Raw genomic sequence first — 55,596 nt, forward strand, 5'->3', positions numbered from 1 at the left:
ACGGTCTGCGCCCGAGCCGCATCTGGGTCACCGACGACGGCCTCGTCGTCATGGCCTCCGAGGTCGGCGTGCTCGACATCGACCCGGCCAGGGTGATCAAGAAGGTCCGCCTGCAGCCCGGCCGCATGTTCCTTGTCGACACCGCGCAGGGCCGCATCGTCAGCGACGACGAGCTCAAGGGTCAGCTCGCCGCCGAGCACCCGTACCAGGAATGGCTGGACGCGGGCGTGAGCCGGCTCGCCGATCTGCCCGACCGCCCGCACGTGCACATGTCGCACGACCGCGTGCTGATCCGGCAGCAGATCTTCGGTTACACCAACGAGGAACTGAACCTGCTGATCGCGCCGATGGCCAAGACCGGTGGTGAGGCGCTCGGTTCGATGGGCACCGACACCCCGATCGCGGTGCTGTCGAGCCGGTCGCGGTTGCTGTTCGACTACTTTTCCCAGCTGTTCGCGCAGGTCACCAACCCGCCGCTGGACGCGATCCGGGAAGAGGTCGTCACCAGCCTCAAGCGCAATATCGGCCCCGAAGCCGACCTGCTGCATCCGGGTCCGGATTCCTGTAAGCAGATCGCCATCGAGCAACCGATCCTGGACAACGACGAGCTGGCCAAGCTCGTCCACATCAACGACGACGGCTCGCATCCGGGTCTGCGTTCGGTGGTCGTGCGCGGTCTGTACCCGGTCGCCGAGGGCGGCAAGGGTCTGCGTAACGCACTGGCGGCCATCAACACCCAGGTCTCGGCCGCGATCGACGGCGGCGCGCGCATCATCGTGCTGTCGGACCGCGAGTCCAACGAGAAGCTGGCGCCGATCCCGTCGCTGCTGCTCACCTCCTCGGTGCACCACCACCTGGTCCGCGAGCGCACTCGCACCATGGTCGGGCTGGTCGTCGAGGCCGGTGACGCCCGCGAGGTGCACCACATGGCCATGCTCGTCGGCTTCGGCGCCGCGGCCATCAACCCGTACATGGCCTTCGAGTCCATCGAGGACATGCTCGAGCGCAACGGGCTGGAAGTGCCGGGCAGTACGGGCGACCATGCCGCCGACTTCCGCAAGGCCGTGGCCAACTACAACAAGGCCGCGAGCAAGGGTGTGCTGAAGGTGATGTCCAAGATGGGCATCTCCACCATGGCCTCCTACAACGGCGCCCAGCTGTTCCAGGTCATCGGCCTGGATCAGGCGCTGGTCGACGAGTACTTCACCGGCCTGCGTTCGCACCTTGGCGGTATCGGCCTCGACGACATCGCCGACGAGGTCGCCGCACGGCACCGGATCGCCTTCCTGGAGAACCGGACCGAGCGCGCCCACCGCGAGCTCGAGATCGGCGGTGAATACCAGTGGCGGCGCGAGGGTGAATACCACCTGTTCAACCCGGACACCGTGTTCAAGCTGCAGCACGCCACCCGCACCGGCCAGTACTCGATCTTCAAGGAGTACACCAAGCTGGTCGACGACCAGTCCGAGCGGCTGGCGGCACTGCGTGGCCTGTTCAAGTTCAAGTCCGGTGAGCGCGCGCCGATCTCGATCGACGATGTCGAGCCCGCCAGCGCGATCGTCAAGCGGTTCTCCACCGGCGCGATGAGCTACGGCTCCATCTCCGCCGAATCGCACGAGACCCTCGCCATCGCCATGAACCGTCTCGGTGGCCGTTCGAACTCCGGTGAGGGCGGCGAGCACCCGGCCCGCTTCGAGGTCGAGGAGAACGGCGACTGGCGCCGCAGCGCGATCAAGCAGGTCGCCTCCGGCCGTTTCGGTGTGACCGCGCACTACCTGAGCAACTGCACCGATATCCAGATCAAGATGGCCCAGGGCGCCAAGCCCGGTGAGGGCGGTCAGCTGCCCGCGCACAAGGTGTACCCGTGGGTCGCCGAGGTGCGGCACTCCACGCCGGGCGTCGGCCTGATCTCGCCGCCGCCGCATCACGACATCTACTCGATCGAGGACCTGGCTCAGCTCATCCACGATCTGAAGAACGCGAACCCGCAGGCGCGGATTCACGTGAAACTTGTCGCGGAGCCCGGCGTCGGCACCGTCGCCGCGGGTGTGTCGAAGGCGCACGCCGACGTGGTGCTGATCTCCGGCCACGACGGTGGTACCGGCGCCTCGCCGCTGACCTCGCTCAAGCACGCGGGCGGTCCCTGGGAACTCGGCCTGGCCGAGACCCAGCAGACGCTGCTGCTCAACGGTCTGCGCGACCGCATCGTGGTCCAGGTCGACGGCCAGATGAAGACCGGCCGCGACGTGATGATCGCCGCGCTGCTCGGCGCCGAGGAGTACGGCTTCGCCACCGCTCCGCTGGTGGTCTCGGGCTGCATCATGATGCGCGTCTGCCACCTGGACACCTGCCCGGTCGGCGTCGCGACGCAGAACCCGATCCTGCGTCAGCGCTTCACCGGTAAGCCGGAGTTCGTCGAGAACTTCTTCATGTTCATCGCCGAAGAGGTGCGCGAACTGCTGGCCTCGCTCGGCTTCCGCACGCTGGACGAGGCCATCGGCCGGGTCGACCTGCTCGACACCGCCAAGGCCAAGAAGCACTGGAAGGCGGCCAAGCTGGACCTGTCGCCGATCCTCGACGATGTCGAGACGGCGTTCATGTACCAGGACCGTCGCTGCACCAAGACCCAGGACCACGGCCTGGACAAGGCGCTGGACCAGCAGCTGATCGCCCAGTCCGCCGATGCGCTCGAGCGTGGCAAGCCGGTCAAGTTCGACACCAAGATCACCAACGTCAACCGGACGGTCGGCACCATGCTCGGCCATGAGGTGACCAAGCTCTACGGTGGCGCGGGCCTGCCCGACGACACCATCGACATCACCTTCACCGGGTCCGCGGGCAACAGCTTCGGCGCGTTCGTCCCGGCGGGTATCACCCTGCGCGTGCAGGGCGATGCCAACGACTACGTCGGCAAGGGCCTGTCCGGCGGCCACCTGGTGGTCCGCCCCGCGCCCACCGCGCCCGCCGAGTTCCGCGCCGAGGAGAACATCATCGCGGGCAACGTGATCCTGTTCGGCGCGACCAGCGGTCAGGCGTTCATCAACGGCATCGTCGGTGAGCGGTTCGCCGTGCGTAACTCGGGCGCCACCGCGGTGGTCGAGGGCGTCGGCGATCATGCCTGCGAATACATGACCGGTGGCAAGGTCGTGATCCTCGGTGAGACCGGCCGCAACTTCGGCGCCGGTATGTCGGGTGGTCTTGCGTTCGTCTACAACCCGGAGGGCACTTTCGAAGCCAAGGTCAATCCCGACCAGACCGAGGCGATCGAAGCGCTGTCCGGCGACGACTTCACCTGGCTGCGCGACATCATCACCGCGCACCGCGACCAGACCGGATCGGCTGTCGCCGAACGGATCCTGAGTGACTGGTCGCAGCAGGTAAACCACTTCGTGAAGGTTATGCCACGCGAATACAAGAAGGTGCTGCTCGCTATCTCCGAGGCTGAGAAGAGCGGCAAGGACGTCGACGAGGCAATTATGGAGGCTGCTCGTGGGTGACGCGCAGGGATTTTTGAAGCACACCTCGCGTGAGCTGCCCAAGCGGCGTCCGGTGCCGCTGCGTCTGATGGACTGGAAAGAGGTCTACGAGGAGAACTTCTCCCACCCGACCCTCCAGCGTCAGGCCAGCCGGTGCATGGACTGCGGTATTCCGTTCTGTCACAACGGTTGTCCGCTGGGCAACCTGATTCCGGAATGGAACGACCTCGTCCACAAGGACCGCTGGCGCGACGGTATCGACCGGCTGCACGCGACCAACAACTTCCCGGAGTTCACCGGGCGGCTGTGCCCGGCGCCGTGTGAGGCGTCGTGCGTGCTCGGGATCAACCAGGACCCGGTGACCATCAAGCAGGTCGAGGTCGAGATCATCGAGAACGCCTTCGACGAGGGTTGGGTCACCCCGATCTACCCGACCCGGCTCACCGGTAAGAAGGTCGCCGTCGTCGGTTCCGGCCCGGCCGGTCTGGCCGCCGCACAGCAGCTGACCCGCGCCGGTCACACCGTGACGGTGTTCGAGCGGGCCGACCGCATCGGCGGTCTGCTGCGCTACGGCATCCCGGAATTCAAGATGGAGAAGCGCTTCATCGACCGCCGCCTTGCGCAGATGGAGGCCGAAGGCACCATCTTCAAGACCGGTGTGAATGTCGGTGTCGACATCACCGCCGACGAGCTGCGCGAGTGGTTCGACGCGGTCGTGCTCGCCGGCGGTGCCACCCTGGCCCGCGACCTGCCGATCCCCGGCCGTGAACTGGACGGCATCCATCAGGCGATGGAGTTCCTGCCCTGGGCCAACCGGGTGCAGCACGGCGATCCGGTCACCGACGCCGAGGGCCTGCCGCCGCTGCACGCACGCGGTAAGAAGGTCGTCATCATCGGTGGCGGTGACACCGGCGCCGACTGCCTCGGAACCTCGCACCGTCAGGGCGCCGAAAGCATCCACCAGTTCGAGATCATGCCGCGTCCGCCGGAGGAGCGCGCCAGCTCCACCCCGTGGCCGACCTACCCCCTCATGTACCGGGTCTCCTCGGCGCACGAGGAGGGCGGCGAGCGGGTGTTCTCGGTGAACACCGAACGCTTCGTCGGCAAGAACGGCAAGGTCACCGGCCTGGACGCGCACGAGGTCACGATGGTCAACGGCCGTTTCGAGAAGGTCGAAGGCACCGACTTCACCCTCGAAGCCGATCTGGTGCTGCTGGCCATGGGCTTCGTCGGCCCCGAGAAGCCGGGCCTGCTGACCGACCTCGGCGTCGGCTACGACCAGCGCGGCAACGTCCAGCGCGACAAGAACTGGGCCACCAACGTCCCCGGCGTCTACGTCGCCGGTGATATGGGCCGCGGCCAGTCGCTGATCGTGTGGGCCATCGCCGAAGGCCGCGCCGCTGCCTCGGCCGTGGACATGTACCTGGAGGGTGAGACCGCCCTCCCGGCACCCATCCCGCCGACCGCGGTCGCCCAGCGCTGAGCTGAATATCTGAAAAGGGCGTTGCGCCGGAACTTTCCGGTGCAACGCCCTTTTTCGCTGCTCGAATGCATTGGCGCGAGTGCGACACCCGTATTGCCACGAATGCGCAAAGGGTGCGCAGGCGTCGAACGCCTGCGCACCCTCACGGTGTCGCTGTGTCAGATCAGGGCTGACCGGTCGCGAACGCGATCAGCGCGTCAAGGAACGGCTGGCCACCCATCACGTAACCGCCGATGACCGCACCGGCCGGGATGGTGATGATCCACAGGAACGGGATGAAGCAGCCGATCAGGGCACCGATGGCGATGCCGGGCAGGTTCTTGTTGACCTGGTCCATGAGCCGGTCGTAGGAGCTGATGTCCTTCAGGTCCGCGACGTCCTTCAGCTTCGAGCTGTCCTCGGGCGTCATCGTGGCGGCCAGCGTCACGCTGCGGCCGTCCGCGCTGATCTCCTGGCCCACCGCGATCGGCAGCCCGGCGACCTCGGAGCGCAGCGCCACCTGGTCCACCGTCGCACCGGTGTCCGACTTCAGCAGCACGGCCGAGCCGTCCGACGCCAGCTCGAACTTGCCGCTGTCGACCGACCAGGTGATGGTCTTGTCAGCAGGGGAAACGGTGGTGTTGTAGTTGATTCCACTCACAACACCGGAAGTCGCGTCCCCCGAAGTCACCACGGCCGACTCGGTCGCCACAGCGGGCTGACCATTGGCGGTTGCCGCGGTAATCCCCACCGCGGTGACAGCCATGAAAACGGCAGAAGTGATCTTTCCGAACTTCATTCTTGAATTCCCTCCACTTTGAATGTCCCCGACGAACGGGACAATGAAGGACCATATCGTGCGCAATTCGCTGCCGCGCACGGGGGTTCGATGATCTTGCGCTGCGCTATTTGCTGATTCGCTTTCACCGCTGGGTAATTCGGCAAAGACGTTCTGAATAGCGTGGTAGGTACCGGTATTCCGGGGTTCGCTCGGCGTGTGCTGGGGTTTCGCGCTCGGATCGGCCGCACCGTAGGTGAGCGACCGGGCGTGCAGTGTGCGGCGGTCGGCGAGGGTTCGGTTGATCAGGGCCCCAGATATAGCGATTCGCAGGGCAGGCGCGGAATCTCGGGTTCGCATTCCGCGATGATTGCCACCGCTCCGGGATGGTGACGGGCTTGCCATTCCTGAATGAAGACGGTGGCCGCGCTGAGGCAGGCGGCATAGTCGAAGCGTTGCCCATGCAAGAAGACGCTCAGCTGCACATCCGGCTCGAAGGGGCGCGGGGACTCGGTGTCTGTCATGATCGGTGCCCTCCCCAGCCCGCGTGGGTGCCAGTACAGGCGCGAATGGCGTCGACGACGGCGCGCCCGGAGGGGCGGAAGGCGCAGTGCGGTGGTTGGATCCAGCGGCGGAACCGTGCGCCTCGATCGGTGGGGGAGGCAGGGCGATCGTGCCGCCGGCGCGCACCACCGACACGTCGATGCGGAACAGCTCGGCGAACAGTGGTGTTTCGTCGGGCAAGTCCGGGCGAACCAGATACAACCAGCGGTTCGAGCGCAGATGCGAGATGATCGGGCCTGCCTCGGCGCCTCTATTGCGCAGGTCTATCCGGACACGTTGGCCCAGATGCGCGGGCATCATCAGCGCTCAGACATGGTCGGCGGGCATGACGATGCGGCCGTTCTCGGGAGGATCGATGGTGGCGGGTAAATCGCAGACCTTCCGGTAGAACACGCAGCGGGTATGGGGGCGTATCGCCGAACTGGACATGCTCCATCGCAACACCTTTGGTGTGATCGAGTGGTTGGGGTGCGTCCGGTCCCGGTGGTGAGGAAGAGGTACCGGGAAGGAGTCGCGAGGGGCGTAGTCCTGCGACGTTGAACGTCGTGATCCATGAGGCCGCATTGCTCCGGGTCGTCGGCAGCCGTCAGGTTATGGCTACACAGCTTCGGCATCTGGCGGATCTGAGCACGGCGCCGAATGTCACGATCCGGCTGATGCCGTTCTCCGCGGGCGCGCCGATGGGTGACCAAGTCGGGCCGTTTGTGATCCTGGAGTTCGGCGTAGTTGCGAAGGGGCGTCCGGTGGAACCCGCCGTGGTCTACGTGGAGAACTTCGTCGGCGATCTTTACCTGGAAAAACCAGTGGTGGTAGCGAAGTACCCGGCCCGGCACTGGTCTTCACCCCGGCCGAGTGGGATGCGTTCACGGCCGGGGTGTCGAGCGGCGAATTCAGCTGAGCTGAAACCTGTGCAACCGCACTGCAGCAGGCGATCCGGGGGCGGTTGGCTGACAGCTCATACCCGTTCGTCCTGCAACGCGGGGTAGTCGGTGTAACCCTCGGCCCCGCCGCCGTAGATCAGCTCGCGTGCATGCTGGTTGAGCGCGGCTCCGGAGGCGAACCGGGCGGGCAGGTCGGGGTTGGCGATGAAGAGCCTTCCGAACGAGAAGAGGTCGGCCAGCCCGGCGTCCAGCACCTTTTCGCCCGCGTCCCGCGTCGTGGGGGCCGAGCCGTTGAAGTTCGCGATAAGCGTGCTCGACCAGCGTGGACGCAGGTCGGCGAGCGCGGCGTATTCGCCACGCTCGATCACGTGCAGGTAGGCAAGGCCGAGCGGGTCGAGGGTGTCGAGCAGGGTCCGGTAGGTGCCTTGCGGGTCCTGCTCCGCGATCTCGTTTTCCGGGTTGTCCGGTGAGATGCGCAGGCCGACTCGTTCGGCACCGACTTCGGCCGCGACGGCCGTCACGATGTCGACGGCCAGCTGGAGCCGGCGGTTGCGCGAGCCTCCGTAGCGGTCGGTCCGCTGGTTGGTGTTCTCCGCCAGGAACTGCTGGATCAGGTAGCCGTTCGCGCCGTGGACCTCGACCCCGTCGAATCCGGCCGCGATGGCGTTACGTGCCTCGGCGGCGAAATCCTCGACGGTGGCGTCGGCTTCGGCGGTTGTCATCGCTCGCGGTGTGACATGGTCCACCGGTCCCTGATTGGTGAAGATCTGCGAGCCGGTGATTCGTACCGGCGAGGGCGCCAACGGGGTCGCGCCGCCCGGCAGATTCAGTGGGTGGGTCATCCGGCCGACGTGCCACAGCTGGGCGAAGATGCGCCCGCCCGCCGCGTGCACCGCATCGGTCACCTCGCGCCAGCCTGCCACCTGCGCATCATCGACAAGGCCGGGGATGCCGGGACCGCCCTTACCGAGCGCGTTGGCGTAGATGCCTTCGGTGACGATCAGTCCGGCGCCCGCGCGCTGTGCGTAGTAGTCCTTGGTCAGCGGGTTCGGGACGCCGGTGGCGTCGTCCGCGCGGCCCCTGGTCATGGGGGCCATCGCGATGCGGTTCGGCAGGTCGAGCGCGCCGCGGCGGTAGGGACGCAGCAAAGGGCTGTCGGACATGGGATTTCCTTCCGGGTATGTGGATCGAGAGTCAGCGAGCGAGGGCGGTGACTTCGACTTCGATCTGCCAGTCGGGCTGGGCGAGGGAGGACACTTCGAGCAAGGTGTCGGCGGGGTAGGGCTCGCTGAGGAACTCCTCCCGGAGCGCAATGACCTTGTCGAGGTTGGCCGCCATATCGGTGACGAAGATGCCGACCTTCACCACGTCCCCGAGCTCGGCCCCGGCCTGGGCCAGGACTCGCCTGATGTTGGCGAACGCCTGCCGTCCCTGGGTCAGAAAGTCGTCGGAGACGGTGCGCCCCTGCTCGTCGATACCCGCTTGCCCGGACACGAACAGCAGGCCGTTGGCCTTGATCGCCTGCGAGATCTTGTACGGCTCATACCAGTCGGGAGTGGTGGCGATCTTCTCGATGCGCTGTGCGGTCATGGCCGATTCCTTTCAGAGGTTGCATGTACATGCAATAAATGTTGGTGCATGCAGATATTGGCACTGCATGTACTCTGATGTCAAGACGGAAGGCGGAAATCATGGACACGGCGATCTGGGACCAGCTGGTGACGCTGCATGGCATGGTCAACCAGCGGCTGGCCAAGGAGATGCAGCGACGCCACGGCATCGGGCTGTCGGAGTATCAGGCACTGTGCCGGCTCGCGAACGCCGATGACGGCGAGCTACGTATGCAGGAGTTGGCCGAACTCATCGGCCTCAACCAGAGCTCGGTCAGCCGTCTGGTTGCCCGCCTGGAATCAGCAGGTCTCACTCGTCGCGATCTGTGCCCGAAGGATCGCCGGGGCGTGTACACGGTGATTACCGAGGAGGGGCGCGCCCTGCAGCGCAAGGCCGCACCGACCTACCAGGAAACCCTGACCATGGCCCTGGACGAGGCGTCCGCGGATGCCCGAGTAACTGAATTCGCCGCCAAGCTCCGCGCGTGATCGAAGGGTCGGGCTCTGTTAACGATGCGGTGGTGAGCGCGCCCGAACGACTCAGCGCGAACAGCACATTCGCGGTTTGCGCCACACTCTCGACCGCCTCGCCGCCGCAGCAAACTGAACCACCCTGCGCCCGTCCGTCGCTACGTCGATAGTCGAATGAGACACCCACCGCCACAATCTCGCACCGACACGTCGATGGCGACGCCAGACGCGCGTCTCCCGTTGTCAGAGCCGGTCGATGTCCGACAGGTCGATGTCTATATCGAAGGGCACGCTGATCTTCAGCCGATCGTGGAAGATTCCGCTGGGTGCGTAGGCGCCGGTAGCCGGATCTAGTTCGAAGACGTAGACGACTGCCCGGCCGTCGACGTTCTCGACGCGCCAGAAATGCGGAATCCCGGCCTTTGCGTACAGCTGGGGCTTACGTTCCCGGTCCCTCGTACGTGACTCCGCGGACACGACCTCGACCACGAGGACCACGTCTGCGGCCCGATATGACGTGAGATCCGGCCCACCGTCGGCTTCCGCACGTACCACGAGAACATCCGGTTCCGGGCGTTGCTCACGGGCGAGCGTCACCGTCATCTCGCGACGTACTCGCAGGTCACCGGGAACAAACTGGCGCAGAACAGAGTCGAGCAGGGTGATCATGAGCATGTGAAACTTCGCCTGCGGGCTCACGAAGACGAGGCTCCCATCGATCAGCTGAGTGTGCGGCGGCAGGTCTGGCAGGCGATCCAAGTCTTCAGCGATGAACCCGCCCGGCGGTGGGCGCAGCCACTGCGGAAACCGTTCGGCGGTAGTCATGCCCCAAGTATGTCATCGACGGAGAGTATCCGGAGCTGATGCGGAATCGGACGGTCGGCGAAGCGGCTGCGTAAGCCGACCGCGCCCGGTGCGCGGCGCAGACACCTATACGGCACAGTATGGGGGTGCAGTTGATTCTCGTTCGCCATGCGCAGCCGATTCGGATCGAGCAGGTCGAGGGGGCCGCCGACCCAGGATTGGCCGGGATCGGGGTGGAGCAGGCCGAGCGGGTGCCTGCGGCGTTGAGCCATCACGCGATCAAGCGGGTGGTGAGCAGTCCGCAGCGGCGGGCGCGGGAGACCGCGGCGCCGACGGCGGCGAAGCTGGGGCTCGAGGTCGAGGTGCTCGATGGGCTGGCCGAATACGACCGGGACCTGCCCGCCTATATCCCGATCGAAGACGCCAAGGTCGAGTTCCGTGCGGAATATGACCGGATCAAGGCAGGGCATCTGCCGACGGTGATCGATGAGCCCGCGTTCAAGTCGCGGGTGCTCGACACGATCACCGATATCGCGGTGCGCGCCGATCACACCGATACCGTGGTCGCGTTCGCGCACGGCGGGGTGATCAATATCCTGCTGCAAGACGTGCTCGGTCTGGCGCGTCCGCTGACTTTCCCGATCGACTACTGCTCGATCACGCGAATCTTGTTCTCGCGGACCGGTAGGCGGACCGCCGCGACCATCAACGAGAACGGGCATGTCTGGGAGCTACTGCCGCGCAATATCTCCGCCTGAGCGATTCCCAGCAGAATGCCAGCTCGGTCCCACCGCTGTCCCAGCGACGGCGCCTTTCCTGGAGTCGTGCACCGCAGTCGCGGTTCATGTTCCGGGAGAAAGGGATTTGTGTTGCACTCCACGAAACTGTCCTCCGCTCGGCGGATCGGCCTGCGGGTAGCGGTGGCTGGTGCGCTCGCCGCGGTACCAGTTGCGGCGGTCGCGGCCACCGCGTCGGCCGAGGCGCCTGCCGCAGCCACCACCCAGGTCGTCGACGCCGCTGCCCCGGTGTCGGCGACCGCCGATGACGTGAGCCGTCCCGGCCGCCACCTCGACCACGGCCCCGACGGCGAGCGACGCCTGTATCTGGACGACCACCGTCCCGATCAGCCGGGACCCCTCGGCCCTGGTCCGCGTATCTTCCAGCATGTGCTGCCCGGCGGCACCGGATCATTCGGCAGCAGCTAGCGGCTTCGGTCGGGCGTAGCCCGTCGGCAGCGCGCGGCTGGACGACGCGGCGACGCCCGGCTCCGTAAACGACTGCGGGCACCCGTACCCGGCAGATGCCGAGCGGGTGGCCGCGGTGCGGATCGGAATGGTTCAGTCCATGCGGTCGAACCAGTTGTGCATCCAGGAGATGGCGGTCTGGCCGCCGCCGACCTGGTAGCTGCCGTAGCTGGTGTGGGCATGCGACTCGTAGAAGTCTTCCAGTTCCTGGATCCGTTGCTGGTTGGCCGAATCGGTGAGCTGGGCTTGCAGGGCCGGGATGCCGCCACCGGCCATCAGATCATTGATGATCGCGCCGGCTTCCAGCTGGTAGCGCCACATATTCGCCGGATTGGCATCGGAGCTCTGCGCCAGGAATCCAGCGAATCGAGTAACGAAATCGTCCGAGGCGGTGGCGCAGTACAGGTCGTCGACAGCACAGATGGTCCGTACCCGGTCGTTGATCCAGCCGAAGCCGCCGACTCGGGCTCCGCCGCCACCGGCGCCACCGGCATGTGGGCCGACCTGGATGTCGCTCGGCGCGCGACGCGGATCCGAGATCAGGCCGACGCCTGCGATCCGGCTCGGCGGCACCACTCCGACGCCGGTGCCGATCTCGGCGGCGAGGTCGCCTGCGGCATCAGCGCCCTGGCTGTAGCCGAGCAGTCCGATCTTCGTCGCGCCACAGCGCTGCGCCATCGCGCCGACCAATCCGCGCGCCTTGTCGGTGGCTTCCTTTTTGGACTGGCCGTAGACGTCGCCCTCCCACGGGAATGCGGTCGCGGCGTAGGTGACGTAGTCGACCTTCGTCCCCGACCCGAGCCCCCTGGTGACGCCGGACAGCATGCCGGGCTGCGGCTTCTTGTCGTGGCCGGTTTCCCAGGTGCCCGGGATGGCCACCACGTACAGACTCGGGCATCCGGGCGCGGCCGTGGCCACGGTGTTACCTGCGAATACCAACCCGGATGCGATCGCCGCGCACGCGCCGAATGCCGCGGCAACCTTCTTGAACTGCATACTGCTCCAGTCAACCCATGCCCTGGTGAGGGCGTTCCCGTACACGCTGTCGCTTCGATGCTGAACTCGGCGGATGTCGCACCGGTGCACACGAAGTGAACACCATCAATCCCGCCGAGTGCGCACACCCGGATATAACATCCAGGGCCCCGACGCACACACCGCGAATAACAATAGGGCCACAGCCGAACGCCCGCCAACCGAACGCGTTCGGATGACCGATTTCCACGATCGCGCGTGCCGACCGCAGCGGTCGTCGCACAGCTCGTCCCGGTTCGCGAATCGCGCAGATCGGGCCGGTGAGTGTCGAGTGACGAGTGACGAGTGCTAGTAGTTCTGGGGCGGGTACGGACCACCGTGTGGCGGGTACGGACCGCCCGGCGGCGGGTACTGGTGCGGGTTGTACGGCGGTTGTCGCGGCCCGTCGTTGTTAGCCCGGCTCACCAGCCAGACGATCAGGCCGATGACTCCGACGACTACCAGCACGCAGCAGAGGCCGCCGACGAGTACACCCAGTATCGGGAGCCTGGTCCCTGAACTCCTCGCGCGCTTCGGCGCCGCCTCGTAGTCCAGTCCCGAGGTCCAGCCATCTGGACTCGCCCACGTCGAATAGTCGATCCCACCGGCAGTGGTCAGCAGGTCAAGGTAGTACAACGACGATCCCCGTTCTCGCGGTCGGCGGCCGCCTCCTCCCGACGGACCGGACCCTTACCCTAGACGAGGGATCGAAGGTCCGATCGGATCGCGATCGCACGCACGGAACGCTGTCGGAACGGCGGGAGATCGGTTGTCTGTGCTCCGAATACAGAGCGACCCGGACCGCGTTCGCGACCCGGGTCGTTGCTCGCCCGCACAACTCGGCGACGTCAGTGATTCTGCGGCGGGTACTGACCACCCTGCGGCGGGTACGGGTTGTTCGGGTCCTGCGGGTACTGGCCCTGCTGGGGGAACTGCTGTTGCTGCGGGAACTGGCCCTGCTGCGGGTACTGCCCCTGCGGCGGGAACTGCGGCTGCTGGGGCTGGTCGTTCTTCTTCCGCTTCGCGAGCATCACGACCGCAACGACGATCGCGAGAATCACCACGACGCAGATGATTCCGATGATGGCCAGCCCGCCCTTGCCCTTCTTCGAACTGCTGCCCTTCTTGGCGAGCTCCTGCTCCATCGCCGACGTCCATACATCCGGGCTCGCCCATGTCGAATGGTCGAGCGTGCCGGCATTGGTCAGCAGGTCAAGGTAGTACACGTAAACCCCTATCGAAATCGTCGGCCGCCTCCTCCGGGCGCGCCGATCCTTCTCACTAGTGCCCGGACCGTTACTTGGCGAAACCTGCGATCCGAGTCGCTCGAATCCGTTCCTCCGCCACTGGATTCGAGTCGCGCCGAACCTACCTCGGTTTCACCAGTGGGAACGGCAGGGTCTCGCGGATGCTGCGTCCGGTGATCAGCATGACGATGCGGTCGACGCCCATGCCGAGCCCGCCGGTGGGCGGCATGGCGTGTTCGAGCGCCTGCAGGAAGTCTTCGTCGAGTTCCATGGCCTCCGGATCACCGCCCGCGGCGAGCATCGACTGCTCGGTGAGCCTGCGCCGCTGTTCGACCGGATCGGTGAGTTCGCTGTAGGCGGTGCCCAATTCGACGCCCCACGCCACCAGGTCCCAGCGTTCGGCGACGCCGGCGATGCGGCGGTGGCCGCGGGTCAGTGGCGAGACCGAGGTGGGGAAGTCGATGTAGAAGGTGGGTTCCTGGGTGCGGCCCTCGACCAGATGCTCATACATTTCCAGCACGATCTGACCCGCGTCCCAGGCGTGCTGGTACGGGATGAGGTTGGCGTCGCACAGTTCCCGCAGCCGTTGTACCTCGGTGCGCGGGGTGATTTCGGTGCCGATGGCCTGCGAGATGGCCCCGTGCACCGACTTGACCGGCCATTCACCGGAGATGTCCACCGCTTCGAGGGTGCCGTCGTCGTTGGGGCGCATGGCCACCATGGCGCCGTTGGCGGCCAGGGCGGCGTTCTGGATCAGCTGACGGCACAGATGCATCATCCGCTCGTAATCGCTGTGCGCCTCGTACGCCTCGAGGATGGTGAATTCCGGGTTGTGGCTGAAGTCCACGCCTTCGTTGCGGAAGGTGCGGCCCAGTTCGAACACCTTCTCCACCCCGCCGACGCACAACCGCTTCAGATAGAGCTCGGGTGCGATGCGCAGGTAGAGATCGAGGTCGTAGGCGTCGATGTGGGTGCGGAACGGTGTCGCGTTGGCGCCGCCGTGTACCTGCTGCAGGATCGGCGTCTCGACCTCGATGTAGCCCCAATCGGTGAGCGAATCCCGCAGCGAGCGCACCACCGCGCTGCGTTTGGTGAGCACGTCGCGGGTCTCGGGGTTGATCATCATGTCGACGTAGCGCTGGCGGACCCGCGATTCCGGATCGGCCAGGCCCTTCCACTTGTCCGGCAGTGGATGCAGGCATTTGCCGAGCATCCGCCAGTCCGCGACGAGCAGTGACAACTCGCCGCGCCTGCTGCGCCCGATCCGGCCGCTGACCTCGATCAGATCGCCGAGGTCGAAGAATTCGCCGAACTCCGCACACCGCTTGGCGCCGAGGCGTTCCCGGTCGAGCACCAGTTGGATGTCGTCGGACCAGTCGCGCACCACCGCGAACACCACGCCGCCGTAGTCGCGGATGCGCAGCAGCCGGCCGCACACCCGGACTGTGGTCCCGCGCGGTGATCGGCGTGCGGCGGCGACGGTGTGGGTCGGCGGGTAGGCCACCGGATAGGCGTCGATGCCGGTGGCGGCGAGCCGATCCAGTTTGGTCATCCGGACCCGTACCTGTTCGGGCCTGCGCGCCAGCAGCAGTTCCTCCTCGGACTCGGGTGGTTCCGGCGGGCTGCCGTCGGCGTGCAGCCCGGTCATGGTGGCGGGGACCGCGCTGTGGCGTCCGGTGTGGGTGGTGGCGTCGGGTTCGGCGCCGAAACGCGGCAGGAAACCCTCGGCCAGACCGCTGGCCATCGCCACCCGGGGCAGTTGCCTGCGCTCCTCGAACAGGAAGAACCGCGGCACCCAGTAGGGCTGGTACTTCACATTCGACCGGTACAGCGCCTCGAGCTGCCACCACCGCGAAAAGAACAGCAGCACCCCGCGCCAGGCCCGCAGCACCGGACCGGCGCCGATCCGCCCGCCCTCTTCGAACACCGAACGGAACACCGCGAAGTTCAGCGAGATCTTGGTGATGCCGTACTGGTCGGAGGTGAGCGCGAGCTGGGAGATCATCAGCTCCATCACGCCGTTGGGACCGAGCGGGTCGCGCCGCATCAACTCCAGCGACACCCCGGTCCGCCCCCACGGCACCAGCGACAGCATCGATAGCACCCGGTCGTCGGAGGCGACGGCTTCCACCAGCAGGCAGTCGCCGTCGAGTGGGTCGCCGAGCCTACCGAGCGCCATCGAGAAACCGCGTTCGTTCTCGGTATCGCGCCACGCCTCGGCCCGAGCCACGACCTGGGCGAACTCGTCGGCGGGGATCTCGGAATGACGGCGGATGCGTACCGAGACGCCCTGCCTGCGCAACCGGTTCGCGGCCTGTCGGACCGGTTTCATCTCCGCACCGGCGAGGGAGAAGTTTCTGGTGTCGAGCACGGCCTCGTCGCCGAGCCGCACCACCGACAGCCCGGCTCTGCGGTAAGCGGTCGCCCCGAGTTCGCTGGCACCCATCACCGCGGGCGCCCAGCCGAACTCGTCGGCCAACCGCAGCCAGGCGTCGATCGCCTGCGGCCACGCCTCTTTGACCCCGATGGGGTCGCCACTGGCCAGGCAGACGCCGAGCTCGACCCGGTATGTGACGGCGGCCTTGCCGCTGGGCGCGAACACCACGGCCTTGTCCCGGCGGGTGGCGAAATAGCCGAGTGAATCCTCCACATCCGAGCGGGCAAGCAGCCCACGCAGCGCGGATTCGTCCAGGCCGGTCATGGCGTTGTCGGCGCGTTGGGAGCGCAGCAGCACCATGAACGCACTCAGCAACGCGACCGCGCCGAACAGGCCGAGCAGGAAGTTCACGAAATGGTGTGGTGAGCCGTCGAATTGCTCGTTCTCCACCAGGATCGCACCGGTCACCCGGTACACCGCCCACAGCGGGCGCTGCGCTCCGCTGGGCAGCGAGCCCGGGAACATCTCGACCAGGCCCCAGCCCAACAGGCAGCCCAACGCAAGGCCGCCGACCAGCGCGACCAGCGCTTTTCGCCCGGCGCCTCGGCGGACGCGAGTGTAGAACTCCGGCCAGGCGGCGATGAGCACGCCGATCACCGCCAGCTGCACCACGCCGGCGACGAGCGCGTTGACGTTGCGGTCCTGGATGTAGGTCAGCGCGTTGGTCAGCACCCAGGTCGCCAGATAGATCACCAGCAACCACCAGGCGATGCGTTTGCGACCGGCGGTCGCTGCGGCCAGCAAGGCGACCACAAGCGCCCACACCAGGCTGGTGTCGGGTGCGTCGAAGTAATAGTCGTCGATGTAGTGGCGCGGGGTGTGGGTCAGATAGCGCAGCGCGGGCGACAGGCTCCACAGCAGACAGGCCACCGCGAACACACCGAGCACGAGACCGGCGTAATGCGGGACCTCGGCGAACCTGCCGTGCCCACGATGCGGTACCGGCGGAACAGGTCTGCCCGCTGATAGCTCGGTGGTGCTGCGTAGGTCGTCCGGCGCGGAAGTCACCGATCCAGTGTGACCGTTGGGGTGGATTTGCCGGTAGTTTGTCGCGGCGTGTTCGCGGCCCCTTTGCGACGCCTCGGCGATGGTGGAATGCGGCCGGATGCCGGGGCGGCGCGCGGCGGAGCGGGCCGGGGGAGTAAGTATTTAGAACATGTCGGAACCAGTCGATGTGCCGATCGATGACGAAGCCATTCGGCTCGGCCAGTTTCTCAAATTGGCCAATCTGATCGATTCCGGTTCGGAAGCCAAGACGGTGATCGCCGCGGGTCTCGTGCGGGTGAACGACGAGGTCGAGCTACGCCGTGGACGGCAGTTGCACGTCGGCGATGTGGTCGCCCTCGCCGGTCACCAGGCACGAGTCGCGGAGTGAGCGTACCTCCGCCTTCGCTCCGGCAATGCGCGGATTGGGGCGGGCTGCGCCCGGCTGTGTTCGTATGCGCTGATCAGTCCTCGGCACGCACCACGACGCCGTCGTGATCGCTGTAGAGCATGTCTCCGGGGACGAAGGTGACACCGCCGATCTCGACCGGGACGTCCTTGTCGCCTGAGCCGGTCTGAGTGCTCTTGCGCGGGTTGGTGCCCAGCGCCTTGACGCCGATGTCGAGGGTGCGCAGGATGGCCGAATCGCGCACCGCGCCGTTGACGATGACGCCGGCCCAGCCGTTGTCGACCCCGCGTCCGGCGATGATGTCGCCGACCAGCGCGGTGTGCACGCTCGCGCCGCCGTCGACGACGAGCACCTTGCCTTCGCCCGGTTCGCTCAGCGTCTGCTTGACGAGCAGATTGTCCTGGAAGCAGCGAATGGTGGTGATCCGGCCGGAGAATGCCGCCCGGCCGCCGAACTGGATGAACTGGGTATCGCAGCTGCGGATGTCGGGGCCGATTTCGTCGGCCAGGTCCGCGGTCGCCACAACATCTGTCGGTTCGGTCATGGCCCTCAGCTTAGAGGTGGCCGAACTTCACCCCGGAACGGACCAGCGGGTTCGTTCCACGTGAATCACAGCGTTATCGGTGTCCGTGCCGCAGTTCGTACATATCCCGTTCGTGTTCGGAAATCTTGCCGTGGTCGACCAGGTTCGGATCGAGCCCGTGCTGCACCAGCCGGTACCGGCGCCACACATAACTGAGCGCGACCGTGAAGATGACCATCGGCACGGTCATCATCACGATCAGCCCGATCTTGAGTGGCATCGGACCTGGGAACAGCAGCACCAGCGCGAAGAACGGAATGATCGGCCCGAGGAACCTGAGGAGATAGCGTTCCATGGCCCCGTGCCCGACCAGGTCGTGAGTTACCCACTCGTGCAGGTTCGCGGGGAGCTCGCGGCCCAGATCGTAGGCAATGCGCTGCCTGAAGGTGGGTTTGTCCATACAGCAAGGCTATGCCTGTGATATGAGTCACCGCCAGGTTCGAACGCGGGTTTGTGAGCGCGTTCGGCGGCGTTCGTGGCCTGCGGGATCGGTCCAGGTGCGCCTACAGGTGGATGGCCCCGGCCGGCCCGTTGGACGCGCGGAGGCCTGCTCAGTCCTGGCTACTCGTGGCACCGCCGGCGCGGTGGAATTCCTCGATCTGCTTGGTGAGGTTCTCGGTGCTGTGCTTCACCGCGAGCTTGACGAACGGCTCGATCGTCTTGCCAAGTGCCCGCCCGGCCAGACCACCGGCGACCCGGTAGTCGACGATGGCGTCCACGGTGCAGCGCTCGGCGTCCTTGGCGTGGAACAGGAAGGTCGACTCGACCTCGAAACCCTTGATCGACTTCACCCCGATGGCGAAGTGCTCCTCCCAGCGCACGATCTCGATCCGCGAGTTCAGCGAGACCGGGCCGAGCTTGATATGGCCGTCGAACGTCGCCCCGATACCTTCGGTCTGGCTTCCCACCGGCGTGAACGACTCCACCTCGCGCAGAAAGCGCGGCAGATTGCGGTAATCGTTCACGTAGGCGAAAGCGGTTTCGGCCGAGGCGTCGCAATCGGCGACGATCTTCACTTCGGTCATGGCGCAACTGTAACCGGGGGTTCGCGGAACTCCGTCATGCCGTGACGGCAAGTGTGGCGGCCAGGCCGAAGGCCGCCGCCATCACCACGACCTCGATGGTGGCGCGGCGCAGTGAGGCATCGGCTGTTATCCGATGGCCGGCGGCGCGGCCGACCCAGTCGCGCCGCCACCACCAGCCCAGTGCCAGCAATGCGGCCAGGATCAGCGTTTTTGCCAGCAGCACCCGGCCGTAACCGGTCTGCACCAGCGGTGCGACCCCGCCGACACGGACCAATCCGTTCACCAGCCCGGTCACCGCGACAACAGCCACCAGCGGCATCGCCACCGTGGAGTAGCGCGGCAGCGCGGTCGCCCATTCCCCCCGAGAGCGCACCACGAGGGCGAGGCCGATCAGCAGGCCGAGCCAGGCGCCTGCGGCGAGCGCGTGCACCGCGGCAAGCACCGAGCCGAACGGTTGCTGCGACATATGCCCGGTGATCGGCCGCAGGGTCAGCGCCACCGCGGCGAAGACAAGGACCAGATCCGGCGAGGCGGTATCCGGCCTGCGGAAGGCCAGCGCCGAATAGCAGGCGATGGCTCCGGTGCCGAGCAGGATCGCGATACCGACCTGCCCGCCGCTGAGTTCGGTGAGAAAGGTGCCGAACCGGCCTGCGTCGAGCGCGCCGACCGGGACGCCGACGACATCGGCGGCCTCGAATACCAGCACCACGAACTCGCTGCCGCACCAGATCCCGGCCACCACGGCCAGCATCCGCCACGGCGGCCGCAGCCGCTCGTGTACCCGTGGCAGCGCCGCGAGCCCGAGCACGGTGGCACCCGCGATATCAGCGAGTACCCGGACCGCACTCTCCGGGGTGACCGCGGTCAGCGCCCATGCGACCACTACACCGAGCAGTCCGGACGGGACGACCAGCAGCAGTGCCGTGCGGCGGTCACGGCCGCCGGTCGTCCGATCGGTCACCGGCCGCTCTTACCGCTGCCGCCCTTGCCGAACAGGCCCGTCCCGAACAGCGCGAAGGCAAGTCCGCCGCCGAACAGCACGATGGCGCCGAGGATGAACACCCAGATCGGGATGCCGCCGGAACCGCCGTTTTCTGCGTTCGCGGCGCCGACCTCGGGGCCGGGGGTTCCGTTGCCCGCGGTGGTCAGGGTGAAGGTCAGCCGTCCCTCCACCGGATGGCCGTCGGCCGAGGTGACCCGGTAGCCGACCCGGTAGGTCCCCGCCGGTCCGAGATCGCCGACCGCGACGCTCACCGTCTTGCCGTCTACTACCGGATCGCCCTTGGACCACAGGCGATCGTCGGGCCCGACGACGGTCAGCGACGGAAAGTTGGGCTGTAGGGCCTCGTTGAAGGTGATGGTGACCCGTTCCGGGCCCGCGTCCAGCGAAGCGCCGTCCTCGGGGAAGGTGCCGACCACGGCGGAGTGTGCCGAGGCGGGCCCAGCGACGAGGGCGCCGACACCGAGGCTCAGCGCTCCGATGACGAACGCGAGCAGCATTCTGCGCAGATTCACGCGCCGGGCGGTCACGACTGCCGTCCCCGGATGACCGAGCCGACGCCGAGCCCGAGCCCGAGCAGCCCGACGGCCAGTCCGATCCCGCCGAGCCAGCGGGCGGTGGTGTCGGTGCCTGCGTCATCGGATTCGGCTGCCGCGGTCTGATTCTCGGCCCCCACGCTGTGCTCGCCGTGCCCGTTTCCGGTGTTGGAAGCCAGGGTGAGGGTCGGCGCCGGATTCGCGACCAGGCCCTGATCGGCGGGCTGGTTCCAGTCGACGACCTTGCCGTCGCTGTAGGTCTGCTTGGTCGGGAAGCTCACCGAGTCCTTCAGCGGCAGTGGGCCGAGTGCCACCGCGAACTGCTGGAACTGGCCGGCGCCGACGCCGGGTGTGCCGGGGTCCGCGGTCCAGGTCACGGCGGTGACCTGGGATTTGTCATTGCGGTCGACCTTGGCGGTCCAACCGGGGATCGGTTCGGTCATGGCCACCGGAAGGTTCGGCACGGTGACGGTGACGGCGGTGGTTGCCGCGGTGTCGGATTCGGTCGGGACCCGGAAGGTGGCGATTGCCATGGAACCCTGCTTGGCGCCGGGAGCGTCGACGGTGACGTGCGCGTTCGCGACCCCACCGGCAAGCGCGAACAGCCCGCCACCGAGCGCCGCCGTGCACAAGGCACGCGAAATGAACGTGTTCATTGATGAAATGCTTTCTCTCCGAAATGAATTGATGCTGTCAGGCCGGGCGCGCCAAGGGCGGCGCGCGCGGACCGGCTGCACCGGTCGGAGCGAAGCTGGATACCGGAACGACTGAATCGAACGTATGCGCCGACCGCTGCGGCGCCCGCGCGCTAGGGGGTGCGAGCACGACCCGCAGGACCGCGGACGCGGCGCCGTACAGCCGCTCCGCGAGTGGAATCAGCGCGGAGCAGACCAGTGACGCGCCGAGGTGGGCCAGCAGCATCCCGCCCGAGGGCAGGTAGCCGCCGAATAGTTCGCCTGCCAGGGGAGCGGCGGCCGAGGGGACGTGCTCATGGCCGTAGAGCCCTGTCAGGGCGGCATGTCCGGCTATTTGACCGGCGGTCAGCACGCCGAGCACCCGAATCGGTCCGCAGCGCCAGGGCAGCGCACCGGCCACCAGCCCCGTCACCGAGGCGGCGATCAGGACCAGCGCCAGCTCAGCCGAGGACGGATAGCCGCCGCCGGCCAGCCCGTGCGCGGCTACCGCGAGCGCCCCGACCGACGCGCCGACCAGGAAGCCGCGCGGGCTACCGGTGGTCGGACGTGGGCGCATCGGGGAACTGGTCAGCGCACGCCGAGCCGGGCCAGGACGTCGGATTCGATCCCGGTCAGCTCGGTGGTGATGGAGGTGTGCACGGCGCGGCGGCGCTGCGCGGGCATCTGGTCGGCGGTCCGCACCGCGGCGGTCAGGGCCTCGAGCCGGTTGCGGGTCGCGGCGACGAACTTGTCCGATTCACCCTTGTCGCCGTTGGTGCCGATCTTGTCGAGGGCGGCCTCGGTATTGGCGATCCGCGCATGCAGCCGCGCGCCGTGGCCGGTGTATTCGCCCAGCTCTTCGACCCCGACGCCGAGCTGATGAGCCTTGCGGTTGTCGAGCTGACCGCGCACGAAGGTGGCGCCACGGTAGGCCAGCGGGGCCAGCACCGGGACCAGGATCCGGGCCACGCCGATGTACTTCTTGACCTGGCCCACGCTGAACGGATCGCGCTCGGCCTTGGCGGCGGTCTTCAGTGCCGCCTTCTCTTCGGCCTGCAATGCGGCGATCTGGGCCTTGGCGACCTTCTTCTGGGTGCGGTTCTCGGCGCGACGCTGCTTGCGGTCGTTCTTGGCGCCGAGCTTGGCTTCCAGGCCGGCCTTGTGCTTGAGGGCTTTCGCCTCGGCCCGGCGGCTCGGGCGCCGCTTGCGCTTCGTGAACAACCCCATCGATGGCCCTCCGTCATGCTGGTTCGCCCTGGCGGCTCGGCGCGCGAAATGCCCGTCCGCCCATGTCACACGGTTTGCCGACACCCTATCCGGTCGCGGCCGGTCGCTGCGAGGGTGGCGGGCCGATCGCGGGCGGCCCGCGCACGATTCGCGGAACTGTCGGGGGTAGGGACCATACTGCTTACGTGCAGCCGGGCAGTGCCGACCGAGAGGGTCGTGAGTTGGACGACGGAACCGAGCAGAATCGGTCCGCCGTCGCCGCGACCGCGTTTCTCGACGCCAGAGGGCTGATCGGGTGCAGGCACCGGCTGAATATGAACGCCGCCCACCCGGAGACCCTTGCCGGTGTCCGCGAGGACGCCGGTGTCCAGCAGCGCCGCGACGCGGCGGTCGCGCACCGCGAGCGGGTCCGTAAGGCACTGGTCGGAGCGCGGCCCGAACAGTGGGTGGTGATCGATCCACTGCTGCGTGCGGGGGAGCGGGCCGAATCCACCCTGCGGGCCTGTGCGGCGGGAGCGTTGTACATCTGGGGTGGGTTGCTGCCGCAGGAACCAGATACCGGCAGGCGCGGCGGTGCCGAGATCCTGATGCGCGATCTCGACCGCGGCGGCTACATCCCGGTGATCGTGGTCAACCACAAGGTCACCGATCCCCGTCAGCCCGAACCGGCGGAATTCCACCCGACCACGTCGGACCTCTATCACTGGGACCCGCAACCAGACCCACACCGCAAACTGCGTCAGCAACCACGCGACCAGCAACGCCTCGCCCATCTGTATCGCATGTTGCAGCGGCACGGCCTGGCGAGCCCGGCCCTGGTCGGCGGGGTGATCGGCTTCCACTTCGACCGCATCCTCGTCCACGATCTGACCCAGGTGCTCGCCGACTACGACCAGCGCTACGCCGACCGGATCGCGGTGGTGCGCGGTGACCTGCCGACGGTGCCGTCGAAAGTGCCCGAATGCAGGCAATGCCCGTGGTGGACGCGCGGTGGCGCCGACGGCCGTGGCTGCGAGGGCTGGTTGATCGACCATCGCGACGTCAGCCTGGTCGCGCCGGGCTCGCGTGCGGATGTGCTGCATGGGCACGGCGTGCAGACCATCGACGATCTGGCGGGCTGGTCGGCGGCCGAACCCGAGGACTGGCAGCACGGACCGTTCGACGAGGCCGTGGTCACCGCGCGTGCCTGGATCGCAGGGGCGCCGCTGGTGCGCAGGTTCGAGCAGGTGCAGGTGCGCCGGGCCGACGTCGAGGTCGACGTCGACCTGGAGAGCTTCCAGGAGTTCGGCGCCTACCTGTGGGGCACCCTGCTGGACGGGGTGTACCGCCCGTTCTTCACCTGGGATCCGCTGCCCACCGACGACGAGGGCCGGTCCTTCGGCGAATTCTGGACCTGGTTGATGCGGGTGCGCGCCGAGGCGCTCGCTGCCGGGAAAACCTTTGCCGCCTACTGCTATTCACGTACCGCCGAAGACAAATGGCTCTACGAGTCGGCGCGCCGGTTCGCCGGGCAGCCCGGGGTGCCGACGGTCGAGCAGGTGCGCGCCTTCGTTGATTCGCCGCAGTGGGTGGATATGTTCCAGGCCGTCACCGAGCAGTTCATCTGTCCGAATGGCAAGGGCCTCAAGAAGATCGCGCCCGTGGCCGGTTTCGCCTGGCGCGATCCCGAGGCCAACGGTGAGGCGTCGATGAGCTGGTACCGGCTGGCGGTCGGCTACGACGGGGAACCCGATCTCACCCAGCGCACCCGGCTGCTCGAATACAACGAGGACGATGTGCGCGCCACCATGGTGCTGCGCGAATGGATGAATCCGCGGGTGCCGGGGCCGCATCGCGCCGATCTCGAGGTCCCGGCGCTCGCCGATTTCGCGCAGGTGTCGGGCGCGGTTTCCGGCGGCGGTACCATCTCGGCGTGACAGAGCACGTCGAACAACTCGAGTTCCAGGCCGAAACCCATCAGCTGCTCGAGCTGATGATCCACTCGGTCTACTCCAATAAAGACACGTTCCTGCGGGAGCTGATCTCGAACGCTTCCGATGCGCTGGACAAGCTGCGGCTGGAGTCCTACAAGGACAAGGACCTGCACGTCGACACCTCCGACCTGCACATCGAGCTGGAGGTCGGCACCGACGGGCGGATCCTGACGGTCCGGGACAACGGCATCGGCATGTCGCGCGCCGAGGTGGTGGATCTGATCGGCACCCTCGCCAAATCGGGTACCGCTGCGCTGCGTAAACAGCTCAGCGAGGCCAAGTCCGAGGCCGCCGCCGAGGAGCTGATCGGCCAGTTCGGCATCGGCTTCTATTCGACCTTCATGGTCGCCGACAAGGTCACCCTGACCACCCGCCGCGCGGGCGAGGCCGAGGCGACCCGCTGGGTGGCCGAGGCAGGCAGCTCCACCTACAGCATCGAGACCGTCGAGGACGCCCCGCAGGGCACAGCGGTGACCCTGCAGCTCAAGGCCGCCGACGAGGACGATCACCTCTTCGATTACACCCAGGAGTGGAAGCTCCGCGAGATCGTCAAGAAGTACTCCGACTTCATCGCCTGGCCCATCCGCATGCAGGTGGAGCGCACCGTCACCGAGGGTGAGGGCGAGGACAAACAAGAGAAAACCATCGTCGAAGAGCAGACGCTCAACTCCATGAAGGCGCTGTGGACCCGCCCGAGGAGCGAGGTCAGCGACGAGGAGTACCACGAGTTCTACAAGCACGTCAGCCATGCCTGGGACGAGCCGCTCGAGACCATCCCGCTCAAGGCCGAGGGCACCTTCGAATACCAGGCGCTGCTGTTCATCCCCTCGCAGGCGCCGTTCGATCTGTTCACCCGCGAGCACAAGCGCGGTGTCCAGCTCTACGTCAAGCGGGTGTTCATCATGGACAACTGCGAAGAGCTGATGCCGGAGTACCTGCGCTTCGTCAAGGGTGTGGTGGACGCGCAGGACCTCTCGCTCAATGTGTCGCGCGAGATCCTGCAGCAGGACCGTCAGATCCAGATGATCCGTAAGCGCCTGGTGAAAAAGGTGCTGTCCACGGTCAAGGATCTGCAGGGCGCCGAGGATCAGGACAAGTACCAGAGCTTCTGGCGCGAGTTCGGCCGCGTCCTCAAGGAGGGTCTGCTCTCGGACTTCGACAACCGCGACACCATCCTCGCGGTGTCGTCGTTCGCATCGACGAACTCCGATTCCGAGCTGACCACGCTCGCGCAGTACGTGGAGCGGATGAAGGACGGCCAGGACTCGATCTACTACATGACCGGCGAATCCCGCCAGCAGGTGGAGAGCTCGCCGCATCTGGAGGCCTTCCTGGCCAAGGGCCTCGAGGTGCTGATCCTGACCGATCCGGTCGATGAGATGTGGGTCGGATCGGTGCCGGAATTCGACGGCAAGCCGTTCGTCTCGATCGCCAAGGGCGAGGTCGATCTGGAGACCGAGGAGGAGAAGAAAGAGTCCGAGCAGCTGCGCGAGCAGCAGGACAAGGACTACGCCGAACTCCTCGGCTGGCTCGGCAAGACCCTCGCCGACAGCGTCAAGGAGGTGCGCCTGACCAACCGGCTCACCACCTCACCCGCCTGCCTGGTCGGCGATGTCTTCGACTTCACGCCGATGCTGGAGCGGATGTACCGGGCTTCGGGCCAGGCGCTGCCGGAAACCAAGCGGATCCTCGAGCTCAACCCGGCCCATCCGCTGGTGACCGGGCTGCGCGAGGCCTACGACACCCGCAAGCAGGATGCCGACGAGGGCAAGGTTCCCGAGCTCAGCGAGACCGCCGAATTGCTGTACGGCACAGCGGTGCTGGCCGAGGGCGGCGAGCTGAAGGATCCGGCGAAGTTCGCGCACATCCTCACCGATCGGCTCACGCGGACGCTCTGATCGGAAATCCAGGAGGCGAGGGCTGACCGGTAGCCCGGAGGCGAGGGCGGCATTATGCGTGCCGCCCTCGCGCGCCGGTTATTGGCTACCTGCCAGCTACCTTGCGCTGAAGGGGCATCGGCCGCGCGATCCCTACCAGGTAAGGGGCTATTTGTCCTCGCTTTGTGCTGCGGTTTGTAATATCCGTTCGTCGAGGGCGATAGGTCGGTCCGAAGGGTGCGAATCGCACTCCGGATAGGAGACCGATCATGTCCACCACGACTCGGCGCGGCCGCAGCGTCCGCCTGACATTGGCGCGGACCGCCCTGCTCGGGGCGGTTGCGTTGATGCCCGCCGTGGCTGCTGCGCCGGCATTCGCCGAGCCGGCCACGCCGACCACACCGACCACTCAGCCCGCGCCGGTGCATAAGCCTTGTCCAGGTGGCGGGTTCGATATGGGCACCGGTTGCCCCGACAACGGGCCCAAAGATCCGTACGGCTCGGATGGCTACGACAACTTCGGTCGCGACCGCGCCGGCTACGACCGCTCCGGTTATGACCAGTTCGGTCGCGACCGCTCCGGTTATGACCGCTTCGGCTACGACCGCTGGGGATACGACCGGTCCGGATTCGACCGGGATGGCTATACCAGAAAGGGCTGTGGTCGCCAGGGCAATGACAAGCCGGAGGCCGACCACCAGGCCTGCGAGCAGTGGCGGACCCGTCCGCCGACCGGCAGCGCCGGATAGCGAATGCGCGGCCTGCCGAGGCCGCGCTCGGGGCCTGGACGCACAACGCCCGCCGACCCGGAAAAGTACCGGGCGGGCGGGCGTCGAGATTGCTCTCTGGTGCGGAATTACCGCGGCGCCATGCGCAGCGCGCCGTCCATGCGGAAGGTCTCGCCGTTGAGGTAGTCGTGCTCGACGATGTACTGCGACAGCTGCGCGTACTCGTCCGGGCGGCCGAGCCGCGACGGGAACGGCACACCGGCCTCGAGGCCCTTGCGGTACTCCTCGGTGACACCGGCCAGCATCGGGGTGTCGATGATGCCGGGGGCGATGGTGTTGACCCGGATGCCGAACTGGGCCAGGTCGCGCGCGGCGGGAACGGTCATACCGTGCACGCCGCCCTTGGACGCCGAGTACGCGATCTGGCCGACCTGGCCCTCGAACGCGGCGACCGAGGCGGTGTTGATGACGACGCCGCGCTGGCCGTAGTCGTCGACCGGGTCGGTCTTGGCGATGGCGTCGGCGGCCAGGCGCATCACGTTGAAGGTGCCGAGCAGGTTGACCGTGATGACGGTGCGGAACAGCTCCAGATCGTGCGGGCCGTTCTTGGACAGGATGCGACCGGCCCAGCCGACACCGGCGCAGTTGACCACGATGCGCAGCGGCACGCCGGATTCGACGACCTTCGCCACCGCGGCGCTGACCTCGTCGTTGCTGGTCACATCGGCGGGAAGGAGGGTGACACCGGCGGGCACGTTGTCGCCGGCGCGCTCGATCGACTGCGGCACGTCGAGCCCGAAGACGGTGGCGCCCAGTTCGGCGAAACGCTTGGCGGTGGCGGCGCCGAGGCCGGACGCGCCTCCGGTGACAATGGCGGCGGAACCCGAAATCTCCACGATGGTCCTCTCGTTCGTGACAAGCCAGTTGGCCCTTCGTCAATTGCACCCTAATGGGTGCGGGGTGAGGCGCGGGTCACGGCTCCCTCCGGCGGCGCCGGTCGTTCCGCGCTCTTTACGAACATCAATGTTCGTAGGTGGTACGGTCGGCCGTATGACGTCGATATTTGGTGGATCGGTCGCCGGTCGCCGGGTGCTGATCACCGGTGCGGCCCGCGGCATCGGAGCCGCGCTGGCCAAGCAGCTGTCCGCGCACGGCGCGAAGGTTGCGCTGCTCGGACTGGAATCGGAGCTGCTGGCGCAGGTGGCGCGCGAATGTGGCGACGCCCCGTGGCGTTACTGCGATGTGAGCGACCGCGCGCAGGTGGAGCAGGCAGTCGAGGCCGTCGTCGGTGAACTCGGCGGACTGGACGTGGTCGTCGCCAATGCCGGAGTGGCCAAGCAGTTGCCGTTGATTGGTGGCGATCCGGAGGTGATGGAGCAGACCCTGGCGGTCAACGTGCTCGGCGTCTACTACACCGTGCGCGCCGCCGGAGCGCATATCGCGCATCCGGACGGGTATGCGCTCATGGTCTCATCGCTGGCCGCGGCGATCCATCTGCCGCTGCTCGGCGCCTACAGCGCGTCCAAGGCCGGCGTCGAAGCCCTCGGCGACACACTGCGGCACGAACTGCGCCACACCGGAGCCAGGGTCGGCGTTGCCTACTTCGCCGAACTCGACACCGATATGACCTCACGCGGATTCGGCACCGAAGCCGCCCGGTCGCTGCTGGGGAAGGCGACGGTGTCCGGTGTCGCGCCGTTGGGACCGGCGATCGACGCCGTCGAGCGGGCGATCGCGCGGCGCCGCCGCCAGGTGGTTTCGCCCTGGTGGGTGGCGTTCGTGCTGCCGTTCCGGCGGATCGTGCAGCGGATCACCGACCTGGGACTGCGCCGCGGAGTGGCCGACGCGCTGCGGATCGCCCGCACCGAAGCGACACCCTTCACGACCGAGCAGCCCCGGCATACCAGCAGAATGGATCAGCACCCGCCCGACCGAGCACCGGAGTAGCCCGCATGACCGACCCGGCCACCAGTCTCCGCCAGCTGCCACGCGGCAGGCATGGTCTGCCCCGGGAGCAGGTCGTCGCCTCCCAGCGGGAGCGGATCCTGCAGGCGATGGCCGAGGCGATGGTCGAGGGCGGTTATGTGGGAACGTCGGTCGCGGCGGTCCTGAAGAAGGCCGGTGTGTCGCGGGAGACCTTCTACGAGCAATTCCGTTCCAAAGAGGACTGTTTCGAGGCCGCCTACGAGCGAGCCGTGCAACAGCTGCTCGGCCGGATCGCCGAGATCGACACTTCGGCAACCGAACCGGACTCGGCGCCCGAGCTCGATCCCGCGGATCGGATGCGCCGGCTGTTGGGCGCCTATCTCCAGCATCTGACCGACGACCCGGCCAGCGCCAGGCTGTTCCTCGTCGAGGTCTACGCGGTCGGTTCGGAAGCCATCGCGCGGCGCATCGAGCTGCAAGAACTGTTCGTCGATCGAATCGTCGATGTCCTCGATGCGCGCACCGCCGAACAACGTTTCGCCTGCCAGACTCTCGCCGCCGCGGTCGGCGCGATGGTCACCGGCAAGATCGCGGCCGACGACCTGCCGGGGCTGCTGGCCCTGCGCGAGCCGCTGCTGGAGCTGGTCGTTCGTGGCGGGCAGTTGTACGGGCAGGCGCTGGCGTAAAGAGTGCCGCGATCCGGCGAGCTGGAGCGGGCCGCGTCGCATCCCGGCACCGATCTGGTGGCGATGGCCTGTTCAGCGCGTGCAGGGCGGTGGCTTCGACGGCACCTCGTCGGCGGGTTGTGCGACACACGCCTTTCGGGCGCTATCGCAGTTCGTCGGCAGGCAGAACTGGGAGTTCATCGGCGTCCGCGCGACCGGTGGCCGCTGCCCGCCGCCGGATCAGCGCGTACACCACAGCGCCTGCGACGAGCGGAACCGCGAGGGCCACCGCCGCACCGAGCAGTGTGCCGAGGTTCGGCCACACGATGCCGGTGAGCGTCAACGAGCCGAAGAACAGGAACAGCAGGCCCGAACCGATGCCGATGGCGCGTTCGGGCAGATGCTTGCCGACCAGGATGCCGACCGCGATGGCCAGGGCGTCGGCGGCGACCATGCCGATGGTCGAGCCGAGCCACACGCCTGCCCAGTCGTAATCGGTGGCCAATGCGGCGGTCGCGAACATGGTGCGGTCGCCGAGTTCGGCCAGCAGGAACGCCGACAGCACCACGAGGAACGGGGCCGCGGTGGCCAAGCGGGAGATCTTGGGGGTGTCTTCGTCGTCGTCGGCGTCGACGTTTTCGCGCAGTGTCCAGACGCCGACGGCGAGGAAAGTGAGTGCGGCGACCACCGCGATCGCGGTGGTGGGTAGCGCGGCGCCGAGGAAATGGCCGACCGCCACCGAGATGACGTGCACGACGGCCGTCGCGGTGGCGATACCGCCGAGGACCACCCACCAGCGATAGCGCAGCGCGAACGTCAGCGCCATCAGCTGGGACTTGTCACCGAGTTCGGCGAGAAAGACGATCCCGACGCTCAGCAATATGGTGGCGATCATTGGCGTGTACTCCCAGGGCTCCGGCCCGCCGGCCGGAAACGGGACGCCTCCGGCCGACAACGAAAAGGTTGTCTCGGCCGAAGGTCTCGCCCACCGAATGGAATCCGGTTCACGCAGCCGGACCCGCGCCGCATGCGGCGGTGGATCAGTATGTCGACTACGCGATTGGGGGCTACTCCCCTTCGCTGCCGCCGACTCTACCCGCACCGGCATCGCCGCGGCAACTCGCTGTTATCGAAATCGCAAAGCGCACAATAAGTTTGGCGCTCCGTGCGGGAGTTTTCGGGTTCCCTTACGCGGCGAGAAGCATAGCCAGAACCGCAGTATCGGGGTCACTGATCGGATCGAGCCCGACCCGGCTGACCAGCGAGGTCACCGTCCCGTCCAACTCCGCCTCCGCCCACGCCGCCCGGTGTTCCAACCCGAGATGCGGCACACCGGGCAGCAGTACGCAGCCCGAGGCGGCGCCGGTGCATTCGGGCAGCGAGGGGTTGGTTTCCGACGGAGGATGCAGCATCAGCAGGGCCGGCGGCACATGATCGGCAAACTTTCCCGGCGTCACCGCCGCCTCGCCGAGCACCGGCCCCTCGGCCAGCACCAGCCCGACGGTGCCGGGTTCCGGATCTTCCGGCAGATCCTCCCGCGCCCCGAAGACTGTCGAGGTGGACAGCAGTCCCGGCAAGCTGGCCACCCGCACCGCGAGCACCAGTAGCTGCGCCCATTCCTTGGTGGTGTCGGGCCAGCGCCCGGAGATGACGAACCCGCACAGAGATCCGCGCGCTTGGAACGGCGTGACGCCGATCGGACCATTGCTGCGCATGATGCCTCCCGTCACGAAACCGGGGGCGGTCTTGCCCGTCCTCGAACTGGGACTTGAAGAATGAACCACAAACCATCTGGCACACAAGTACCAAAGAGTGCTAGCGCCCTTGGCCGCTGGCGCGGCGGGTTCGCGGCCCCCGGATGTCTCGCGCCTCCGCTACCGCTGCTTGCCTTCGGCGTACGCAGCGGCAGCGGAGACGCGAGACGGGCCGCGAACTGTGAGGCTCGGTCTCGCTTCGCTCGGAAAATGGTGATTGACTGCCGTTGTCCGGCGGCGTTCCGATGATTCTGCGCTGCACGGAAAAGGCTCCCCGTCGATCTGACGGGGAGCCCTTAACTCAGTGCAGCGTTAACCTCAGCCGAAGATCAGGCCTTTGCCCTCGCTGACGGCCCTGGCGAAGCGCTCCTGCACGTCGGCCCAGTTGACGACGTTCCAGAACGCGGTCACGTAGTCGGCCTTGACGTTCTTGTACTGCAGGTAGAACGCGTGCTCCCACATGTCGACCTGCAGCAGCGGGATGATGCCGAGCGGCACGTTGGCCTGCTGGTCGTAGAGCTGGAAGGTCAGCAGCTTCTGGCCGAGGGTGTCGTAGCCGAGCACCGCCCAGCCCGAGCCCTGCAGACCGTTGGCCGCGGCGGTGAACTGCGCGCGGAACTTGTCGAACGAACCGAACTGGTCGTCGATGGCCGCGGCCAGCTCGCCGACCGGCTTGTCGCCACCGTTGGGCGAGAGGTTCTTCCACCAGATGGAGTGGTTGACGTGCCCGCCGAGGTGGAACGCGAGGTTCTTCTCGTTGAGGAAGATGGCGCCGTGATCACCGGCTTCGCGAGCGGCTTCGAGCTTCTCGAGCGCGGTGTTCACACCGGCGACGTAGGCGGCGTGGTGCTTGGAATGGTGAATCTCGTTGATCTGCCCGGAGATGTGGGGTTCCAGGGCGCTGTAGTCGTAATCCAGATCCGGCAGCGTGTACTCAGCCACGATGTCCCTTCCTTGTCGGGCCGCGCACTCGCGAACCTCGCGAGCGCTCTCGACCATCATTCGTACACCCGATCGGTTCCAACTCGCCCCGATGCCCCGGCATTCCGGTGACGGTGCTCACTCGGGCGGCCCGCACGCGCGCATGTCACGGGCATCGGCGACCGAAAGAACCACTCGTAGCATCGAACCACGTCCGGGTACGACGAACTAGCCGGGCGGGACGCGTGACTCGGGTGGCGCTAGAGCGGCGGGGCGATGCCGGGCCGCCTGGTGCGCGGATCGCCTGCGTCGTGTGCCTCCCACCAGCGCACGCCGCCGGAGACGAAATCATTCAGCGGGATCTCGTTGCCGTTGGCATCGTGGATGGTGATGGTGTCGAACCAGACGCGGACGTCGAGTTCGCGTGGATCCAGGCCTTCTTCCTGCGAGAACTCGAGCACGTGCGCGGAGACCCGCTGGTCGATCATGGTGTCGAAGCTCAGCAGCTCGCTCCACAGCGCCCAGCCGCTGTCGTCGAGATCGATGAACTCCCAGCCGTGCAACCGGCCGCCGCCGAAACTGGTGATGGCATCGCCGAGCCCGGCCGGCTCGAGCGGCAGCACGGTGGGTTCGACGTCGTCCCAGCGGTGGATGCGCAGCGAGGCCGCGACCCGGGTGACGCCATGGAAGGTCATGCGGACCTTGGTGTCCGCCGAGGCCTTTTCCTGCCGCGGCAGGGTCAATACCTCCAGGTCGAGTCGTAATTTGCCCGCCTCGACGTCGACGTCGAGACCGAGACACGCCGCCTCCGACAGTGCGATGTCGATTCCGGCGGTGTCCAATCCGTCAAGTAGCCCCCTGCTCGAGTTCATAGCCTCAGGCTACCGAGATCGCCGCCCAGATCGGCGCATTTCAAGTTTTCACTAGGGTTGTCGTTTTTTTATGGAACCGAATCCGGGTTGCTTCCGTCCAAGTACATATCGGGAGCTTCGACGGCGCAGCTCCCGAGTAGGCGGCGGATGACCGCTCCGGGATGGCTGGAGGGGAGTCCCGGATCGGTCGTTCGCAACCCGCCGAGTGGTGATCACACTGATGAGACACCCGATAGCGTCACCCTGTGGGTGGTGCGCTCACCGATAGCTGACACCTGTGGATCAGGTTGTGGAATCTGTGGATAACTACACCGATCTATCCACATGCCCCCAGAAATCGGGGCATCGGTCCGGAGGCGGGGCGGCATAACCTACGCGGACCCCGCTGCGCCCGGTGTGGCGAGGCATCCGGTGTCCTCACCGGTGACCGGCATGGAAGTCCGCGATCGTACGGTACGCATGGCAGGATCGAACACGTGACGAGCTCCGAGGTCCCGACGGTACCGCTGAACGAGGTACCTGGTGCGTTCGACGACAGCGTGCGCGCTGCGGCGCACAAGGCCGAGGCGATCCTGCTCGACGTGCGTGAGCCCGACGAGTGGGCACTCGGCCACGCCCCCGGCGCGATCCACATTCCGGTCGACGACATCCCCGCGCATCTGGACGAACTGGATTACGACGCCCAGCTCTACGTCATCTGCAGGCAGGGCGGCCGGTCCATCGAGGCGGTCAAATACCTGACCCACGTCGGATTCGACGCCGTATTCGTCGTCGGCGGCATGGTGGAGTGGCAGCGTACGGGCCGCCCGCTGGTCGGCGAGGGCGAGCACGAGCCCAAGATCTACTGACGAAAGAGCGAGGTGCGACGGCTTTGAGTACGGTGGTGCAACCCTGTGCGCGCTGCGGCGCACGCTGGGCCGTACAGCAGGCGGCGCCGATGCACTGGTGCCCGCGTTGCCGTGGCGTGCTGCTCTCGCCCGGACCGATCGACGCGCCCGCCGAACGGCGAAACTATCGCTGGGTCGCCCGCAGGCCCGATCACCGCGCGCGCGGTCCCGTCGCGCCGGGCCGCGCCGGGCCGACCCCGACGCCCCGCTACACCCAGATGCCGCGCTGGGGTCTGCGTGATGTCCCGGCGTCGGTCGCCGCGGCGCCGCGCAGGCCGCTGAATGTGCTCGCGGGCTGGCTGCCCGGTCTGCTGGTCGGCGTCGCGCTGATGTTCGGCATCGCGGCAGGCTCCGAACTCGGCCGCTACCTGCTGCTGTTGCGCAACCGCACCCGGCTGATCGATCCACTGCTGCTGAATTTCTCCGATGCGCTGGTCAACGCCTCGGCCCTGTTCGCAGCGGTGCTCGCGCTGCTCGCGGCCATCGGCGCGGTCGGCTGGCTGATCGAAGCGCGCCACACCGCCTATGAGCGCCTCGGCAGGCGTGATCCCCGCTCACCGCGCGCACTGGTGCTCGGCTGCGTGATTCCGGTGGTCAACCTGGTGTGGCCGGGTGTCTTCCTCACCGAGACGGTGGCGGGCCGCGAGGATCCACGGGCCCTGCACGCGGTGCGCGTGTGGTGGGCGGTGTGGGTGTTCGGCGGGGCTTGCGCGGTCGCCGCACTGTTCTGGCGGACCGCCGACTCGCTGCAGGCCGAGGCCGACGGCGTGCTGTTCAGTGCGTTCACCAACGCCGTGGCCGCCGCGGTGGCGGTGGCCACGCTGTGGGTGGTGCGGGTCGTCGAGGGCCGGGATCTGCTCGGACGCGACCATATGGCCCATCGCTGGGTGGTGGCCGCCGATCCGGCGGTGCCCGTCATCGAGCCGGTGCAGCCGGGGACGGCTACGGCCGCCGCGCGTGTCGAGGCCGCCGATGCGGAACCGGCGGCGGAGCCGATCGAGGCGGCCGACCGTGAGCATCTGGAGCAGGAGGTCGTCGCGAAGTGAGCCAGCCGAATCGCGCACCATTCGTCGTCGCGCATCGTGGCGCGTCCGCGGAACGCCCGGAGCACACCCTCGCCGCCTATGAGCTCGCCCTGCAGGAGGGAGCCGACGGCGTCGAATGCGATGTCCGGCTGACCAGAGACGGTCATCTGGTGTGCGTGCACGACCGCACCGTCGACCGGACGTCCTCGGGCAGCGGCCTGGTCAGCGAACTCACCCTGGACGAGCTGAAGGCGCTCGACTTCGGCGCCACGGGTGAGCCCGCCGAGGTCCTCACCCTCGCCGAGCTGATCGGTCTCGTGCTCGACTGGCGTAGCCGCCCGACCAAACTGTTCATCGAGACCAAACACCCGGTGCGCTACGGCGCGCTGGTGGAGAACAAAGTGCTCGCCGAGTTGCAGCGCTTCGGTATCGCGACTCCTGCCTCGGCCGATCACTCCAGGGCCGTGGTCATGTCGTTCGCGGCCACCGCGGTGTGGCGGATCCGGCGCGCGGCACCGCTGCTGCCGACGGTGCTGCTAGGTGAATCCTCGCGCTACCTCGGTGGCAGTGCCGCGACCACCGTCGGCGCCACCGCCGTCGGCCCGTCGGTGAAGACCCTGCGCGAGCACCCCGACCTGGTGGACAAGGCGGCCGCAGCGGGCCGTGCCACCTACTGCTGGACCGTGGACGACCCCGAGGACGTGCGGTTGTGCGCCGACCTCGGCGTCAGCTGGGTGGCGACCAACCATCCCGGTCGCACCAAAGCGCTGCTGGCCACCGCGTAGGGATCCCATACCGCCGCTGAACGAAGGCGTGGCGCGCGGAGCCCGGGCCCGTGACCGGTGTAGTTTGACCAGCCGTGGGTAAGAGCAAGCGCAACAGTCCGAAGCCCGGCGGGAACCGGGCCCAGCGTCTCGCCGAACGGCGCGCGGCGCTGGAACAGGCCGGCGAGGCCGTCACGCGCCCGTTCCAGGGTTTGGCCGCCGAGTGTGATCTCGTCGCGTTGCGCGAGTTCGTGCCCTCGGCGACCGCGACGTTGAAGTTGTCGCCCGGTGCCGCGGCCGAACGATCGGTCGTGCTCGCCACGGTGCTACCCGGTGCGGTCGCCGCGCTGGTGCGCGCCGGTGACGAGCCGACCGGCTATGTCGGCGTGCAGGTGCAGGCCGAGGGCGCGAACCCGGCAGCCGATATCGCCGCCGCCATCCTGTGGACCCAGTCGGCCGAGCCGGGCGAATCGCTGCCCGGCGCGGAGAGCATCGAGGGTGGGCCCGCGCTTACCGACGTCATCGATCCGGGCGCCGCGCTCGAGCTGACGGTGCATCAGGACTTCGACTGGTGGGTGCCCGAGGGCGTGGAGCCCGATCCGCAGGTGGCCGCGACCATCGAGCAGGCCAAGCAGGCGATCATGCCGTCGGATCGGCTGGATCTCGGCGCCGACGCGATCGGTGCGGCCTGGTGGGTCGACGCCGGCGACAAGGCGCATCTGCGCTGGGTGCGCCCGGAACCGGAAGACGATCTGATGCTGGCGCTGGCCCGGCTGCACGCCGCGGGCGGTCTGCATCTGGGCGAGGGTTCGCGTTTCGCGGGCTCGTTCCGCACGCACGGGCTGCTGGTGCCGGTGTTCGACCTGGATCCCGAGCGCCACGCGAGCGAGTGGACCGCGCCTGCGATCGAGTTCGGTGCCCGGCTGGCGCAGGCGCTGGCAACGGATGCGCCGATGTCGGCCGAGGAGCGCCGCTCCCGGGATGGGCTGCGTTCGCGTCAGGTCACGCTGCGCTGAATGCGATAACGCCGCGCGCGGTCCGTTGACACTGCGCGCAGAGACGAAGACGGCTTCGGTGTCCGGCGGTGTGCCGGGCCCGGAGCCGTCGCTGTTTCCGGAATTCCACTGAAGTAATTTTGTGAAAAACCGTCCTTTCTAATCTCGGCTCGGTTACGTTCTCACCATCACCGAAGGCTGGTGAAGGTGAGGGAAACCTCACCGACCGATGAGGAAAGTAGGGAAAATCATGGACGCCATTCTCGAGCTTCTGACCACGCTTATCAGCAGCCTGAGCGCCAGCGCCGGCTGACGCGCGTGCGAAATTCGGCAGGCCCAGCACTTCGCGAAGTGCTGGGCCTGCCGTCGCTCCGGATGACGGTTTCGTCAGGCGGTTTTACACCGACCCACCGGCGGCCGACGGCGCACCGGAAGTGTTGCTGGGGCCGCTCATTTCGCGCGCGATGAATTCCTCGAGATCGAACAGGTTCGATCCGGCGCGATCAGCGATCGTCAGGAGGGTGTTCATATCGGCGACCTCCTCGACCTGCTCCTTGAGGAACCACTGCATGAACTGCTCGCCCAGGTAGTCGCCCTCTTCGCGGGCGGTGCTCGCCAGCTGGATGATCTGGTCGGTGACCGTCTTCTCCTGTGCCAGCGCCAGTGCGATGGGTTCGCGGGCATTCTCGAAATGCGATTTCGAAGCGTCGATGCCGCCGAGTTCGATGCTGATATCCCGGTCGAGGAAGTACTGCACGATCATCATCGCGTGGTTACGTTCCTCTACGGCCTGGGCGTAGAAGCGTTTTGCCAACTGCGGCAGGTCGGCATTGTCGAACCAAACCGCAATCGCGATGTACTGATGCTCGGCATTGAATTCATGCCGGATCTGATCGTGAAGCAGGCTGTGGAATTTGCTGCGCGGGGTTTCCGGATGGCTGGACATGACACAGACGTTATCGCTGGTCAACGCCCTTGTCATCCAAGTCGACCCTTATTGAGGATAGTGTTTCCTAATTAGTTGCGCACTGTCCCAGCCATTTTCGGGACCGAGCCTGCGGCAGGCGCGGCCGGGCTGCGCAGTTCACGGGCGGCGAATTCCTCGACGTCGAACAGGTTGCCCGCGGCGCGCTCGAGCACCGTCAGCAATGTCGTCATCCCGGCGACCTCGTCCATCTGCTGCTCCAGGAACCACTGCATGAACTGCTCGCCAAGATAGTCGCCCGAGGCGCGGGCGGCCTTGGCGAGATCGACCGTCTGATCGGTCAGCGTCCTTTCCCTTGCGAGCAGGAAAGATATTGCGGCCTGCGGTGATTCGAAGCTGGGCCGGACCTCGTCCAGGCCACCGACGGTGACCTCGAGATCGCGGTCGAGCAGATGCTGCACCATCCGCAGCGCATGCCCGCGATGCTCCTCGGAGCGGCCGTAACAATGTCGGGCCAACTGGGGCAGCCGGTCGGCCTCGAAGTACACCGCGGCGGCCAGATACTGCTGGCCCGCGGTGAATCCGTGCCGGATCTGATCGCGCAGCATGGCCGGAAACGACCGGTCGACGTCGGTGTCGGGCATGTGTCCGACGTTACTCGCCGCGCAGGTCCTCCGGAATGGGTCGACCCTCCGCCAGTGCCTCGAAGAATCGGCTCGCGTTGGCCTCGTCCCACAGCAGCACATTGCCGCTGGAGGTATCGGTGAAGCCGCCGATCGGCACCGTTGTGGCCAGCGTGTCCCCTCGCAGCGCCCAGCCCAGGCGCGCCAGATCCCAGATGTGGTCGCCATTGTCGACGGTGAGCGACTTCGCGGTGTCACGGGCCATCGGCCACAGCTTGAACGGATTGGCCAATGTGCTCGGGCTGGTGGCCTGCTCCAGTAGGGCGGACAGGAACAACCGCTGGTTGTTCATCCGGTCGATATCGGCGAGGGCGGTGGCGCGACTGCGCACGAAACCCAGTGCCTGCGGGCCGCTGAGGCTCTGACAGCCCGCGGCAAGGTTGATGCCCGCGAGCGGGTCGTCGATGGGTTGTGGCACGCAGACGTCGATACCGCCGAGTGCGTCGACCACGCCGGCGAATCCGGCGAATCCGATCTGCGCGTAATGGTCGATATGCAGGCCGGTGGCGATCTCCACCGACTGCACGAGCAGTTGCGGGCCGCCGAAGGCGAAGGAGGCATTGAGCTTGTCCTGGCCGTAGCCGGGGACGCTGACGTAGGAGTCGCGGGGCAGGCTCACCAGTGTTGTGCGGCCCGAAGGCGGCACGTGCACCAGGATGATGGTGTCGGTGCGCTCCGGACCGACCTCGCCACCGGTGGCCAGGCCCTGCTCCTGATCGGCCGATAGACCAGTTCGGCTGTCCGAACCGACGAGCAACCAATTGGTTCCCGGCGTATCGCCGACGCGATCGGTGTAGTCGGCCAAGGCGTCGATGCGGTGCAGGGTCCGATCGAGCTGGATGACCGCGGTCACGATCAGCAGCGCGAACACCACCAGCATGACCAGGATCCACCGGAAGATATGCCGTTTGCGCTTGGGTCGCGGTGGTCGCGGCGCCCGGCCACCACCGCGCGGCGGGCGGCTCGGCGGTGGTGGCGGAACGTCGCGCCGTCTGTGCGGGGGTTCGTCCTCGCGGAACGGGACGGGTTTCTGGGTCGGAGCATGCGTGGATTCGCGGTAAGGCTGCTGTGGCTGGGCGTACGCCTGGTCACCGAAGGCGACCGTCTCGCGCCTAGTCCTGCCGTCGTGGACGGGTGGTGGCGGCTGCCGGTCGGCGGGAGCTTCGGGGACCTCCGACCATGCCAGTGGCGCTGCGTACGCGCCGCCGTCACGGTGCATGACCTGGGTCGGCTCGATATGCCGTTGATCGTGCGGGCCGGGACCACCGCGCTGCTCACCCGGTCCGTCCTTACGCAGCCCTTGGCCGGTCTGGGGGCGGCGGATGACCGGCTCCTCGGGGCGCCTGCCCGCGTCCGGGCTCCGCATCGGGGCGGCGCCGCGGTAGCCATCTACGCCGGGGCGAGGTGAGCCGTCGGGGCGCGGCCGGTCGCCACGCGGACCGCCGGGATCGCCCGGCCTGCCGCGTCGAGCGTCCTGGCCTGCACCCGGACGGGCGGGACCGCGCCCGGGAGCACCGGGCTCGCCTCGGGGATATCCGCCGCGTTCGGTGGGCCGGTCATCGGGCCCGGGCCTGCGTGCGCCCGGATCATGTCTCGAGCGCTGCTCGTCCGGTGCGGGACGCCTGCCCGGATCGGCGGGATACTGACCCGGCCCTGGCCGGCGCATACCCGGTTCGGCAGGACGCGCGCCCGGCTGACCGGGCGCCCCCTGCGGCGGGACCCGGCGCCTCCGTGGGTCGTCGCCGTTCATCATGTTGAACTCTACTTACCCACTTCGGCCGCGTTTGTTACCCCGACGGTGTGGCTCACGGCAGCCAGCCGACTCGCCCGCGCAGCGCCGTGTACCCGATATAGGCAACCGCGTCGATCAGCGCATGGGCGATCACCAGTGGCCACAGGCGGCCGGTGCGCTGCCAGTACCGGCCGAAGACCAGGCCCATCACGATATTGCCGAGTCCACCGCCGAGGCCCTGGTAGAGGTGGTAGCTGCCGCGCAGCAGAGCCGAGGCGAGTAAGGAGCGGTTCTCCGACCAGCCGAGGGCTCGCAGGCGGGTGATCAGGTAGGCCACCACGATGATCTCTTCGGCGGCGGAATTGGCGCAGGCAGACAAGATCAGCGCGGGCAGCCGCCACCAATGATCGTCGAGCGAGCTCGGCACGATCGTCACACTGACGCCCGCCGCGTGCGCGATCAGGTACAGCGCGAGCCCGGGCAGCCCGATCACCGCGGCGAGCGCGAGTCCGTGCAGACCATCCGGACGCCACCGCATACGGGCCAGTCCGATGGCGCGCGGTCCGATACCGCTGCGCCACAGCAGGTACAGCCCGAGCGCGGCCCACGCCGTCAGCCGCAGCACGCTGAGCAGCTGGAAAAGCAGATCGATGATCGATTGCGCCGAGCGCGACGCGTTGAGCGCGACGGTCTGGTCGCCGACACCGCCCGGCTCCAGCGCGCTCTCCACCAGCGACAGCGCCGCGTTGAGGCCGCTCAATCCGAAGGTGACGCCGAGGACCACCAGGATTTCGATCCGGATACCGGTCCGTTCTCGATCGGTCAGCTCACCGGTGTCCGCCCGGCCGACGTCATCGCGCATGGCCCGAATCTATTGCCCGCATGCGCGGGCGGCGCTCTCAGATGCGGCGCAGGCCGTTGAGGAAGGGGCAGCCGGCCAGCAGTCGTACCTCTCGGCTGAGGGATTCGATGTCGTCGGCCGGGGTGGCGAAGGGCAGGCGGAAGTCGTGGTCGCCGTCCTGGCCTTCGACGCGCAGCGTGAGCCCGTAGCGGTCGATGGCGAGCGGATGCACGCTGCCGCGTTGCAGCCGGGGCGGCAGATGGCGGGCCAGCTGGGCGACGACGTCGGCGTGATCGGCGTCCATATGTTGCAGCCAGGCCGACTCCATCGTGCAGAACGGGTCCGGCTGGGCCAGCCGCAGCTCCTCGACGCACACCGATTCGGCGCCGGTGGAATCGGCTACCACGGCCGAGTTGATCACCAGTCGCAGCAGGGTGGTGGTGTGGCCGACGTCGAGCAGCCCCGGATCGGGGTTCTCCTTGGCCACCTCGGTGGCCAGCGCCCGCTGTGCCTGTGCGGGTACGGCCCGCACCCAGCCGCGCAGCCACACCAGCGCACGCACCGGCTCACGCAGTGGAAGCGGGGCGTGGTCGGTGAGTTCGAGGACCGCGGGCGCGCCCGCGGCGCCGGAAGCGGCGGCATGCGCGGCGGCGCTGTCACGGGGAACGGCGATCACCGCGTCGCCGCATTCGCGCAGATGATGCACCGAGGTGGAGATGGGATCGGTGCCGGGCAGCGCCAGCACCGAATACTCGGCATGCGCACACGCGCTACGGACCCGCTCGGCCGTCGTCGGTGCGCTGATCGTCTCCGGCATACAAACCTCCACTGGGTGAACCGTGCCCCACTTCACACATGCTCAATTAGGTTAACCTAACCTAAGCGAACGTGGGGATGTCCGCAACACCTGGCTGCGGCCGGTGAGTAAGTTGAATGCCATGAGCAGCGAGCCGGTCTTGGTCGCGTTGACGGTGCCCGCGCGGCGGAGCCTGGTCGACGGCCTCGTCGTCGCGTCCGGCTCGGCGCCGGTGGGCCGGGTGATCGAAACGGACGCCGAGGTTGCCGAGATCGCCGATATCCTCGCCGAAGCCGCCCACTCCGATACCGGCGTGGTCGCACGGACCGTAGATCCGGATCGCGCGCTGGCCATCGTCGCCGGCACCGCCGCCGCCCTGTGCGGCGAGGACATCCGCACCGCGTTGACAGCGCCCGATGTCGCCTTCCTCACCGGTCTGAATCCGCAGGCGATCGAGGCGGTGCGCGGCGTGCTGCTGGCCATCGAGTCCGACCGTCCGGGAGAACTCGCCCAAGCACTCAGTGACGTGCTGCACCCGGTCGCCGACTGATAGCCCGGCCGTTCCCGGCCTCGGGAAGTCGGCGAGGCGCGCTGGGTTACGCAAGTAATCTCGTAGGCGTGCCGCGAATAGCGTATTTCGGACCCTCCGGAACCTTCACCGAGATGGCCCTCGCCGACCTCGAAGCCTCGGGGTCCTTCGACGGGCCGGTCGAGCGGATAGCCGCGCCGAGCCAAGGCGCCGCACTCGATCTGATCCGCTCCGGTGACGTCGACGGTGCCGTCGTGCCGATCGAGAGTTCGGTGGAGGGCTCGATCCCGGCAACGCTGGATTCGCTGGCAGTCGGCCCGCGGCTGCAGATCATCGCCGAGACCGAACTCGAGGTGAGCTTCGCCATCCTCGCCCGTGCGGGTACCGAACTCACCGATGTGCGGTCGGTGGCCGCCTATCCGGTCGCCGGCGCGCAGGTGCGGCTCTGGCTCGAACGCAACCTGCCCGCAGCGGCCAGCTATGTATCGGCCTCGAACGCGGCCGCCGCCGAGGATGTGCTCGCCGGGCACGCCGACGCCGCGGTGTCCACCACGCTGGCCGGGCAACGGCTCGGCCTGGTGGCCCTTGCCGAAGGCGTGGCCGACCACGAGGACGCGATCACCCGGTTCGTACTGGTCACCAAGCCGCGCGTCGCACCGCAGCCCACCGGCGCCGATCGCACCTCCATCGTGCTCGAACTGCCGAACGAACCCGGTGCGCTCATGCGGGCATTCGGCGAGTTCTCCACCCGCGGTATCGATCTGACCCGAATCGAATCGCGGCCCACCCGAACGGGTATGGGCACCTATCGGTTCTATCTGGACTGTGTCGGCCATATCGACGACGCGGCAGTCGCCGAAGCGCTCAAAGCCCTACACCGCACGGCGCGGATTCGTTTCCTCGGTTCCTGGGCCGCCACCTCGGCCACCGGGACACCGCCGCCGTCGGATGAGGAGTCCGCGCAGTGGCTGACCCAATTACGAAAGGGGGTTGCCGACCTGTGACAGGCAAACTGATTCTAGTGCGCCACGGTGAGACCGAGGGCAATGTCGCGCGCATTCTCGATACCAGTCTGCCCGGACTGCCGCTCACCCAACGCGGCGCGGCGCAGGCGAAAACCTTCGGGTCGCGGCTGACGATCCCGCCGCGGCTGCTGCTGTCCTCGCAGGCGTTGCGGGCCAGGCAGACCGCAGGCTTCATCGAAGGAGCCACCGGCGTCGCGGCCGGGGTGCTCGACGGCGTGCACGAGGTGCAGGTGGGTGATCTGGAGGGGGAGAACAGCCAGCAGGCACATGAGCTGTTCCTGCGGATCTACCGGTCCTGGCACGATGGCGAATTGGCGCAGCGGCTGCCCGGAGGGGAGTCCGGGCAAGAGGTGCTCGATCGGTTCCTGCCCGCGATCACCGACCTGCGTGACGGCTACCTCGCCGGCGCCGACGCCGGTGACGTGCTGCTGGTGAACCACGGCGCCGCCATGCGATTGGTGGCGCGGACGTTGACCGGCGTAGCACCGCCGTTCACCATCGACAACCACCTCGACAACACCGAGACCATCGAACTGGCGCCGCGCCCGGACGGCACCTGGGAGTGCGTGCGCTGGGGCCGGTTCACCCCGCCGTTCGGCCGCGCGCCCGCACTCGGTGCCGACGATCCGATGGGTTGAGGCCGCGCAGGGCCATGACATCCGCACCTGCGGCGAATCGGCATGCGGACGAAATGGCATGCGGCGAAACGACACCGCGCCCGGTCACCTCAGGTGACCGGGCGCGATAGTCGATCAGATACGTAAGAGATCAGGCCAGCGCCGGATTGCCGGGGAAATCTTCGCGTTCCGGCAGGGAATTGATCAGATCCAGTAGCGCGGTGCGGAACCGGGCATTGCTGCCGCCGCTGAACGAGGTCCACTTGACGCCGTCGTCGGACCTGCTCGCCGTCGCGAGGAAACGACCGGCGCGCGTGTTGTATACGGCGATGTGGTTGTCCGCGATCTCGCGGGTGCCGTCGCCGTAGACCACACCGACGATCTCGGCGTGCGACTCGAGATGCACCATCGCCGAGGCGATCGCCTGCGCGTCCCGCGGCGGATTGCCGACCTTGGTGAGCCGGGCGGTCATGGCGGCGGCATCACCGAGATCCTCGAAGATCGGCAGCAACTGCTCGGTCGGGGCGTTCATCCCGGTGAGCTCGAGCCCCTCGGCCGAGCCGAGTGCCGATAGCACCGGGCCGGGCAGATCGTCGTCGGCCTCGTCGATCACGTACGAATCGGGCCCACGCAGGGCCACGGTCACCAGATCGTCGCCCTTCGCCAGGCACATCCGGCTCGTCTGACCGGCAACAACCAGCCGCACCGCGATCACCCAGTGCGGGCGATACAGCCCGAACAGGCGATCGGCGAGTTCCGGATGCACCACCTCACCGTCGAGCAGTTCCCGTTCGGTGAGCGACTTGGCGGCCACGGCCAGCGCCGTATCGTGCGCCGTCTCGTTGTCGTAGCGCCCGATCGCGTTCAACACGACCGGAACCTCGTCGATCTGCAGATGCTCCAGCAGGAACTGCATTTCGTCGAGCGACAGCGTGACGGCGCCGAGTGTCGCCGGACCGCGACCGGCACCCAGTACCGTCATTTGGCCGATCCGGCGGGCTCGCCACCGATGACACCGTCGGCGGCGAGGCGGCCGTCGGTGAAGTGGTCGGCCCGCAGGTAATCGGCGCCGTTGTGCTCGGACTCGTCGTCCTCGGAGCTACCCGCGCCGCGACCCATCAGCGGGCTGGTCGGCCCGCTGTTGGGACGGATCGGCGCGGCCGACTCGGTACGCGCGACGGCGACCTCGGCGACCGGAGCCGCCGCGCCCGCACCGCCGCTGACCGGCGGCGCACCCCAGCCCTCGGGCACCTTGAACGAGCTGTTGCCGCCCATACCGACCGAAGTTCCCATTCCGGCGGCCCGCGTGGACGCACCTGTCGCCGCTGCGGCGCCACCGGTGGCCATGCCCATCGGCGCCATGGAGGCGACGCCGGGCGCACCGGAGCTGGTGGCGGCGGCAATGGCATTGGCGCCGAGGTTGCCGACGGTGCTCACACCGCTGGTGGCCACCGAACCGGCCACATTCGCGACCTGGGTGACCGCGCTGCTGATCGCGGGGTTCTGCACCACCGCGCCCGCGGCGGCAAGTGCGGTCTGCACCGGGTCGCCGCTGCCACTCTGGAACGCCTGGTCGGCGTTCGCGGCGGCATCGGCCGAACCGGCGCCGTTGGCGATCGGCGGCGGGTTGATGAACTCACCGGGGGTGACGACGGTCGCGGTGGTTGCGGCCTCGTAGGTCTCCATCACCAGCGCCGCGCGAATGTCCATGGCGCGCTTGACGACTTCGGCCGCCTCATAGGCACCCGACATCGCGCCCGCGGGGTTCGCCGACGCCACGTACGCGCTGTTGACGGCAACGATCTCCGGCAGACTCGGCATCGCCAGCGAGGCAACGGTGTAGGCGGTCGCGTTGGCTGCGGCCTTGCTGCCCATCGTGGCGGCCATGATGCCCTGCTGGCCTGCCCACGCGGTGAACGCGCCCAGGCGAGCCAGCGCGCCGATGCCGTTGACGCTCTGCAGGCCGAGGCCGACCTCGGCCATGACCCGGGTGACGGTGGCGGTGGCGTCGACCCAGGCGCCGGTCAGCGTCCCCCAGGAGGTGGCGGCGGCGGAGATCGGAACGGCGTGTGCGCCCGCGTTGAGCGCGACGGAGTTGAATTCGGCCATGCGGGGCAGCCAGAACACCCCGGTGATTCCTGCGGTCATGAGTGGTTTCTCCCCTTGTGTGAAGCTCGGAGCCGGCTCGGCGGTTGGCTAGACGACGATCGAACTGAACGGTGCGCCGGTCAGCGTGGTGATCGCGGCGGACGCGGCGTCCTCGGCCAGGTACTGCGCGAGCTGGGTGCGCAGGATCGCCGCGGCGTGGTGCAGTTCGAGAATCCCCTGCGCGACGGCCTTGTCGTGAGTCATGGCCGCGTGGTTGAAGTGATTCGCGGCCAGCAGCGACACCTCCTCGGCGCCCGAGGGGAGGACATGCGTCGCCGGGCCGGCCAGAGCGGCCACGCCTGCCAGGCGGTCGGCGAGCAGATCCAGCTCGACACTTGCGGCGAGGATGATTTCTGGTGTGACGTGCACGTTGCCAATCATGTCTCGACTCCTTCTAGTGGTAGCTGTTCGGCGGAACCACGAGAATTCCCCCTACGAGTACATTGGACGCGACGGCACCACGATCGGTTCCATCGAGTCCAGAGTTTCTTCCGGTCTTACGTGCCGGATACGAACCCCCATCCATAGGTTCGCATACAGCTCGGGCTAAGACTAGCCCCATCCCAGCTGATGGAGCCGGTCTTCGTCAATCCCGAAATAGTGTGCTATCTCATGGATCACGGTGATCGCCACCTCCTCCACCACCTCTTCTTCGTCGGCGCAGATGTCCAGCAGGGCGTCTCGATAGATGGTCACCGTGTCCGGCAGCGAGCCGCCGTACTGACTGTCGCGCTCGGTCAGCGCGATTCCGTGATAGAGCCCGAGCAGATGTGGATCCTCCTGATTGCGAGGCTCGATCAGCACCACGACATTGTCGATGGCTCGGGCCAGTTCGGGCGGAATGAGATCGAGGGCGTCGCCGACCAGCTCTTCGAAGCGGTCCTCGGACATGGAGACCGGCATGAACGTCGTCGACCCGCCTATCGCGGCTGCGCGGGCAGCGGCGCGGCGCCGGGCAGCGGCGGCGGCGTGTAGCGGCCGTCGCTTGGCGGCGGTACCGGCGCCTGGCCGTTGATCAGGATCTCGCCCTTGGCCGATCCGGTGATCGGTGCGAACCCTTCGCGGTCGGCGCCCTTGCCGACCATGCAGTCGAGCTTGCGGCTGCCCGCGAGCCAGCTGCGGGCGTCGATGAAGTCGAAGAACAGCGTCAAGGTCTTGTTGCGCAACACATCCGGGCCACCCAGGTATTCGGTGGACAGGCGCGCGCATTCGCCCTCGACGAACTTGTCCTGCTCTTCCTTCGGCGGCGGCGGGCCCTGGAAACGTGCGCCGAGATCGACGGTCGCCACGATCTCCACCGCATGCGGCTGGGTGCAGTCGACCGGATCGGTGGGCAGGTTCTGGTTGATGCCGAGGCACATGCCCGGCGCGAACACCTTGGACTGATCGTTGTCGAGCACGCTGCCGGAAGTCGGCAGCGGTGCCGAGGCCGCGCCGGTCAAGCCGGCGGCCTGAAGACCGCAGCGCAGCTTGCGATCTCCGGTCTTGGCCCAGCCTTCGGGGCTCGGATACATCAGGCCGACGACGAATCGTCCGCGCGGATCGAACTTTCCGCCGAGGTACTGCTGGGCCGCGGTGACGCAGTGCTCCTCTTTGAGTTCTGTGAACCGCAGCGAATCCGGGAAGCGTGAACCGGGACCGAATTCCTTGCCCGGGTACCTGCTCAGATCGATATCGGCGGTGACCTCGAACAGGTGCTTGTCGGCGCAGTCGACCTCGACCAGATCGGACCGGTCGGGCGCGGTCCAGCTGAGGCAGTCGCCGCGAGTGGCGGTGCCGAAGGTCTTCTCGGCACCCGCCGGTACGGCCACGCTCGGGTTGTGCGCCTCCAAGCCGGAGTCATTGTCGAAGCCGGTGACGAACAGCGTCACCATGGCCGCGGTGACCGCGCCGACGGCGACCGCGAGCAATCCCCAGCGCAGCTTCGGCGCGGACAGACGCAGCTTGGAACCCGACGATGCGGTCGCGGCGCCCTCGGCGGGACTCGACGCGCCCTGCGGTCCCCGGCCGGATCGGGGTTTCGACCGGCCGAACGCGGCGCCGGGCGAGCGCCTGCCGGTGGAGCCGCGAGCGGGGCGGCCTGCGGCAGGCCGCGACGGATCACCGTCCCGAGGGGGCTCGGGCACCGGCGGGGGCGTGGGCGCGTCATCGGAGGTCATCGCGATCCATCATGGCAGTGTTGTGGCTCACCGTGCCATGAGGCTGCCGGATCAGGCCTCTGACCGGTGAATCTCACCTGCCGCGTCGGCTTCGATCAACCGCGCAGCGCGGAGGCGAATACGCCGGGCAGCCGGGCCGGATTGTTCGCCGCGTAGAACTCGGTGAGCTTGCGGCCCGTGGACGCGGCGGTGGTGTTGTCGACAAACCACGGCGGCTTGGGCGAGAGTGCCCACTCCGCGTGCAGCACCGACCGCGGAGCCGGGCGGAACGGGCCGCGCACGACGGTGCGTTCCACGTCGTCGAGCAGCAGGGCGTTGTGCACGATGCCGACACCGCTCTGCACGTCCTCGAGGGTGTGCCCGGGGTAGGCGCCCCAGGACGCGCGCGGAGTGAGAAAGGCCAGCCCGGTCCAGGCGTTGATCGCGACGGTGCCGTAGCGCAGCCGCTCCACCGCGCGCTCGAAGGCGATGCCGAGCCGTTTGATGGTGGTCGGATGCGCGATGATGTTGGCCCCGAGCGTGCCGGTGAGCTGGTCGTTGGCGAAGTCGACGGCCCGCTGGATGAACTCGCCGCCACTCGTGGCGGGCAGCTCGACGATGCCGAGCACGGGCGCGAAGTATTCGGTGTTCAACAACGCGGTATCGGCGGCAGGCAGATCTTCCACCAGCAGCCTGCCGCACTCCGGGCCGAGCCGGGTGGCGTCCGGATAGGACGCCAGCGCGTCGGATACTCGCTTGTCGCTGCCCGGGTAATACGCCGGACGCTGCGGCGCGTCGGCCATCGCCGCGCGCAGTTCACGCAGGAACTGCTCCTTCTGCGGCCAATCGGCACTCAGCACCACTGTCTGCGCGGCGACACAGTTGTAGCCGCCGTTGTGCAAGCGCTGGGTCGCCACGTGCGCGGCCTGGTAGCGCAGATCGGCCTCGGACCAGTCGCCCGGCACCACGATGGTCGGCGAGACGCCGCCGAGTTCGCTGGTGATCGGCTTGTTCAGCAGGGGACGCCGGTCGTGGCGGCGTTCCAGCGCGTCCGGGCCGGTGCCCCACACGATCGCATCGTGGGTCAGGGCGCTGCCGGTCATGTGCACGTGCGCGACCCCGGAATGCCGCACCAGGTATCCGCCCTCGGCGGCGCCGCCGGTGAGGATGCGCAGTACGCCCAGCTCGATGAGCGGGGCGAAGATCATCTCGAACACCGTGAACAGCGGATCGGTGATCGGATTCAGCTTCAACGCGACGACGCGGTTGTTCGCGTACAGCTCGTACAGCGTGTCCAGCGGGGCGATCGACATGATGTTGCCCGCGCCGAGGACGACACCGACGCCGCCGGTGGCGGCCGGGTCGAGCTGGGCGAGCCCCGCCTTGCGCCGCGCGGTCTCGGCGTCGACGCCCGGACGCAGCCAGACCTCCCCGGAGAACCCGCTGAGCAGCAGTTTGTCGTAGGTTCCGTGCGGAAGCACCGGCACCGCGATGCGGTCGCCCGGCGCCGAGGTCAGCTCGATGCCGTCGAGCGGGCTGCGTCCGGATTCGAGCGCGCTGAGCGTCTCCGAGAGTGCGGTGGTGGCTTGCAGCAGCGTCAGTGGGCCCGACATCCACTCCTCGCCGACCAGCGGGGAATCGGTGTCGAGCTGTTTGATGGTGCATGCGGCCCGCACCCAGTCGGCGGCGAAGCGCGCGGTACGGGCGTGGATATCGTCGAGGAGTTCGCGTCGGCGGCGCAGCGGTGTGCTCGCCCACACCTTCTCGCCCGCCGCCAGCTCGGCCAGTGCGTTGTCGATTGCTGTGTCGTCGAAAGTGGTGGCCACAGAACAACTATGCGCCTCCGGAGGGGTTCGCGGCGAACATCGGCCGATCCGGCCGCGCGGTGTGGCCTGCGGCGCGCCGGATCGAACCGATATCCGATTACGCCGTACACGGGCCGCCAACTAGGCTGATCAGCCATGATCGACCTCCGATTCTTGCGCGAGCATCCAGACGCCGTCCGTGCCTCGCAGCGGGCGCGTGGTGAGGATCCCGCGCTCGTCGACGCGCTGCTCGAGGCCGACGCGGCGCGCCGGGCCGCGGTCGCCACCGCCGACAACCTGCGCGCCGAGCACAAGGCGATGGGCAAGACGATCGGCAAGGCGAGCAAAGAGGAGCGTCCCGCGCTGCTCGCCGAGGCCTCGGAGATGTCGGCGAAGGTGAAGGAAGCCGAGGCGGCTCAGCACGCTGCCGACGCCGACCTGGATGCCGCGCAGCGCGCCATCTCCAACGTCGTGCAGGAAGGTGCGCCCTCGGGGGGCGAAGCCGACTACATCCTGTTGGAGACCGTCGGCACGCTGCCCGAGTTCGACTTCACGCCCAAAGATCACTTGGAACTCGGTGAATCGCTCGGTCTGATCGATATGGAACGTGGCGCCAAGGTTTCGGGCGCCCGGTTCTACTTCCTCACCGGTTACGGCGCGCTGCTGCAGCTGGGGCTGTTGCAGCTCGCGGCGCAGCGCGCGGTGGCCAACGGCTTCACCATGATGATCCCGCCGGTGCTGGTGCGCCCGGAGATCATGGCGGGCACCGGATTCCTCGGACAGCATTCGGCCGAGGTGTACCACCTGGCCGATGACGATCTGTACCTCGTCGGCACCTCGGAGGTGCCGCTGGCCGGCTATCACTCCGACGAGATCCTCGACCTGAGCGGCGGCGCCAAGCGCTACGCGGGCTGGTCGTCGTGCTTCCGCAGGGAAGCGGGCAGCTACGGCAAGGACACCCGCGGCATCATCCGGGTGCATCAGTTCGACAAGGTCGAGATGTTCGTCTACTGCAAGCCCGAGGACGCCGATGCCGAGCATCAGCGGCTGCTGGCCTGGGAGCGCGACATGCTCGCCGCCATCGAGGTGCCCTACCGGATCATCGATGTCGCCGCAGGCGATCTCGGCAGCTCGGCCGCCCGCAAATTCGACTGCGAGGCGTGGGTGCCGACCCAGCAGACCTACCGGGAGCTGACCTCCACCTCCAACTGCACCACCTTCCAGGCCCGCAGGCTGTCGGTGCGCTACCGCGACGAGAACGGCAAACCGCAGACCGCCGCGACACTCAACGGCACCCTGGCCACCACCCGGTGGATCGTGGCGCTGCTGGAGAACCACCAGCAGGCCGACGGTTCGGTGCGGGTGCCCGAGGCACTGGTTCCCTTCGTCGGCACCGATGTGTTGACGGTCCCGAAGTAGCGCGCGTGTTCGGCCGTGGTCGGTCCTGATGTCCGATTCCTGTGATGTGGCAACCGGGGGGTTGGGTCTTGTCTAGGCTGTCGTTCGTGCGAGGAATCGGGTCTCGCGGCGATACCCGAACCCGGGTTCGGGCCGCGTCTGCGTTGGCGACGGCCATGGTCATGTCCAGGACCACCGGGGCCTTCTACGTCATGGGTGGTGCACTCGGCCTGGTGATCACGGCCGTCGCACCCGGCGACGAGGGCAACCGCCCGCTGGTCGGCAGTGCGGCCGCGGTGGCATTGCTGCTCGGCATCAGCCTGCTCGGCTGGGGGCCGCGGCTGCCGCACAGCATCCACCACGGGTACGTCGCCATCGCGACGATCCTGGTCACCATCGCCGTCTATGCCTTCCCGAACACCGTCGGCGCGATCACGCTCGCCTCGTTCTATGTGTTCGTCGCCTGTGACGCGGCGTTGTTCTTCGTCTGGCCCATGGCGATGGCGCATATCGCGTTCGCGATGGCGGCGTGTCTGTGGGTGCTGCCGACGCGTGACGGTTTGCCCTGGTGGTCGGGTCTGATTCCCGCGGGTGTGACCTTCGGTGTCGGCGTCGTCGTCGGGATCCTCACCCGGATGGCGTCGCAAGCCGATATCGATGTACTGACCGGGCTGCTGAACCGCCGTGGTTTCGACCGGGCCCTCAATACCGCCATCGAGAACGCCACCCGCTCCGAGGAGGGGCTGGCGCTGGTCCTGGTCGACCTGGACCGGTTCCAGAAGGTCAACGACCATCTCGGGCACCGCGCCGGTGATGCCGTCCTGCAGCGCGTTGCCGACACCTGGGGCAAGCTGCTCGCCCCCGACCAGCGGCTGGCCCGCTACGGCGGCGACGTGTTCGCCCTGCTGCTGCCGGCCACCACCGAACAGGCCGCGATTCTGCTCACCGAGCAGCTGCGCGCCGCCGTCACCACCGGCTGCTCGGCCGGTGTGACGTCCTGGCAGCCGGGCGAATCCGGTTCGCTGCTGGTGAGCCGCGCCGATGTCGGCCTGTACCGGGCCAAGCAGGCCGGGCGCAACCGGACGGTGCTGGAATCGTCGCGGCAGCTGCCGCTGGCGGTGGAGCTGCGCGAGGCCATCGACCGCGGCGCGCTCGATGTGCACTACCAGCCGATCGTCAGCCTGAGTGAGGGCGGCGGCAAGGCGGTCGGTGTGGAGGCGCTGCTGCGGTGGTCGTCGAGCGCGCAGCCCGACGTCACCACCGAGGGCCTGATCCGGGTGGCCGAGGAATACGACCTCATCTCCGATCTGGACGAATTGGTGCTGCGGCGTGCCTGCGCCGACGCTGCCCGGCTGCAGGAGACCTTCGCCCAGCTCGATCTCACCCTCAACGTCAATGTGAGCGGGCTGGAGCTGGCCGAAGCGGGTTACTCCGATCGGGTCACCGACATCCTGAACAGCACCGGCTGGCCTGCCGATCAGCTGGTGCTGGAGGTGACAGAAAGCGAGCTTGCCGCCGAATCGCAGACCGCCATCGCGAATCTGCACACTTTGCGCGACCGTGGTGTGCGCATCGCCATCGACGATTTCGGCACCGGCTACTCCTCGCTGAGCAGGCTGGCCACGCTGCCAAGCGACATCATCAAGGTCGATCAGTCCTTCGTGGCCGCGATCCGTTCGGATTCGCCCGCGCCGCCGTTGCTCGGTGTGATCGCCGCGCTGAGCAAGTCGCTGGACCTGCAGGTGATCGCCGAGGGTGTAGAGACCGAATACCAGGCCGCGGTACTCACCGAGCTCGGTTTCGCGCTGGCACAGGGCTACCACTACAGCGATTCGCATCCGGTCGCGGATCTGATCAGCGATCTGAATCAGAACCAGGGGCGGGTGGGTCCCGGCGCCGATGCCGATCGCAACGGTTGGGTTCCGCTCGGCTGAAATTCCCTTGACCGGCGGCGACGTCTACGACGATGCTGGTCACATGCGTTTGCTCATCTACGGCTGTTGATTCGGACCGAACAGGTCGGCCGAGGCGATCGGCATGCGTGCCCTGACCGTACGGGCGGTGCTGTTCGCCGCACTCGGTGATTTCTTCCCGCTCTACGCCATCTACGCTCTGCTGTTCGCCGACCACGGCCTGAACGCCGGGCAGATCTCCTCGCTGTTCGCGCTGTGGTCCGCGACGGCATTCCTGCTGGAAGTGCCGTCAGGCGCGTGGGCAGACACCGTGTCGCGGCGCGGGCTGCTCGTGCTCAGCGGTGTGCTGCTCACGACCGGATTCACCCTGTGGACGGTGCTGCCGAACTACCTCGGCTTCGCGGCCGGATTCGTGGTGTGGGGTGTATCGGGAGCCTTGCGATCCGGGACATTCGAAGCGCTGCTCTACGACGAACTCAGCGCTCGCGGTGAACCCTCGGCCTTCCCGCGGATCCTCGGCTACACCCGGGCTGCCACCGAGACCGCGGTGCTGATCGCGATCCTTGCCGCGACCCCGCTGTATCTGGTCGGTGGGTATCCGTTGATCGGCTGGGTCAGCGTCGCGATGGCGGTGGCGCACACGGTTGTCGCGCTCACCCTGCCAGCCGCGCCCAAGTCGGTGTCGGCGGGTGAGGTCGACGAGGCCGAGGAGGCGCCCGACGAAGCGACGACCATCACCGCACCCGGCTCGTCGACCAGCGCGGTCACCCCGGCCGGCATCGCATCCGATCCGCCCGCCGGTCCGATCACGCGATACCTGGCCATGCTGCGATCAGGACTGGCCGAGGCGACGCGGATCAAGAGCGTGCGCAACGGCGTCCTGCTGGGCGCGCTGCTGTACGGCATCACCGCCTTCGACGAGTACTTCGCACTGGTGGCGGGGGAGGCCGGGGTCGCAACCGCGGTGGTGCCCGTGCTGGTCGGTATCACGGTGGTCGGCTCGCTGATCGGTTCGGTGACGGCGGGGCGGACCGAGACGATGCGGGCGCGGACCATGGGGATCGCCGTCGCGGTGGCTGGAGTGCTGTTCGTCGCCGGCGCGGTCGTTGTCGGACTCGCGGTGCGCTGGCCCGCGGCGATGTACGCGCTGACCGGATCGGGGTTCGTCGCACTCGGCATTTCGTACGGCATCGTCTACAACGCGACCGTCGTCTCGGCGGCGCGACTGCAGGACGCCATCGAGGGTCCGGCGCGCGCGACGGTGACCTCGGTGTCCGGGCTGCTGTCGGAGGTCGTCTCGCTCGCGGCTTTCGGTTTCGTCGCGTTGGTGACGGTGTGGTTGTCGATGTCGGCGACGGTCGCGCTGCTCGGATTCGGGGTGTTGGCGATTGCGGCGGTGACGCCGGCGTGGTTGCCGCGCCGAAGGACCGCAGCGAGCCCCACGGGCCGCGCACCTTCGCCCCGATAGGGTGGCGCGGTGGCGGTGCAGACGCGGCTTGGGCTCGGTCTCGGGATGTCCATCGGGGCCGGGGTCGCGGTGCAGGCCAGGATCAATGGTGCGCTGGGTGAGCGTTTGCACGATGGGATCGCCGCTGCCGTAGTCAGTTTCGGCGCCGGTCTGCTCGTGCTGGTCGTGGCCTTCGCATGCTCGCGGCGGTTGCGCACCGGGCTCGGTGATGTCCGGCGGGCGGTGGCGGCGGGGGAGTTGCGGCCCTGGCAGTTGCTCGGAGGATTGTGCGGTGCCGCGTTCGTCGCCAGTCAGGGTCTGACCATCGCCGCGCTCGGCGTCACGGCGTTCACCGTGGCGGTGGTGGCCGGCCAGCTGCTGAGCAGTTTGGTGGTGGATCGACTCGGTGTGGCGCCCAACGGGCGGACTCCGGTGACGCTGCGTCGCATCGGTGCCGCCGGGCTCGCGGTGTTCGCGGTGGCGCTCGCGGGCTTCGGCAGCGCCCGGGTGAGCGGCGCGCTATCGGCGCCGACCGCGCTCGCCGACGCCCCCGCGGCGGTACTCATCATCGTCCCCGCACTCGCGGGTATCGGCCTGGCCTGGCAGCAGGCGGTGAACGGGCGGGTCGGTGCGGTCGGCGGACCGTTCCCGGCGACCGGCATCAACTTCGCGGTCGGCCTGGTCGGCCTGCTCGCAGTCGAGGCCCTGGTCGTCGCGGGCGCAGGTCTACCCACCGAATTCCCCACCGAGCCATGGCTTTACCTCGGCGGCGCCATCGGCGTGGTC

The 55,596-nt window shown here is 67.7% G+C and carries 58 protein-coding genes and 1 pseudogene (2 of these 59 cut by a window edge); 24 read left to right on the top strand and 35 right to left on the bottom strand.

Going from position 1 to position 55,596, the window contains the following annotated elements; all coding sequences use genetic code 11:
- Positions 1-3,497, top strand: the 3' portion of a protein-coding gene (gene gltB / locus ACFXNW_RS01865) for a glutamate synthase large subunit (protein ID WP_379415162.1). Its footprint begins 1,150 nt before the window's first position; only the last 3,497 of its 4,647 coding nucleotides appear in the window; its start codon lies off the left edge, out of view; its stop codon occupies positions 3,495-3,497.
- Positions 3,490-4,959 carry a glutamate synthase subunit beta gene (locus tag ACFXNW_RS01870; protein ID WP_379415163.1) on the top strand — a complete coding sequence of 490 codons (1,470 nt, stop codon included), beginning with the start codon at positions 3,490-3,492 and terminating at the stop codon, positions 4,957-4,959. The genes gltB and ACFXNW_RS01870 overlap by 8 nt, the downstream gene beginning before the upstream one ends.
- 163 nt (positions 4,960-5,122) lie before the next feature.
- Here ACFXNW_RS01870 and ACFXNW_RS01875 read toward each other — a convergent pair whose 3' ends face one another.
- From ACFXNW_RS01875 to ACFXNW_RS01885, 3 genes are all read right to left on the bottom strand, one after another.
- Positions 5,123-5,818 (bottom strand): hypothetical protein, encoded by a 696-nt coding sequence (locus ACFXNW_RS01875; protein ID WP_379415165.1) that lies wholly within the window; start codon positions 5,816-5,818, stop codon positions 5,123-5,125.
- A 203-nt stretch (positions 5,819-6,021) separates the two neighbouring features.
- On the bottom strand, positions 6,022-6,240 hold the full coding sequence (locus tag ACFXNW_RS01880; RefSeq protein ID WP_379415167.1) for a hypothetical protein: 219 nt from the start codon (positions 6,238-6,240) through the stop codon (positions 6,022-6,024).
- A 346-nt stretch (positions 6,241-6,586) separates the two neighbouring features.
- A complete protein-coding gene (locus ACFXNW_RS01885) occupies positions 6,587-6,709 on the bottom strand; it encodes a hypothetical protein (protein ID WP_379415168.1) in 123 nt (40 codons plus the stop codon).
- Between the two features lie 101 nt (positions 6,710-6,810).
- On the opposite strand from ACFXNW_RS01885, the pseudogene ACFXNW_RS01890 reads away from it, so the two are divergent.
- A pseudogene (locus tag ACFXNW_RS01890) lies at positions 6,811-7,095 on the top strand (Scr1 family TA system antitoxin-like transcriptional regulator); the annotation flags it as partial.
- A gap of 17 nt (positions 7,096-7,112) precedes the next feature.
- Positions 7,113-7,178, top strand: a complete 66-nt coding sequence (locus ACFXNW_RS01895; RefSeq protein ID WP_379416245.1) for a hypothetical protein — start codon at positions 7,113-7,115, stop codon at positions 7,176-7,178.
- A 57-nt stretch (positions 7,179-7,235) separates the two neighbouring features.
- On the opposite strand, the gene ACFXNW_RS01900 is transcribed toward ACFXNW_RS01895, so the two are convergent.
- Both ACFXNW_RS01900 and ACFXNW_RS01905 read right to left on the bottom strand, forming a co-directional pair.
- The gene (locus ACFXNW_RS01900; protein WP_379415170.1) at positions 7,236-8,324 is read right to left on the bottom strand and encodes an alkene reductase; all 1,089 of its coding nucleotides are present in this window, start codon (positions 8,322-8,324) and stop codon (positions 7,236-7,238) included.
- Between the two features lie 31 nt (positions 8,325-8,355).
- Entirely contained in the window at positions 8,356-8,751 is a 396-nt protein-coding gene (locus tag ACFXNW_RS01905; RefSeq protein ID WP_379415172.1) for a RidA family protein, read from the bottom strand.
- 101 nt (positions 8,752-8,852) lie between these two features.
- On the opposite strand from ACFXNW_RS01905, the gene ACFXNW_RS01910 reads away from it, so the two are divergent.
- Positions 8,853-9,260 (top strand): MarR family winged helix-turn-helix transcriptional regulator, encoded by a 408-nt coding sequence (locus tag ACFXNW_RS01910; RefSeq protein ID WP_379415173.1) that lies wholly within the window; start codon positions 8,853-8,855, stop codon positions 9,258-9,260.
- A 225-nt stretch (positions 9,261-9,485) separates the two neighbouring features.
- On the opposite strand, the gene ACFXNW_RS01915 is transcribed toward ACFXNW_RS01910, so the two are convergent.
- Positions 9,486-10,067 carry a Uma2 family endonuclease gene (locus ACFXNW_RS01915; RefSeq protein WP_379415175.1) on the bottom strand — a complete coding sequence of 194 codons (582 nt, stop codon included), beginning with the start codon at positions 10,065-10,067 and terminating at the stop codon, positions 9,486-9,488.
- Between the two features lie 125 nt (positions 10,068-10,192).
- Between ACFXNW_RS01915 and ACFXNW_RS01920 the strand changes: the two genes are divergently transcribed.
- Together ACFXNW_RS01920 and ACFXNW_RS01925 are read left to right on the top strand one after the other, a co-directional pair.
- Positions 10,193-10,804: a histidine phosphatase family protein gene (locus ACFXNW_RS01920; RefSeq protein WP_379415177.1), complete on the top strand. Its 612-nt coding sequence runs from the start codon at positions 10,193-10,195 to the stop codon at positions 10,802-10,804.
- Between the two features lie 111 nt (positions 10,805-10,915).
- Entirely contained in the window at positions 10,916-11,251 is a 336-nt protein-coding gene (locus ACFXNW_RS01925; protein WP_379415178.1) for a hypothetical protein, read from the top strand.
- A 132-nt stretch (positions 11,252-11,383) separates the two neighbouring features.
- Here the strand turns inward: ACFXNW_RS01925 and ACFXNW_RS01930 are convergent, their stop codons facing one another.
- The 4 genes from ACFXNW_RS01930 to lysX form a co-directional block, all read right to left on the bottom strand.
- Positions 11,384-12,286, bottom strand: coding sequence for a cutinase family protein (locus ACFXNW_RS01930; RefSeq protein ID WP_379415180.1), 903 nt, complete (start codon positions 12,284-12,286; stop codon positions 11,384-11,386).
- 327 nt (positions 12,287-12,613) lie between these two features.
- Complete coding sequence (locus ACFXNW_RS01935; RefSeq protein ID WP_379415181.1) at positions 12,614-12,940, bottom strand: hypothetical protein; 327 nt, start codon at positions 12,938-12,940, stop codon at positions 12,614-12,616.
- 212 nt (positions 12,941-13,152) lie between these two features.
- Entirely contained in the window at positions 13,153-13,530 is a 378-nt protein-coding gene (locus ACFXNW_RS01940; protein ID WP_379415183.1) for a hypothetical protein, read from the bottom strand.
- A gap of 142 nt (positions 13,531-13,672) precedes the next feature.
- On the bottom strand, positions 13,673-16,996 hold the full coding sequence (lysX, locus tag ACFXNW_RS01945; protein WP_379415185.1) for a bifunctional lysylphosphatidylglycerol synthetase/lysine--tRNA ligase LysX: 3,324 nt from the start codon (positions 16,994-16,996) through the stop codon (positions 13,673-13,675).
- Positions 16,997-17,144: 148 nt separating this feature from the next.
- Here lysX and ACFXNW_RS01950 point away from each other — a divergent pair, with 148 nt between their 5' ends.
- Positions 17,145-17,363, top strand: a complete 219-nt coding sequence (locus ACFXNW_RS01950) for an RNA-binding S4 domain-containing protein (RefSeq protein ID WP_036531561.1) — start codon at positions 17,145-17,147, stop codon at positions 17,361-17,363.
- A gap of 73 nt (positions 17,364-17,436) precedes the next feature.
- Here the strand turns inward: ACFXNW_RS01950 and rraA are convergent, their stop codons facing one another.
- From rraA to ACFXNW_RS01990, 8 genes are all read right to left on the bottom strand, one after another.
- Positions 17,437-17,925, bottom strand: coding sequence for a ribonuclease E activity regulator RraA (rraA, locus tag ACFXNW_RS01955; RefSeq protein WP_379415187.1), 489 nt, complete (start codon positions 17,923-17,925; stop codon positions 17,437-17,439).
- Positions 17,926-17,998: 73 nt separating this feature from the next.
- The gene (locus ACFXNW_RS01960; RefSeq protein ID WP_379415188.1) at positions 17,999-18,364 is read right to left on the bottom strand and encodes a DUF5313 family protein; all 366 of its coding nucleotides are present in this window, start codon (positions 18,362-18,364) and stop codon (positions 17,999-18,001) included.
- Between the two features lie 151 nt (positions 18,365-18,515).
- Positions 18,516-18,989, bottom strand: a complete 474-nt coding sequence (locus tag ACFXNW_RS01965) for an SRPBCC family protein (RefSeq protein WP_379415190.1) — start codon at positions 18,987-18,989, stop codon at positions 18,516-18,518.
- Positions 18,990-19,023: 34 nt separating this feature from the next.
- Entirely contained in the window at positions 19,024-19,950 is a 927-nt protein-coding gene (locus ACFXNW_RS01970) for a CopD family protein (protein ID WP_379415191.1), read from the bottom strand.
- Positions 19,947-20,489: a copper resistance protein CopC gene (locus ACFXNW_RS01975; RefSeq protein WP_379416247.1), complete on the bottom strand. Its 543-nt coding sequence runs from the start codon at positions 20,487-20,489 to the stop codon at positions 19,947-19,949. The genes ACFXNW_RS01970 and ACFXNW_RS01975 overlap by 4 nt, the downstream gene beginning before the upstream one ends.
- Before the next feature lie 26 nt (positions 20,490-20,515).
- A complete protein-coding gene (locus ACFXNW_RS01980) occupies positions 20,516-21,181 on the bottom strand; it encodes a DUF1775 domain-containing protein (RefSeq protein ID WP_379415193.1) in 666 nt (221 codons plus the stop codon).
- Between the two features lie 37 nt (positions 21,182-21,218).
- Positions 21,219-21,776, bottom strand: coding sequence for a hypothetical protein (locus ACFXNW_RS01985; protein WP_379415195.1), 558 nt, complete (start codon positions 21,774-21,776; stop codon positions 21,219-21,221).
- An 11-nt stretch (positions 21,777-21,787) separates the two neighbouring features.
- Positions 21,788-22,426 (bottom strand): DUF6474 family protein, encoded by a 639-nt coding sequence (locus ACFXNW_RS01990; protein WP_379415196.1) that lies wholly within the window; start codon positions 22,424-22,426, stop codon positions 21,788-21,790.
- Between the two features lie 314 nt (positions 22,427-22,740).
- Here ACFXNW_RS01990 and ACFXNW_RS01995 point away from each other — a divergent pair, with 314 nt between their 5' ends.
- The 3 genes from ACFXNW_RS01995 to ACFXNW_RS02005 all read left to right on the top strand — a co-directional run bounded on the left by ACFXNW_RS01995 (position 22,741) and on the right by ACFXNW_RS02005 (position 27,025).
- Positions 22,741-24,342, top strand: coding sequence for a TM0106 family RecB-like putative nuclease (locus ACFXNW_RS01995; RefSeq protein ID WP_379416248.1), 1,602 nt, complete (start codon positions 22,741-22,743; stop codon positions 24,340-24,342).
- On the top strand, positions 24,339-26,297 hold the full coding sequence (gene htpG / locus ACFXNW_RS02000) for a molecular chaperone HtpG (protein WP_379415198.1): 1,959 nt from the start codon (positions 24,339-24,341) through the stop codon (positions 26,295-26,297). The genes ACFXNW_RS01995 and htpG overlap by 4 nt, the downstream gene beginning before the upstream one ends.
- 248 nt (positions 26,298-26,545) lie before the next feature.
- On the top strand, positions 26,546-27,025 hold the full coding sequence (locus tag ACFXNW_RS02005; RefSeq protein WP_379415200.1) for a hypothetical protein: 480 nt from the start codon (positions 26,546-26,548) through the stop codon (positions 27,023-27,025).
- Positions 27,026-27,132: 107 nt separating this feature from the next.
- Here ACFXNW_RS02005 and ACFXNW_RS02010 read toward each other — a convergent pair whose 3' ends face one another.
- The gene (locus ACFXNW_RS02010; RefSeq protein WP_379415201.1) at positions 27,133-27,900 is read right to left on the bottom strand and encodes an SDR family NAD(P)-dependent oxidoreductase; all 768 of its coding nucleotides are present in this window, start codon (positions 27,898-27,900) and stop codon (positions 27,133-27,135) included.
- Positions 27,901-28,054: 154 nt separating this feature from the next.
- On the opposite strand from ACFXNW_RS02010, the gene ACFXNW_RS02015 reads away from it, so the two are divergent.
- Both ACFXNW_RS02015 and ACFXNW_RS02020 read left to right on the top strand, forming a co-directional pair.
- Entirely contained in the window at positions 28,055-28,951 is an 897-nt protein-coding gene (locus ACFXNW_RS02015; protein ID WP_379415203.1) for an SDR family NAD(P)-dependent oxidoreductase, read from the top strand.
- Between the two features lie 5 nt (positions 28,952-28,956).
- Positions 28,957-29,616, top strand: coding sequence for a TetR/AcrR family transcriptional regulator (locus ACFXNW_RS02020; RefSeq protein ID WP_379415204.1), 660 nt, complete (start codon positions 28,957-28,959; stop codon positions 29,614-29,616).
- A 142-nt stretch (positions 29,617-29,758) separates the two neighbouring features.
- Here ACFXNW_RS02020 and ACFXNW_RS02025 read toward each other — a convergent pair whose 3' ends face one another.
- The 4 genes from ACFXNW_RS02025 to ACFXNW_RS02040 all read right to left on the bottom strand — a co-directional run bounded on the left by ACFXNW_RS02025 (position 29,759) and on the right by ACFXNW_RS02040 (position 33,142).
- On the bottom strand, positions 29,759-30,490 hold the full coding sequence (locus ACFXNW_RS02025; protein ID WP_379415206.1) for a TMEM165/GDT1 family protein: 732 nt from the start codon (positions 30,488-30,490) through the stop codon (positions 29,759-29,761).
- A gap of 292 nt (positions 30,491-30,782) precedes the next feature.
- Positions 30,783-31,310 (bottom strand): peptidase, encoded by a 528-nt coding sequence (locus ACFXNW_RS02030; protein ID WP_379415207.1) that lies wholly within the window; start codon positions 31,308-31,310, stop codon positions 30,783-30,785.
- Between the two features lie 357 nt (positions 31,311-31,667).
- Entirely contained in the window at positions 31,668-32,291 is a 624-nt protein-coding gene (locus ACFXNW_RS02035; RefSeq protein ID WP_163822304.1) for a superoxide dismutase, read from the bottom strand.
- Positions 32,292-32,530: 239 nt separating this feature from the next.
- Positions 32,531-33,142 (bottom strand): hypothetical protein, encoded by a 612-nt coding sequence (locus tag ACFXNW_RS02040; protein ID WP_379415209.1) that lies wholly within the window; start codon positions 33,140-33,142, stop codon positions 32,531-32,533.
- A gap of 476 nt (positions 33,143-33,618) precedes the next feature.
- Between ACFXNW_RS02040 and ACFXNW_RS02045 the strand changes: the two genes are divergently transcribed.
- From ACFXNW_RS02045 to ACFXNW_RS02060, 4 genes are all read left to right on the top strand, one after another.
- Positions 33,619-33,990, top strand: a complete 372-nt coding sequence (locus ACFXNW_RS02045) for a rhodanese-like domain-containing protein (protein WP_379415211.1) — start codon at positions 33,619-33,621, stop codon at positions 33,988-33,990.
- A 32-nt stretch (positions 33,991-34,022) separates the two neighbouring features.
- Positions 34,023-35,075, top strand: a complete 1,053-nt coding sequence (locus ACFXNW_RS02050; protein ID WP_379416250.1) for a DUF4328 domain-containing protein — start codon at positions 34,023-34,025, stop codon at positions 35,073-35,075.
- Positions 35,072-35,839 carry a glycerophosphodiester phosphodiesterase gene (locus tag ACFXNW_RS02055; RefSeq protein WP_379415213.1) on the top strand — a complete coding sequence of 256 codons (768 nt, stop codon included), beginning with the start codon at positions 35,072-35,074 and terminating at the stop codon, positions 35,837-35,839. The genes ACFXNW_RS02050 and ACFXNW_RS02055 overlap by 4 nt, the downstream gene beginning before the upstream one ends.
- A 74-nt stretch (positions 35,840-35,913) precedes the next feature.
- The gene (locus ACFXNW_RS02060; RefSeq protein ID WP_379415215.1) at positions 35,914-36,834 is read left to right on the top strand and encodes a DUF5926 family protein; all 921 of its coding nucleotides are present in this window, start codon (positions 35,914-35,916) and stop codon (positions 36,832-36,834) included.
- A gap of 376 nt (positions 36,835-37,210) precedes the next feature.
- On the opposite strand, the gene ACFXNW_RS02065 is transcribed toward ACFXNW_RS02060, so the two are convergent.
- The 6 genes from ACFXNW_RS02065 to ACFXNW_RS02090 form a co-directional block, all read right to left on the bottom strand.
- On the bottom strand, positions 37,211-37,759 hold the full coding sequence (locus tag ACFXNW_RS02065; protein WP_379415216.1) for a ferritin: 549 nt from the start codon (positions 37,757-37,759) through the stop codon (positions 37,211-37,213).
- 71 nt (positions 37,760-37,830) lie between these two features.
- A complete protein-coding gene (locus tag ACFXNW_RS02070) occupies positions 37,831-38,382 on the bottom strand; it encodes a ferritin (RefSeq protein WP_379415218.1) in 552 nt (183 codons plus the stop codon).
- Between the two features lie 10 nt (positions 38,383-38,392).
- Positions 38,393-39,640, bottom strand: coding sequence for an LCP family protein (locus ACFXNW_RS02075; RefSeq protein ID WP_379416252.1), 1,248 nt, complete (start codon positions 39,638-39,640; stop codon positions 38,393-38,395).
- A gap of 170 nt (positions 39,641-39,810) precedes the next feature.
- A complete protein-coding gene (locus ACFXNW_RS02080) occupies positions 39,811-40,011 on the bottom strand; it encodes a hypothetical protein (RefSeq protein WP_379415220.1) in 201 nt (66 codons plus the stop codon).
- Between the two features lie 215 nt (positions 40,012-40,226).
- On the bottom strand, positions 40,227-41,015 hold the full coding sequence (locus tag ACFXNW_RS02085; RefSeq protein ID WP_379415222.1) for a CPBP family intramembrane glutamic endopeptidase: 789 nt from the start codon (positions 41,013-41,015) through the stop codon (positions 40,227-40,229).
- Between the two features lie 37 nt (positions 41,016-41,052).
- Positions 41,053-41,811, bottom strand: coding sequence for a DUF2470 domain-containing protein (locus ACFXNW_RS02090; RefSeq protein ID WP_379415223.1), 759 nt, complete (start codon positions 41,809-41,811; stop codon positions 41,053-41,055).
- A gap of 121 nt (positions 41,812-41,932) precedes the next feature.
- Here ACFXNW_RS02090 and ACFXNW_RS02095 point away from each other — a divergent pair, with 121 nt between their 5' ends.
- From ACFXNW_RS02095 to ACFXNW_RS02105, 3 genes are all read left to right on the top strand, one after another.
- Positions 41,933-42,340 (top strand): hypothetical protein, encoded by a 408-nt coding sequence (locus tag ACFXNW_RS02095; RefSeq protein ID WP_379415225.1) that lies wholly within the window; start codon positions 41,933-41,935, stop codon positions 42,338-42,340.
- 68 nt (positions 42,341-42,408) lie between these two features.
- A complete protein-coding gene (pheA, locus tag ACFXNW_RS02100) occupies positions 42,409-43,323 on the top strand; it encodes a prephenate dehydratase (RefSeq protein ID WP_379415226.1) in 915 nt (304 codons plus the stop codon).
- Positions 43,320-43,982, top strand: coding sequence for a histidine phosphatase family protein (locus ACFXNW_RS02105; protein WP_379415228.1), 663 nt, complete (start codon positions 43,320-43,322; stop codon positions 43,980-43,982). The genes pheA and ACFXNW_RS02105 overlap by 4 nt, the downstream gene beginning before the upstream one ends.
- 130 nt (positions 43,983-44,112) lie before the next feature.
- Here the strand turns inward: ACFXNW_RS02105 and ACFXNW_RS02110 are convergent, their stop codons facing one another.
- The 6 genes from ACFXNW_RS02110 to ACFXNW_RS02135 all read right to left on the bottom strand — a co-directional run bounded on the left by ACFXNW_RS02110 (position 44,113) and on the right by ACFXNW_RS02135 (position 50,073).
- Positions 44,113-44,943 (bottom strand): ESX secretion-associated protein EspG, encoded by an 831-nt coding sequence (locus ACFXNW_RS02110; RefSeq protein ID WP_379415229.1) that lies wholly within the window; start codon positions 44,941-44,943, stop codon positions 44,113-44,115.
- Positions 44,940-46,109, bottom strand: coding sequence for a PPE domain-containing protein (locus ACFXNW_RS02115; protein ID WP_379415231.1), 1,170 nt, complete (start codon positions 46,107-46,109; stop codon positions 44,940-44,942). The genes ACFXNW_RS02110 and ACFXNW_RS02115 overlap by 4 nt, the downstream gene beginning before the upstream one ends.
- A 48-nt stretch (positions 46,110-46,157) precedes the next feature.
- Positions 46,158-46,490, bottom strand: coding sequence for a PE family protein (locus tag ACFXNW_RS02120; RefSeq protein WP_379415233.1), 333 nt, complete (start codon positions 46,488-46,490; stop codon positions 46,158-46,160).
- Between the two features lie 171 nt (positions 46,491-46,661).
- Positions 46,662-47,012 carry a metallopeptidase family protein gene (locus ACFXNW_RS02125; protein WP_379415234.1) on the bottom strand — a complete coding sequence of 117 codons (351 nt, stop codon included), beginning with the start codon at positions 47,010-47,012 and terminating at the stop codon, positions 46,662-46,664.
- A gap of 17 nt (positions 47,013-47,029) precedes the next feature.
- On the bottom strand, positions 47,030-48,268 hold the full coding sequence (locus tag ACFXNW_RS02130) for a septum formation family protein (RefSeq protein ID WP_379415235.1): 1,239 nt from the start codon (positions 48,266-48,268) through the stop codon (positions 47,030-47,032).
- A gap of 95 nt (positions 48,269-48,363) precedes the next feature.
- Complete coding sequence (locus tag ACFXNW_RS02135; RefSeq protein WP_379415237.1) at positions 48,364-50,073, bottom strand: aldehyde dehydrogenase family protein; 1,710 nt, start codon at positions 50,071-50,073, stop codon at positions 48,364-48,366.
- Positions 50,074-50,208: 135 nt separating this feature from the next.
- Here ACFXNW_RS02135 and serS point away from each other — a divergent pair, with 135 nt between their 5' ends.
- The 4 genes from serS to ACFXNW_RS02155 form a co-directional block, all read left to right on the top strand.
- Entirely contained in the window at positions 50,209-51,471 is a 1,263-nt protein-coding gene (gene serS, locus ACFXNW_RS02140; protein WP_379415238.1) for a serine--tRNA ligase, read from the top strand.
- Positions 51,472-51,632: 161 nt separating this feature from the next.
- Complete coding sequence (locus ACFXNW_RS02145) at positions 51,633-53,384, top strand: putative bifunctional diguanylate cyclase/phosphodiesterase (protein WP_379415240.1); 1,752 nt, start codon at positions 51,633-51,635, stop codon at positions 53,382-53,384.
- Between the two features lie 103 nt (positions 53,385-53,487).
- The gene (locus tag ACFXNW_RS02150; protein ID WP_379415241.1) at positions 53,488-54,831 is read left to right on the top strand and encodes an MFS transporter; all 1,344 of its coding nucleotides are present in this window, start codon (positions 53,488-53,490) and stop codon (positions 54,829-54,831) included.
- Between the two features lie 9 nt (positions 54,832-54,840).
- Positions 54,841-55,596, top strand: the 5' portion of a protein-coding gene (locus ACFXNW_RS02155) for a DMT family transporter (RefSeq protein WP_379415243.1). The gene runs 222 nt beyond the window's last position; the window shows 756 of its 978 coding nt (coding positions 1-756); the start codon lies at positions 54,841-54,843; the stop codon falls past the right edge of the window.

The sequence above is a fragment of the Nocardia sp. NPDC059180 genome (genome assembly GCF_042754945.1).
GTDB lineage: Bacteria > Actinomycetota > Actinomycetes > Mycobacteriales > Mycobacteriaceae > Nocardia.

Excerpts from the sequence above, each read along its gene's own strand:
- ACFXNW_RS01880 (WP_379415167.1), bottom strand. The coding sequence starts at position 6,240 with ATGACAGACACCGAGTCCCCGCGCCCCTTCGAGCCGGATGTGCAGCTG.
- ACFXNW_RS01885 (WP_379415168.1), bottom strand. The coding sequence starts at position 6,709 with ATGTCCAGTTCGGCGATACGCCCCCATACCCGCTGCGTGTTCTACCGG.
- ACFXNW_RS01900 (WP_379415170.1), bottom strand. The coding sequence starts at position 8,324 with ATGTCCGACAGCCCTTTGCTGCGTCCCTACCGCCGCGGCGCGCTCGAC.
- ACFXNW_RS01905 (WP_379415172.1), bottom strand. The coding sequence starts at position 8,751 with ATGACCGCACAGCGCATCGAGAAGATCGCCACCACTCCCGACTGGTAT.
- ACFXNW_RS01910 (WP_379415173.1), top strand. The coding sequence starts at position 8,853 with ATGGACACGGCGATCTGGGACCAGCTGGTGACGCTGCATGGCATGGTC.
- ACFXNW_RS01915 (WP_379415175.1), bottom strand. The coding sequence starts at position 10,067 with ATGACTACCGCCGAACGGTTTCCGCAGTGGCTGCGCCCACCGCCGGGC.
- ACFXNW_RS01930 (WP_379415180.1), bottom strand. The coding sequence starts at position 12,286 with ATGCAGTTCAAGAAGGTTGCCGCGGCATTCGGCGCGTGCGCGGCGATC.
- ACFXNW_RS01950 (WP_036531561.1), top strand. The coding sequence starts at position 17,145 with ATGTCGGAACCAGTCGATGTGCCGATCGATGACGAAGCCATTCGGCTC.
- rraA (WP_379415187.1), bottom strand. The coding sequence starts at position 17,925 with ATGACCGAACCGACAGATGTTGTGGCGACCGCGGACCTGGCCGACGAA.
- ACFXNW_RS01960 (WP_379415188.1), bottom strand. The coding sequence starts at position 18,364 with ATGGACAAACCCACCTTCAGGCAGCGCATTGCCTACGATCTGGGCCGC.
- ACFXNW_RS01965 (WP_379415190.1), bottom strand. The coding sequence starts at position 18,989 with ATGACCGAAGTGAAGATCGTCGCCGATTGCGACGCCTCGGCCGAAACC.
- ACFXNW_RS01975 (WP_379416247.1), bottom strand. The coding sequence starts at position 20,489 with ATGCTGCTCGCGTTCGTCATCGGAGCGCTGAGCCTCGGTGTCGGCGCC.
- ACFXNW_RS01980 (WP_379415193.1), bottom strand. The coding sequence starts at position 21,181 with ATGAACACGTTCATTTCGCGTGCCTTGTGCACGGCGGCGCTCGGTGGC.
- ACFXNW_RS01985 (WP_379415195.1), bottom strand. The coding sequence starts at position 21,776 with ATGCGCCCACGTCCGACCACCGGTAGCCCGCGCGGCTTCCTGGTCGGC.
- ACFXNW_RS01990 (WP_379415196.1), bottom strand. The coding sequence starts at position 22,426 with ATGGGGTTGTTCACGAAGCGCAAGCGGCGCCCGAGCCGCCGGGCCGAG.
- ACFXNW_RS01995 (WP_379416248.1), top strand. The coding sequence starts at position 22,741 with ATGAACGCCGCCCACCCGGAGACCCTTGCCGGTGTCCGCGAGGACGCC.
- ACFXNW_RS02005 (WP_379415200.1), top strand. The coding sequence starts at position 26,546 with ATGTCCACCACGACTCGGCGCGGCCGCAGCGTCCGCCTGACATTGGCG.
- ACFXNW_RS02015 (WP_379415203.1), top strand. The coding sequence starts at position 28,055 with ATGACGTCGATATTTGGTGGATCGGTCGCCGGTCGCCGGGTGCTGATC.
- ACFXNW_RS02020 (WP_379415204.1), top strand. The coding sequence starts at position 28,957 with ATGACCGACCCGGCCACCAGTCTCCGCCAGCTGCCACGCGGCAGGCAT.
- ACFXNW_RS02025 (WP_379415206.1), bottom strand. The coding sequence starts at position 30,490 with ATGATCGCCACCATATTGCTGAGCGTCGGGATCGTCTTTCTCGCCGAA.
- ACFXNW_RS02030 (WP_379415207.1), bottom strand. The coding sequence starts at position 31,310 with ATGCGCAGCAATGGTCCGATCGGCGTCACGCCGTTCCAAGCGCGCGGA.
- ACFXNW_RS02040 (WP_379415209.1), bottom strand. The coding sequence starts at position 33,142 with ATGAACTCGAGCAGGGGGCTACTTGACGGATTGGACACCGCCGGAATC.
- ACFXNW_RS02065 (WP_379415216.1), bottom strand. The coding sequence starts at position 37,759 with ATGTCCAGCCATCCGGAAACCCCGCGCAGCAAATTCCACAGCCTGCTT.
- ACFXNW_RS02070 (WP_379415218.1), bottom strand. The coding sequence starts at position 38,382 with ATGCCCGACACCGACGTCGACCGGTCGTTTCCGGCCATGCTGCGCGAT.
- ACFXNW_RS02075 (WP_379416252.1), bottom strand. The coding sequence starts at position 39,640 with ATGCACCGTGACGGCGGCGCGTACGCAGCGCCACTGGCATGGTCGGAG.
- ACFXNW_RS02080 (WP_379415220.1), bottom strand. The coding sequence starts at position 40,011 with ATGATCCGGGCGCACGCAGGCCCGGGCCCGATGACCGGCCCACCGAAC.
- ACFXNW_RS02085 (WP_379415222.1), bottom strand. The coding sequence starts at position 41,015 with ATGCGCGATGACGTCGGCCGGGCGGACACCGGTGAGCTGACCGATCGA.
- ACFXNW_RS02090 (WP_379415223.1), bottom strand. The coding sequence starts at position 41,811 with ATGCCGGAGACGATCAGCGCACCGACGACGGCCGAGCGGGTCCGTAGC.
- ACFXNW_RS02095 (WP_379415225.1), top strand. The coding sequence starts at position 41,933 with ATGAGCAGCGAGCCGGTCTTGGTCGCGTTGACGGTGCCCGCGCGGCGG.
- ACFXNW_RS02110 (WP_379415229.1), bottom strand. The coding sequence starts at position 44,943 with ATGACGGTACTGGGTGCCGGTCGCGGTCCGGCGACACTCGGCGCCGTC.
- ACFXNW_RS02115 (WP_379415231.1), bottom strand. The coding sequence starts at position 46,109 with ATGACCGCAGGAATCACCGGGGTGTTCTGGCTGCCCCGCATGGCCGAA.
- ACFXNW_RS02120 (WP_379415233.1), bottom strand. The coding sequence starts at position 46,490 with ATGATTGGCAACGTGCACGTCACACCAGAAATCATCCTCGCCGCAAGT.
- ACFXNW_RS02125 (WP_379415234.1), bottom strand. The coding sequence starts at position 47,012 with ATGCCGGTCTCCATGTCCGAGGACCGCTTCGAAGAGCTGGTCGGCGAC.
- ACFXNW_RS02130 (WP_379415235.1), bottom strand. The coding sequence starts at position 48,268 with ATGACCTCCGATGACGCGCCCACGCCCCCGCCGGTGCCCGAGCCCCCT.
- serS (WP_379415238.1), top strand. The coding sequence starts at position 50,209 with ATGATCGACCTCCGATTCTTGCGCGAGCATCCAGACGCCGTCCGTGCC.
- ACFXNW_RS02145 (WP_379415240.1), top strand. The coding sequence starts at position 51,633 with ATGTCCAGGACCACCGGGGCCTTCTACGTCATGGGTGGTGCACTCGGC.
- ACFXNW_RS02150 (WP_379415241.1), top strand. The coding sequence starts at position 53,488 with ATGCGTGCCCTGACCGTACGGGCGGTGCTGTTCGCCGCACTCGGTGAT.